Annotated in this window: 35 protein-coding genes (1 of these 35 running past the window's edge); 6 read left to right on the top strand and 29 right to left on the bottom strand. The window is 59.3% G+C overall.

The window, feature by feature from the left end; all coding sequences use genetic code 11:
- Nucleotides 1-99: 99 nt before the first annotated feature.
- Nucleotides 100-780, top strand: coding sequence for an alpha/beta hydrolase (locus KDN35_RS12570; RefSeq protein ID WP_171566783.1), 681 nt, complete (start codon nucleotides 100-102; stop codon nucleotides 778-780).
- A 107-nt stretch (nucleotides 781-887) separates the two neighbouring features.
- Here KDN35_RS12570 and KDN35_RS12565 read toward each other — a convergent pair whose 3' ends face one another.
- Nucleotides 888-2117, bottom strand: coding sequence for an MFS transporter (locus KDN35_RS12565; RefSeq protein WP_212132851.1), 1230 nt, complete (start codon nucleotides 2115-2117; stop codon nucleotides 888-890).
- Nucleotides 2118-2233: 116 nt separating this feature from the next.
- Here KDN35_RS12565 and KDN35_RS12560 point away from each other — a divergent pair, with 116 nt between their 5' ends.
- Complete coding sequence (locus KDN35_RS12560) at nucleotides 2234-3133, top strand: LysR family transcriptional regulator (protein ID WP_212132850.1); 900 nt, start codon at nucleotides 2234-2236, stop codon at nucleotides 3131-3133.
- A gap of 149 nt (nucleotides 3134-3282) precedes the next feature.
- Nucleotides 3283-3906: a LysE family translocator gene (locus KDN35_RS12555; RefSeq protein ID WP_171566780.1), complete on the top strand. Its 624-nt coding sequence runs from the start codon at nucleotides 3283-3285 to the stop codon at nucleotides 3904-3906.
- A gap of 416 nt (nucleotides 3907-4322) precedes the next feature.
- Here KDN35_RS12555 and purU read toward each other — a convergent pair whose 3' ends face one another.
- Together purU and adhP are read right to left on the bottom strand one after the other, a co-directional pair.
- A complete protein-coding gene (gene purU / locus KDN35_RS12550; protein ID WP_171566235.1) occupies nucleotides 4323-5222 on the bottom strand; it encodes a formyltetrahydrofolate deformylase in 900 nt (299 codons plus the stop codon).
- A gap of 589 nt (nucleotides 5223-5811) precedes the next feature.
- Nucleotides 5812-6825: an alcohol dehydrogenase AdhP gene (adhP, locus tag KDN35_RS12545; protein WP_171566237.1), complete on the bottom strand. Its 1014-nt coding sequence runs from the start codon at nucleotides 6823-6825 to the stop codon at nucleotides 5812-5814.
- A 226-nt stretch (nucleotides 6826-7051) separates the two neighbouring features.
- Here adhP and KDN35_RS12540 point away from each other — a divergent pair, with 226 nt between their 5' ends.
- The 3 genes from KDN35_RS12540 to KDN35_RS12530 are packed head-to-tail and all read left to right on the top strand — an operon-like array spanning nucleotide 7052 to nucleotide 10928.
- A complete protein-coding gene (locus KDN35_RS12540) occupies nucleotides 7052-8200 on the top strand; it encodes an iron-containing alcohol dehydrogenase (protein ID WP_171566239.1) in 1149 nt (382 codons plus the stop codon).
- Between the two features lie 9 nt (nucleotides 8201-8209).
- Nucleotides 8210-9520 carry a sensor histidine kinase gene (locus KDN35_RS12535; protein ID WP_171566241.1) on the top strand — a complete coding sequence of 437 codons (1311 nt, stop codon included), beginning with the start codon at nucleotides 8210-8212 and terminating at the stop codon, nucleotides 9518-9520.
- Nucleotides 9492-10928, top strand: coding sequence for a sigma-54-dependent transcriptional regulator (locus tag KDN35_RS12530; RefSeq protein WP_212132849.1), 1437 nt, complete (start codon nucleotides 9492-9494; stop codon nucleotides 10926-10928). The genes KDN35_RS12535 and KDN35_RS12530 overlap by 29 nt, the downstream gene beginning before the upstream one ends.
- A 70-nt stretch (nucleotides 10929-10998) precedes the next feature.
- On the opposite strand, the gene KDN35_RS12525 is transcribed toward KDN35_RS12530, so the two are convergent.
- The 26 genes from KDN35_RS12525 to KDN35_RS12400 form a co-directional block, all read right to left on the bottom strand.
- Nucleotides 10999-11667: a TetR/AcrR family transcriptional regulator gene (locus KDN35_RS12525; protein ID WP_212132848.1), complete on the bottom strand. Its 669-nt coding sequence runs from the start codon at nucleotides 11665-11667 to the stop codon at nucleotides 10999-11001.
- 43 nt (nucleotides 11668-11710) lie between these two features.
- The gene (locus KDN35_RS12520; protein WP_171566245.1) at nucleotides 11711-12850 is read right to left on the bottom strand and encodes an ABC transporter permease; all 1140 of its coding nucleotides are present in this window, start codon (nucleotides 12848-12850) and stop codon (nucleotides 11711-11713) included.
- Entirely contained in the window at nucleotides 12847-13614 is a 768-nt protein-coding gene (locus KDN35_RS12515; protein ID WP_171566246.1) for an ABC transporter ATP-binding protein, read from the bottom strand. Before KDN35_RS12515 ends, KDN35_RS12520 begins: the two co-directional genes overlap by 4 nt.
- Nucleotides 13611-14801 (bottom strand): HlyD family secretion protein, encoded by a 1191-nt coding sequence (locus tag KDN35_RS12510; protein WP_212132847.1) that lies wholly within the window; start codon nucleotides 14799-14801, stop codon nucleotides 13611-13613. The genes KDN35_RS12515 and KDN35_RS12510 overlap by 4 nt, the downstream gene beginning before the upstream one ends.
- Nucleotides 14802-15131: 330 nt before the next feature.
- Entirely contained in the window at nucleotides 15132-16544 is a 1413-nt protein-coding gene (gene bcaP / locus KDN35_RS12505) for a branched-chain amino acid transporter BcaP (RefSeq protein WP_212132846.1), read from the bottom strand.
- A 369-nt stretch (nucleotides 16545-16913) separates the two neighbouring features.
- A complete protein-coding gene (gene addA / locus KDN35_RS12500; protein ID WP_212132845.1) occupies nucleotides 16914-20720 on the bottom strand; it encodes a helicase-exonuclease AddAB subunit AddA in 3807 nt (1268 codons plus the stop codon).
- Complete coding sequence (gene addB / locus KDN35_RS12495) at nucleotides 20692-24240, bottom strand: helicase-exonuclease AddAB subunit AddB (RefSeq protein ID WP_212132844.1); 3549 nt, start codon at nucleotides 24238-24240, stop codon at nucleotides 20692-20694. Before addB ends, addA begins: the two co-directional genes overlap by 29 nt.
- Nucleotides 24241-24341: 101 nt before the next feature.
- Nucleotides 24342-27992: an AAA family ATPase gene (locus KDN35_RS12490; RefSeq protein ID WP_212132843.1), complete on the bottom strand. Its 3651-nt coding sequence runs from the start codon at nucleotides 27990-27992 to the stop codon at nucleotides 24342-24344.
- Nucleotides 27989-29236: a metallophosphoesterase family protein gene (locus KDN35_RS12485; protein WP_171566252.1), complete on the bottom strand. Its 1248-nt coding sequence runs from the start codon at nucleotides 29234-29236 to the stop codon at nucleotides 27989-27991. Before KDN35_RS12485 ends, KDN35_RS12490 begins: the two co-directional genes overlap by 4 nt.
- 220 nt (nucleotides 29237-29456) lie before the next feature.
- Nucleotides 29457-30371 (bottom strand): COX15/CtaA family protein, encoded by a 915-nt coding sequence (locus KDN35_RS12480; protein WP_171566253.1) that lies wholly within the window; start codon nucleotides 30369-30371, stop codon nucleotides 29457-29459.
- 105 nt (nucleotides 30372-30476) lie between these two features.
- A complete protein-coding gene (gene cyoE, locus KDN35_RS12475; protein WP_171566254.1) occupies nucleotides 30477-31412 on the bottom strand; it encodes a heme o synthase in 936 nt (311 codons plus the stop codon).
- Nucleotides 31413-31675: 263 nt separating this feature from the next.
- Nucleotides 31676-32134 (bottom strand): DUF420 domain-containing protein, encoded by a 459-nt coding sequence (locus tag KDN35_RS12470; protein WP_171566255.1) that lies wholly within the window; start codon nucleotides 32132-32134, stop codon nucleotides 31676-31678.
- 32 nt (nucleotides 32135-32166) lie between these two features.
- Complete coding sequence (locus KDN35_RS12465; RefSeq protein WP_171566256.1) at nucleotides 32167-33069, bottom strand: cytochrome c oxidase assembly protein; 903 nt, start codon at nucleotides 33067-33069, stop codon at nucleotides 32167-32169.
- 296 nt (nucleotides 33070-33365) lie between these two features.
- On the bottom strand, nucleotides 33366-33683 hold the full coding sequence (locus tag KDN35_RS12460) for a cytochrome C oxidase subunit IV family protein (RefSeq protein ID WP_212132842.1): 318 nt from the start codon (nucleotides 33681-33683) through the stop codon (nucleotides 33366-33368).
- 3 nt (nucleotides 33684-33686) lie between these two features.
- A complete protein-coding gene (locus tag KDN35_RS12455) occupies nucleotides 33687-34313 on the bottom strand; it encodes a cytochrome c oxidase subunit 3 (RefSeq protein WP_171566258.1) in 627 nt (208 codons plus the stop codon).
- Complete coding sequence (ctaD, locus tag KDN35_RS12450) at nucleotides 34313-36157, bottom strand: cytochrome c oxidase subunit I (protein WP_171566259.1); 1845 nt, start codon at nucleotides 36155-36157, stop codon at nucleotides 34313-34315. Before ctaD ends, KDN35_RS12455 begins: the two co-directional genes overlap by 1 nt.
- Nucleotides 36158-36199: 42 nt before the next feature.
- Complete coding sequence (gene coxB / locus KDN35_RS12445; protein WP_171566260.1) at nucleotides 36200-37243, bottom strand: cytochrome c oxidase subunit II; 1044 nt, start codon at nucleotides 37241-37243, stop codon at nucleotides 36200-36202.
- Nucleotides 37244-37656: 413 nt separating this feature from the next.
- Nucleotides 37657-38013, bottom strand: coding sequence for a hypothetical protein (locus tag KDN35_RS12440; protein ID WP_216369454.1), 357 nt, complete (start codon nucleotides 38011-38013; stop codon nucleotides 37657-37659).
- A gap of 154 nt (nucleotides 38014-38167) precedes the next feature.
- Nucleotides 38168-39625: an MDR family MFS transporter gene (locus tag KDN35_RS12435; protein WP_212132841.1), complete on the bottom strand. Its 1458-nt coding sequence runs from the start codon at nucleotides 39623-39625 to the stop codon at nucleotides 38168-38170.
- 158 nt (nucleotides 39626-39783) lie between these two features.
- On the bottom strand, nucleotides 39784-40401 hold the full coding sequence (locus KDN35_RS12430; RefSeq protein ID WP_171566263.1) for a SurA N-terminal domain-containing protein: 618 nt from the start codon (nucleotides 40399-40401) through the stop codon (nucleotides 39784-39786).
- A gap of 147 nt (nucleotides 40402-40548) precedes the next feature.
- A complete protein-coding gene (locus KDN35_RS12425) occupies nucleotides 40549-40944 on the bottom strand; it encodes a hypothetical protein (RefSeq protein WP_171566343.1) in 396 nt (131 codons plus the stop codon).
- A gap of 169 nt (nucleotides 40945-41113) precedes the next feature.
- Nucleotides 41114-41962, bottom strand: coding sequence for a patatin-like phospholipase family protein (locus tag KDN35_RS12420; RefSeq protein ID WP_171566264.1), 849 nt, complete (start codon nucleotides 41960-41962; stop codon nucleotides 41114-41116).
- Nucleotides 41963-42246: 284 nt separating this feature from the next.
- Nucleotides 42247-42516, bottom strand: a complete 270-nt coding sequence (locus KDN35_RS12415; RefSeq protein ID WP_171566265.1) for a hypothetical protein — start codon at nucleotides 42514-42516, stop codon at nucleotides 42247-42249.
- Nucleotides 42509-43927: a radical SAM protein gene (locus tag KDN35_RS12410; protein ID WP_212132840.1), complete on the bottom strand. Its 1419-nt coding sequence runs from the start codon at nucleotides 43925-43927 to the stop codon at nucleotides 42509-42511. The genes KDN35_RS12415 and KDN35_RS12410 overlap by 8 nt, the downstream gene beginning before the upstream one ends.
- A 3-nt stretch (nucleotides 43928-43930) precedes the next feature.
- On the bottom strand, nucleotides 43931-44707 hold the full coding sequence (locus KDN35_RS12405) for a prolipoprotein diacylglyceryl transferase (protein WP_212132839.1): 777 nt from the start codon (nucleotides 44705-44707) through the stop codon (nucleotides 43931-43933).
- Nucleotides 44708-44931: 224 nt separating this feature from the next.
- Nucleotides 44932-45880, bottom strand: the end of a protein-coding gene (locus KDN35_RS12400) for a VWA domain-containing protein (protein WP_212132838.1). Its footprint extends 1994 nt past the window's final position; the window shows 949 of its 2943 coding nt (coding positions 1995-2943); its start codon lies beyond the right edge, outside the window — the gene reads right to left on this strand; the stop codon is at nucleotides 44932-44934.

Genomic DNA, 45880 nt, shown 5'->3' with positions numbered 1-45880 from the left:
GGACGGAGCCGGTTTTTTGTTTGGTGCTGAATCGCTTCCCGCCCGGGAAACCGTTTATAATACAAGGAGTAAACAATCTTGACCGAGAGGAGATTCACCATGTCCAATACGCTTGGCTGCCTCGTCCTGCACGGTTTTGCCGGCGATATCCGGGATGTGATGCCGCTGGCGAAGACACTGCGTGAAGCGGGCTACCATGTGGAGTGCCCCACCCTGGAAGGACACGGCTTGGGCCGACGGCAGCTGGCCAAAAGCACCCGGCACGACTGGCTGCGCTCCGCCGATGAAGCGTACAAACGGCTGGCCATGCGTGCCGACCCGATTGTTGTCATCGGCTTTTCCATGGGCGGCCTGCTCGCCATTCACGTCGCCCACCGTCATCCCGTCCGCCTGTTGGTTACGATCAATTCCCCGTACCATTACTGGGAGGTGCGGCAGGCCCTGCGCAATCTGCGCGACGATTTCTCCACCCATTCCCGCCGCTACATCAACGGCCTGGTAAACATTCCGCTGCGCAGCATGCTGCAATTTCGCCGCTTGCTGAAAGAGACAAAGCCGCTCTTGCCCGACATCCGCGTCCCGTACGTGCTGCTGCAGTCGAGACGGGACGATACCGTGCGGCCATCCAGCGCGGAGCATCTGGCCAATAGCGTTGCCCCCGAGGCAGGCGCCCGCATCTATTGGTACGACAACTCCGGCCACATGCTGCTGCACAGTCCGGACCGCGACGACGCGATCGCCCGCATCCTGGACGCAATTCGGGAACACGGCTCGGCGTAAGTAAACAGCGCGGACGGTGAATCCGAGCAAGCCCTGTGCGAAACCGAAAGAAGCGGAACGTACGAGAAATGGCAAATGGCCGTCCAATCGGTTGGCGATTCAATCCACTATCTTGTTTTCTCCGGCTTGTTCTCTCCGGCCGCATGCGCCTGCCCCGCCCGCCCGGACCAGGCGGCCGCCATCGCCAGCAGGAAGGCGGCAGTTCCTGCGTACAGTCCGTTCAGGCCGAACCAGCCGTCTGCCCAAAACGCGAGCAGCGGTCCAGCGGCGGCGCCGAGATCGGTCACCACCGAGTAACACGTCAGCAGCTGCGCGCCGTTGGCCTGCCGGGACGCTTCGTCTGCCGCCAGCGTGTCCATCACGGTAGTGAGCACCGTGCCGGTAAGCTGTATCCCCAAAAGCACGCCCAACCAGAGCGCAAAGGGCAGCTGCACTGCTGTGAGGCCGAACAACACCGCAGCCGCCAGCACCGCCCCGACCAGCATCCGCCGCCGTCCGCAGCGGTCCGACCACCTGCCGAACCACGGCGCCGCCCACGGTTCCCAGACCCAGCGGGCTCCCTGCACCACGCCGGCGACGACGGCCGAGCCCACCACCATCCCGCCGATCACCGCAAACGGCTGCCGAAGATCGATCAAACGGCTCAGTGTGGAAACCAGTATGCCTTGGTAGCACATGGCGACAAACATTCCCGAGGCCATGGTCAGCGCGACACTCCCCGTCCAGCAAAGCTGCGGCCGCACCGCTGCGGCGGACGCATCGCCGCTCTGTCCGGTAAAGGATGCGGGGATGAAGGCAAAAACGAGGACAAACGCCACCAGCGACACCCCCGCCAGCAAAAAGGACGTCGTCCGCAAGCCCACCCAGGCGACCAGCAGCGGGCCGGCCAGCATGCCGACCAGGCTGCCCAGCCGGAACAGTCCGTTGTACAGCCCCATGAAATGGCCGCGATTCCCGTCGTCCGAGACGCTGACGATCAACGAATAGGCACCCAACCGCAAGAAGGTCCAGGCCGCTCCCCAGAGACAGCGCATCAAAAGCCACAGCCAAAATCCCTGAAACCCGTACGAGGCTGTCGTCACGAACGCCAGGAACACGGCGATCGCCAACCCCGACCGGCCGCCTGTCCGCTCATACCATTTGCCGATCAACGGCCCCAGCGGCACCCGCACCAGCCGGTTGACCGAGAGCAACACACCTACCTGCCAGAGCGCGTCCAGTCCCGCCTCCCGCCAATAGAGCGGAAGCGCCACGTACAGCACGGAATCACCGAGCACGCACATCGCTGTCACGAGAGCCAGTGCCATAACCTGTGTCTTGCCGTGTTTGCCTTCCATCGCAATCTCCTTTGCCGGAACAAATCTATATGCTTTACACTACAAAGGAGACTGACAAAAATCCAATACATATTGGCACCCGACTCATAAGCAATCCTTATGAATGGAGGAAAATCATGAACCTTCACGCGCTGCGCATCTTCGTGGAAGTGGCGGCACGGGGCAGCGTGACCGGCGCGGCCAATGCGCTCTCCATCAGCCAGCCGGCCGTGACCGCGCACATCCGCAAACTGGAACGGGATCTCGACATCAAGCTGCTCACGCCGCAGGGACGAGGCATTGCGCTCACTCCCGAAGGACGTTTTTTGTATGAGAAAGCCCGGCGGATTTTTGACTGGGAACGGGAGATCGAGTCCCAATTGGAGGAGATCAAACAGGGCAAGCGGGGAAAGCTGCGGGTGGCGTCCACTTTTCTCCCCTCCCATTACCTCCTGCCCAAATGGCTGGCCGCCTACAAACAGCAGCACCCGCAGGCGGACGTGGAAATCCGCGCCGGAAACTCGAAGCAGTCGCTGGAACGTCTGCTCCGCTGTCAGGCGGACCTGGCCGTGGTCACCAACGAGTCGTGGGACGAACACCTGCCCATCCGGCGTCGGCACATTACGGATGTGGCCTTTTGGTTTATCGTCCCCGCCGGTCATCCGTTTGCCGGCCGGACGGTTTCATTGGCAGCGCTGATGCGGGAGCCGTTTTTGCTGCGGGAAAAGGGCAGTTCCACGCGGGAGAGGCTGTTTTCCCTCTGCCGCGAGCACGGCGTCGCTCCGCCGAAAGCGGGCCTTGAATACCACGGCCTGTTCGAATCCATCCAGTCCGTCAGGGCGGGGTACGGCTCGATGCTGGCACCGGAACCGTCCGTCCGTGAACTGGTGGAACGAGGCGAAGTGGGGCGAGTGCTGGTCGACGGTGTGACGATCAAACGGCCGATCTACATCTGCACCCGCGAGGAGGATGATGCCCTGCGCCCTGCGGCCGCCCGGTTTCTGGAGATGATCCTGCCGCCCTGCATGCAGACGTGAGGATGAGAGGCGAGTCGCCGTCGTCCCAATCAAAAAAAGAATTGATTGATTATTAAAAAGAGTTGATTGATTCGTTGTTATTGTTACAATGGATACAATGCAAAATGATTGGTCGCCGCAACATGTCTGCTTAAACTGGGGGGATTCCAATGGAACATTATGCGTTGTTCGTGCTTATGTCGATCCTGCTGATCATTCTGCCTGGCCCCGATACCGGCGTGGTGACGCAAAACACTGTTTTCCACGGCCGTTCAGGCGGGATGAAAACGGTTCTGGGCAGCACGTCCGGACTGCTGATCCACACGCTGGCCGTTGTCTGCGGCATATCGGCGATCCTGGTGAAGTCCGCGTTTCTCTTTTCCATCATCAAGTACGTCGGGGCCGTCTACCTTCTCTACCTGGGAATTACGTCGTTGTGGTCGCTTCGGAATCAGAAAACCGCGGCTGTTGAGCAGCCAGATGCCAAGCATCAGAACAAATCCCCCTTTCTGCAGGGATTTTTGACCAATGTGCTCAATCCGAAAGTGGCTGTCTTCTTCCTGACATTCCTTCCGCAGTTTGTAACGCCCGGCAGCTACGCGTTTCTGCAATTCCTCGCCTTGGGTTTGACTTACACACTGCTTACGGTCGCATGGTTTTTCCTGTACGTCCGGTTCATTGACCGGCTGCGCGCCTGGATGAAAAAAGCGTCCACGCAGCGGGCCATCCAAGGAATCACCGGCCTTGCGCTGGTGGCGTTCGGCGTCACGCTGGCCCTGGAAAAGCGCCCGTAAATGATCCCTCAACGGCAAAGAGCCCTTCCATTTAGGAAGGGCTCTCAGCGTGTATACAAAGTCCGTGGCGCATGGGTGATAGGGCCCGCTCGCTCTCTTGACGACCAGCAAAGCAGGTGGCAGTGTCCGCTTCAAAACGCGACGCGGGCAGGGGGCAAACATCTGGGTATTTCGAGGAAGTGAGACTTGTGCCCCCTGTTTTCCCCGCGTCTTTCGTTTTTCCGCTGGGCAGGTCGTCAAAGGAGCTCGCTTGGCCCATCACTCCATACCATGTATTTTTCTCCACCTTCGGTTGATTAATGTGCAGGCCTATCGGCCTGGTAACGATAGAAAATCGTTTCTTTACGGAACCTCAATGATAAAAATACAGTTTGTCTTCAGTCTGAGAGCCCTTCCATTTAGGAAGGGCTCCACTTTTACGGAAACACGATTGTCTTGTTGCCGTAGACCAGCACCCGGTCCTCCAGATGCCAGCCGACAGCGCGCGCCAGCACGGTCCGCTCCACCTGGCGGCCCAACTGTTTCAGCGCCTCCACGTCCTGCTCGTGCGTCACCCGCAGCACATCCTGCTCGATGATCGGGCCGGCGTCCAGCTCCTCGGTGACGTAGTGGGCGGTGGCGCCGATCAGTTTGACGCCGCGGCGGTAAGCCTGCTCGTACGGCTTGGCCCCGATGAAGGCAGGCAGGAACGAGTGGTGGATGTTGATAATCCGCATCGGATACTCCTGCAAAAAGCGGGGCGACAGAATCTGCATGTAGCGGGCCAGGACGATTACGTCCACGCCGCTGCCCAGCGCGGCCAACTGCTCCTCTTCCGCCTCCGCCTTGCGCTCCTTCGTCACCGGGATATGGCGGTACGGAATCCCGAACGACTCCACGGTCTCCCGCATGTCGGGGTGGTTGCTCACCACGACCTCGATGTCGGCGTGCAGAGCGCCCGACTTCCAGAGCCACAACAGCTCCAACAGGCAATGGTCCTCTTTGGAGACGAAGATGGCCATGCGCTTCCGCTTCTTCGCCTCCACCAGCGACCAATCCATGCCGTAGCTCTCCGCCACCGGCCGGAACGCCTGCTTGATCGCCTCGCAGCGCTCCTCCAGATTGACCACGTCAAATTCAATCCGCATGAAAAAGCGGCCCGTTTCCGGATCGGTCGTGTACTGGTCGGACTGAACGATGTTGGCCCCCTGTTCAAACAGGAAGGTGGACACGGCCGCCACAATCCCGGCCCGGTCCGGACACGAAATCAGCATGCGCGCCCGGTCCTTGTTTTTCTGCCGGTACGCCTGCCATTCTCTCTCTGACAAACGAAGCATGGATCTCTCTCCTCCAATAATGAACGTCAGGATGATCTAGTCATGATATCATCATATCATCCATTTTTGTCGTTTCCATCCCTATCTTTTCGTCAGAGGAGGACAGCCATGCAATCAAGTTTATTTGCCCGATCAATCTGTGTTTCCCCAATCCGGGTATGAACCGATTTCAGAAAGCGGTGCTCAGCGTGTAGACAAAGTCCGCGGCGCATGGGAGAGCGGGCCCGCTCGCTCGTTTGACGCCCAGCACAGAAGCGGATGAAGTCCGCTCCAAAACGAGACGCGGGCAGGGGACAAACATCTGGGTGTTTCGATGAAGTGAGACTTGTGTCCCCTGTTGATTCCCGCGTCTTCGTTTTTCCGCTGAGTCGGTCGTCAAAGGAGCTCGCTTGGCCCATCCCGCCATGCGATGCACATTGTCTTTTCGCTTCGGTTGATGAATAGGCAGGCCTTTCGGTCTGGAAATCATTTCTTGTGGGCGTTTACTCAAGGAACCGTTTGTCTTCAGTCTGGAACCGCTTTCAGAAAGCGGTGCTGCAAAGCGTATCGGGCTTTGGCGCGCGGTGCCTTTTTGCCCGAGACGAGCTGATTATTCCAGGGTCAGCACGACACGGCCGTTGATCTGTCCCTTTTCCATCCGTTCAAATACTTCGTTGATCTTTTCCAGCGGCTGCGTCTCAATGATCGCCTTTACTTTACCGCGCGCAGCGAAGTCTAGCGCCTCCTGCATGTCCTTGCGGGTCCCGACAATGGAACCTTTCACAGAAACGCCGTTCAGCACGGTGTCAAAAATCGGGACAGGCAGCTCGTCGTTGGGCAGTCCGACCACGACCAGCGATCCGCCGCGCCGCACCGAACGGTACGCCTGTTCAAACGCCTTGCGCGTGACAGCGACGCTGATCGCGGCGTGTGCTCCGCCGATTTTTTCGGTAATCTCCGCGACCGGATCTGTCTTGGCCCCGTTGACTGTCAGGTCGGCCCCCAGTTCTTTGGCCAAGGTCAGCTTTTCATCGTTGATGTCGACTGCCGCCACGTTGTACCCCATCGCTTTGGCATACTGGAGCGCCAGATGGCCCAATCCGCCGATGCCGTAGATGGCCACCCATTCCCCCGGCTTGATGTCGGCCACTTTCAGCGCCTTGTACGTCGTCACGCCGGCGCACAGAATTGGGGCAGCCTCCACGTCGCTCAGGCCGTCAGGGATGCGAGCCACATACGCGGCAGGCGCCTTGCAGTATTCCGCATAACCGCCGTCAACGGAGTACCCGCCGTTCAGCTGTTTCTTGCACAACGTCTCCCATCCCGTCAGACAGTACTCGCACTCACCGCACGCAGAATACAGCCAGGGAATCCCGACGCGGTCTCCCGGCTTCAACGAGGTTACCCCTTCGCCTACCTTCTCCACGACCCCGACGCCTTCGTGTCCGGGGATCAGCGGCAGCTTCGGTTTGACCGGCCAGTCTCCGTGCGCCGCATGCAAGTCGGTGTGGCAGACCCCGCACGCCTTGATCCGAACCAGCACCTCGCCAAACCCGATCTCGGGGATCGGCACATCCTTTACCTCCAGCTTTTCGCGAAAGTGATTGACAACTGCTGCTTTCATCTGTTCTCCTCCTTTGAAACATGAATTACGTGCTTGTACCGCTCCATTTCAGCAAAAAGCATACCAAGCTCAAAAAATGAACAAATATTAGGATCATTCAACCTATTACAATGCTGTCGGGACAATTTTTCGGCCATCTGCCAAAAAATCGGCCCGCGGGCCGTAATTTTGTCCTTGGGAAGCGAGCCGCCCCTGTTTACAATAGAACCTGACAGGAGGTGTTCCCATGCAAATCTCCAAATTCATGACGCCGGAAATTATCTTTGGCAACCAGTCGATCAGCCAAGTCGGCGAAAGTCTGATCCGGCTGGGGGCAAAAAACGTGTTTCTCGTCAGCGACCCGGGCGTGGTAAACGCCGGATGGGCAGAGCAAGCGATCCGCTACCTGAAGCAGAGCAGACTGGAGTGGCACCTCTGGACGAACCTCACCTCCAACCCGAAAGACGAAGAGGTGCACGCCGGCGTAGCCGAATACCTTCGCCACGGGTGCAACGCGATTGTCGGCATCGGCGGCGGAAGCGCCATGGACGCAGCCAAGGCGATTGCCCTGCTCGCGTCGAACGGCGGCAGCATCCTTGAATACGAAGGTGTAGACAAAATCACGCGTCCCCTGCCGCCCATGGTCATGGTGCCGACGACGGCCGGTTCCGGCTCGGAAGTGTCGCAATTTTCGATCATCGTAGATTCCAAGCGCAAGGTCAAGATGACGATCATCTCCAAATCACTGATCCCCGACATCGCCATTATCGACCCGCAGACACTGATGACCAAGGACAAGCAGCTGACGGCCAACACGGGAATGGACGCGCTGACGCACGCGATCGAGTCGTACGTCTCGCTGGCAGCCACGCCGCTGACGGAAGTCCTCTCGCTGCAGGCGATGCGGCTGATCGCCCAGCACCTGCGCCCGTCGGCAGCCAGCCGGTACAATGCCGAGGCAAAGCAGGGCATGGCGATGGCCAGTCTGCAGGCGGGACTTGCCTTTTCCAACGCGATCCTGGGAGCCGTCCACGCGATGTCCCACCAGTTGGGCGGGCTGCTGGACCTGCCGCATGGGGAGGTCAACGCCGTGCTGCTGCCCTACGTGCTGGAGTACAACTTCCTCGCCGCTCCGGAAAAGTACAAAAAGATGGCGGAAGCCCTGGGCGAAAACGTCTCCGGATTAAGCCTGTCCGACGCTTCCCGCCTGGCGATGAAAGCGGTCAAGGAACTGGCGAGCGATCTCGGCATCCCCGACCACCTGTCCACGCTGGGGCTGCAGCCGGAGCACATCCCGGTGTTGAGCCGCAACGCCGTCCGCGACGTCTGTATGGCCACCAACCCCCGCGACATGACGGAAGAAGACGTGCACATGCTGTTTTGCAATGCATTGTAGGAGGACGCCATGCATCACAAACAAGAAATCCTGGAGAAATTGACCGGCATCCAATCCTCGCGCAAAAGCTACTACCGCGAACTGAACCTTGTCGTGGACGAAATGAAGAAAAAGAACCGTCAGCTGGAAGTCATCAACTGCTTGACGAAAATCAAGATTGATGCGGACTGGAGCGAAGTCAGCGCCTATCTGGCGGAGCAGTTGTCCCGGCTGATCCCGTTTGACCTGTTCGCGCTCACGCTGGTGGAGGGAACGTCCCTCTCCGCCTATGTTGCAAAGCGAAACGGGGCGGATTGGCGGGTTCGCACCCTGACCCAATCATTGAAACGGGGAGAGTCCGTCTCCACGAGCGCGCTGGACCGCCTGTTTCAGACCGAACACCCCGGCTGCCGCTTCACCTCCGTCGCGCTGCAAAGCCGGCTGAACAAACCGTTTGGCTTTATCACCCTGCTTCATCAGCAACAGCCGCAAGACGACGGAGAGCATCTCCTCCTCTTTCAGCAAATTGCCGAACACGTCGGGGTGTCCGTGGAAAACATCCTCCTGTTTAAAGACGTCAGTGAGAAAGTGCAGATCGAAGCCCGGCTGATCCAATCAGCCAAGCTGGCCGCCATCGGCGAAATGGCCGCCGGAGTGGCGCACGAACTGAACAGTCCGCTTACCGCCATTTTGGGGAACGTCCAGCTACTGCTGAGGGAGACGCACACCGAGCCGCAGCGGCAAATGCTGCAGGACGTGTTTCAGTGCAGCGTCCGCTGCAAGAAGATCATTCAAAACCTGCTGACCTTTTCCCGGCAGGAGGAGTACCAGTTTGAGCGTCTGTTCATCAACGACCTGGTCGAAGTCGTGCTCGGCCTGATCGGCTACCAGCTTACCGTGTCCGGCATTTGCATCACGAAGCGGCTGGCGGACGAGCCGCTGGCTGTCTGGGGAAGCCGGCACCAGATCGAGCAGATCATCATCAATTTGCTGTTGAACGCCCGCGACGCGCTGCACGGCGCATCCAGCCCCGAGATTGTCATCACAACCTTTCGCCAGGAAACGGACGACGGCGTCTACGTCGGCATGTCCGTTCGCGACAACGGCGCAGGCATTGACGCAGAGCATTTGCCGCAGATCTTCCATCCTTTCTTTACGACCAAGGAACAAACAAAGGGAACCGGACTGGGTCTGTCCGTCAGTCTGGGGATTGCCGAGTCGCACGGCGGAACGCTGACCGCCGAGAGCGTGCGAGGGGAGTACAGTACGTTTACGCTCTTGCTGCCCATTTACACAGATGAGGAGAGTGCTGATGAATCCGAAACAGGTGCTAGTCGTTGACGACGAAGTGGAGGTTACGTCCTTTTTCTCTTATTTTCTCAAAGCCAAGCAGTGCGACGTGACGGTCGCCCACTCGGGAAAAGCGGTCCGGCAGCTTTTGGCCGGCGATTTCCCGTTTCACCTGGCGCTGATTGATTTGAAGCTGCCCGATGCCAACGGACTGGAGCTGCTCTCCGCCATCAAGGCGCGACAGCCCGCCTGCGAGGTCATCATCATGACCGGCTACAGCACGATCAAGTCGGCGGTGACCGCCATCCAATCGGGAGCGCGAGACTATCTGGAAAAGCCGTTTGACGATCTGGACAGTCTGGAACAGGTGATCTTCTCCGTCTGGGACAAGCCCGGCGGCCTCTCCGATGAACTGGCCGAGACGGCTGCCCGCTTTGGCATCATCTACACAGCCGGCAGCCCGATGGCAAAAGTCCTGTCCGTCGCGGACAAGCTGGCCAAAAAGGCGATCAACGTGCTGATCGAAGGCGAAACGGGCACCGGCAAGGAACTGATGGCCCGCTTTCTGCACGGAGTCAGCGCCCGTTCGCAGCATCCCTTCGTCGGGATCAACTGCGGCGCAATCCCGGAGTCCCTGCTGGAAAGTGAACTGTTCGGCCATGAAAAGGGAGCGTTCACCGGTGCGGTCAAAGAGCGCAAAGGCATCTTCGAACTGGCCAATAACGGGACGCTGTTTCTCGACGAGATCGGAGAAGCCCCCCCGCTCATCCAGGTGAAGCTGCTGCGGGTCATCGAGACAGGCGAGTACATGCGGGTGGGCGGCGAGCAGACGCTGAAGTGCAACGTCCGGTTTATCGCTGCCACCAACCGGAATCTGGAACAGGAGGCGGAATCGTCCCGGTTTCGCGCCGACCTGCTGTACCGCCTGGAAGGAGTAAAGCTGACCATTCCCCCCTTGCGCGAGAGGCCAAACGACATCCCGGCCATTGTGCACGCCTTCCTGGAAAAGAAGTTTGGCGGCGCCTGCCGGGTCGATCCGGAAGCGATGACGCTGCTGCAGCACTATGAATGGCCGGGCAACGTCCGCCAGCTCATCAACGTGGTCAACCAGGCGGTCGCCATCCACGACTGCGCCGTCCTGAAGCCGGAACACCTGCCGCAGCCGATCGTGAGCGGTGCGGGCGCCCCCCGGGACAAAACAGCCGGACCGCCTGCTGTTCACCATGCGATCGAACAGGAAGCGGTCCGGTTTGTACAGAATGTCATCGGGCAAATCAGTTCGGTGGACGAGATTGACTTTGTCCAACTGCTGGGCAGAATCAGAAGGCTGGAGACGGAAATAGGCCGCCAGGTGATTGCCAAAGGGCTGGCCGAAACCAGCGGAGACCGGGAGCTGTTAAGCAAAAAGCTGGGCATCTCCAAACGAACGCTGCGCTACATCCTGAACGAAAAAGACTAGCGCTGCGCTTCACCGCCTCCCGCAACGTGCGGCCTTTTTCCTGGAGTCGTCTTCCCGCGTGGCGAACCGTCTAGCGGTTGGCGATACCGTACAGGAGCATGTCCACGGTGAGAGCGATCTGTTCCTCTTCGGAGCGCTTGGTGTATTCCTCCGGCTCCGTCACGTGCTTGAACAGGATCATCCCAAGCAGCGAAGAGAGCATCATGCGAAACACCGCCTCCGTGGGCAGTGGGCGCAGTTCGCCTGCTTCCTTGCGCTCCTCGATCAGTTTCGCCGCCAGCCGCTTCATCTCCTGAAATACCGTCGAAAGCATCGCTTCGCGGATTTCCTCGTGGAAAAACGCCTCCTGCAGGAGAATCCGGACGTGCTTTTCATTGGCCCCAATCAATTCCAGCCGGTTCCGGTACAGCTCGGTGAGCACCTCGGCCAGCGGCTTTTTCGCCTGCTCCTGAAAAATGACGCGCACGTCCTTCAAAATGAACGGGGCGGCAAACTTGACCAGCACAGGGGCCACCAGGGCCAGCAACAGGTCTTTTTTGGACTTGTAGTGGCGGAAGATGGTGCCCTCCGCCACTCCCGCCTCTTTGGCGATTTCAGCCGTCGAGCTGGCGTGAAACCCTTTGGCGGCAAACAGCTTGAGCGACGCCTGCAGGATGCGGCGCTGCTTCTCCGTCATTTCGCTCTCGTCTTTCAATTCCTCGACAAACTGCATCAGGCTTTCTTCAAACGATCGGCTCATATCCTTGCAAACGCTCCTCCATCCGAGCTTCACATGCGCCGTGTCACTCGATCTTCTTGCGGAACCGCAGCATGGCGACCGTCAGGATCAGCAGGAAAAACACTGCCATTCCCAACGTGTCCTGCCACAGGGCGGACAGGTCTACCCCTTTTAAAAAGATACCCCTGAGAATTTCCAAAAAATAAGTCAAGGGGACAATCCCGCCTAACCATTGTATCACGAGCGGCATCGTTTCGCGCGGGAACATGAACCCGGACAGCAGCACGCTGGGCAAAATGAAGGCAAACGCGATCTGCATCGCCTGCAGTTGGGTACGGGACACCGTGGAGATGAAAATGCCGAGCGTCAGCGTGGTGACCAAAAACAGCACCGACAAGGCGATCAGAAGCGGCACGCTGCCTTTCACCGGAACGCCGAACCACCAGCTTCCCAAGAGCAGGACGAGGCAAAACGAGAAGAAGCCGATGCAGACGTAGGGCGTGATTTTGCCGAGCAAAAGCTCCAGCGGCCGGATCGGGGTGACGATCAGCTGCTCCATCGTTCCCCGCTCTTTTTCCCGCACCAGCGAAAACGCGGTCAGGATCATCGTCACGTTCTGCATGATCAGGCCGATCAGGCCGGGAATGTTGAACACGATGCTCTCCATGTTGGGATTGAACAGCACGCGCGCGTCCAGTTCGATGCTTGGTTCGAAGCGGCCCATCCCCTCTTTTTCCATCCGCTCCTGCACCAGGGTGACGGCCCGGTTCTGCACGATCAGCTGCGCGTTGGACAAGGCAGTCCGGGCGATGTTGGGATCGGAGCCGTCGATCAGCATCTGCACCGCTGCCGGTTCGCCGCGGTCGCGCTTGCGGGCGTAGTCGGGCGGGATGACCAAGGCCACGTCCGCGCTGCCGTCGTCCAGCATCGCTTCGATCTGCGCATACCCGCCGACGTGGGCGACCACCTGAAACACCCGCGTGTTTTCCAGGTTGGCCGCCAGTTCCCGGCTGTAGGGCGAGGCGCTTTGATCCCACACGACCGTCTTGATGTCGTTGACGTCCGTATTGACGGCGTAGCCGAACAAAAACAGCATCATCAGCGGCATCGCCAGCGCGATGGCAAGGCTGGGCCGATCCCGCCTGATCTGGATCACTTCCTTTTTCACCACCGACCAGTACCGCGCCCAGGAAAACCGCTTCATCGGCGTTCCTCCCCTCTGCCCGCGGCTGCCTGCCGGGCTTCCTCCTCCTTGACCAGGGTGACAAAGACGTCCTCCAGGTTGTTTGCGCCCATCCGCTCGATCAGCTCCTGCGGGGTTCCCTGGGCCAGCAGGTTGCCGAAGAAAATGAAGCCGATCCAGTCGCAGGTCTGCGCTTCGTCCATGTAGTGGGTGGTGACCAGCACGGTCATCCCCTGCTTCGCCAGGTCGTGGATCACCTCCCAGAAGATGCGGCGGGAGACCGGATCGACGCCCGCGGTCGGTTCGTCCAGAATCAGCAGCTCCGGCTGGTGCAGCAGGGCGCAGGACAGGGCCAGCCGCTGCTTCCAGCCTCCGGAGAGGGAGCCGGCCAACTGCCGCTCCCGCCCGGTCAGCCCGGCCATTTCAATCAGCTCTGCTTTGCGCCGCCTGCGCTCCTCTCTGCCCAGACGGTACACTCCGGCGTAGAAGTCGAGGTTCTCCTCCACCGTGAGATCTTCGTACAGGCTGAACTTTTGCGACATGTAGCCGATGCGCTGCTTGATCTCCTCGCTCTGCGTCATCACGTCATAGCCGAGCACCGTTCCCCGTCCGGACGTGGGGTTTATCAGGCCGCAGAGCATCCGGATCGTGGTCGATTTGCCCGAGCCGTTGGGGCCGAGAAAGCCGTAGATGGAGCCAGTGGGAACGGACAGCGTCAGGCTGTTGACGGCGACGCGATCCTGAAAGCGCTTGGTCAACTGCTCGCATTGGATGGCGTAGTTCATTGCGCGTCCTCCTTGCCGGGCAGCAGCACATCGGCGGGCATGCCCGGTTTCAGCTTGTCGAGCCCTTCGCTGATGCGGATCGTCACGGCAAACACCAGCTTGGTCCGCTCATCCGGGGTCTGCACGTTTTTCGGGGTAAACTCCGCCTTGTCGGCGACTGCGCTGATCACGCCGCGAAACGTCTCGCCCGGATACGCGTCCACCTGTATGCCCACCGTCTCGCCCGGACGCACGCGGCCCAGCTCCGCTTCCGGGATGTACACCTTTAGCTCCAGATGATCGCCCTTCCTCATCGTAAACAGCGTCGCTCCCGGTTTTGCCACTTCCCCTTGGGTCACGGAGGAACGCAGCACGACACCGTCCTCCGGCGCGGTGATCACCGCCTTCTCCAACTGCAGCCGGGCCTGCTCCAGACGCGCCTGGGCCTGCTCCTTGGCCGCCAGCAGGGCGCGAATCGCGTAATCGGTGCTCCCCTCTTTCAATTGGTCAAGCTCGGCCTGCGCACCCGCCCGCTGCGCCTGCGCCGTGCCGGTCTGGGCGACAGCGGCGGCGACGTCTTCCCGGGCGGCAGCGTACTGGGAGCGGGCCGCCTCCAGTTGAGCGGCCAACTGGTTTACCTGTGTCCGGGCCTGATTGACCGCCTCCTGCTTCGCTTCGTACTCCTGTTTCGCAATCGCTCCCCGCTCGTACAACCGGACCGCTTCCCGCAAGCGGTTCTCCTGGTAGGCGAGCGTCTGCTTTGCCCCTTCCAGCTGCGAGGCGACCTGGTCCACCAGTTCTTTGGCCCGGTTCAGCCCGGCTTCTGCCTGTTTTTGACGCGCCTCTGCCAGCCGGATGGCGGCGTCCGCCTGGTCTACGGCGGCGATACCTCGGCGGATGGTCGAGTCGCGGCTGCCCGCCTGGGCTTCTTCCAGCCGTGCCTGGGCCTGGGCCAGCACCGCCTCCGCTTCGCGCACGCTCGCCTGATAGCTGCGCTTGTCGATCTCGGCCAGCACCTGTCCCTTTTTCACGACGGCGCCGTCGTCCACCTTGACGGCCGTCAGCAGTCCCCCCACTTCGGCGACGACAGGCAGTTCCACCGCTTCAATCGTGCCGGAGAGCGGCCATTCGCGCGGCTGAAACCATGTGCACCCCGGCAGCGCCGCAAGCGATCCGGCCAGACAGAACAACAGAAAACGACGATACATAAGACCACCTCGACCAATTTGTTGATGTGAGCACTCACTCATTTTTGCTGTCAATAAAACTTTCTGGTGCCTGATGCAAGCGTAGTCCATTTTGACGATACCAGTGATGATGATTATAGTGAGTGATTACTCACTTTTGTGTTATGTACATTATATGTATGCTCCCGCCTCCATGTAAAGACGCTTGTAAAAAAAACCCTGGCCGGCGGCAAATATTTGCCAGCATGCCGGGGCGGTCCGCCCGTCCCCACGATTGCCACCCCCGAACGCGCAAGAAAACGAGCAGGCTGCCCGCTTCAGCATGCCTGCTCGTCTCCGTTTGTTCCCGTATTACCCCTCGCTTGTATCTCGGGCCAGCTTGCTGTGACGTCTGCCGTACGCCAGGTAGACGACGGCTCCGACAACCAGCCAGAGCAAAAATCCGATCTTGGTGCTGGAAGGCAGACTGTAAATCAAATATCCGCAAAACAGAATCGCCAGGATGGGCACCAGCGGCACCAACGGCACGCGGAACGCTCGCCGCAGGCCGGGATTGGTCTTGCGCAGCACCATCACACCTGCAGAGACGACGATAAAGGCAAACAGCGTACCGATGTTGGTCAGTTCGGCCAGCTTGTGCAGCGGCAAAAGACCGCTGAACAGGGCGACGAGGGCGCCTACGATCATCGTGCTTTGACGGGGAACCTGCCGCTTTTCATTGACGCGGGAAAAGACACCAGGCAGCAGTCCGTCGCGGCTCATCGCAAAAAACAGCCGGGTTTGCCCGTACATCATCACCAGCAGCACAGTGGTAATGCCCGTGATCGCGCCCAAGGAGATGAATCCGGCCACCCAATCCTGCTGCACAAACTGCATCGCAAAGGCAACCGGGTTTTTCACGTTCAGCTGATCGAACGGCACGATCCCGGTCAGCACAAGTGAGACCGCAATGTACAGAAACGTACAGATCAGCAGGGAGGCGATGATGCCAATCGGCATGTTGCGTTGAGGATTCCGCACTTCCTCTGCTGCGGTCGAGACGGCGTCAAAGCCGATGAAGGCAAAGAAGACCGTCGCCGCTCCCGTGGCCACTCCCGCGAAGCCGAACGGCATGAAGGGCGACCAATTGTCCGGCTTCACGTAGCCGACCCCCACAACCAAAAACAGCAGGATGACGGCCACTTTGATAAACACCATCAGGTTGTTAAATCTCGCTGATTCACGTGTGCCCATCATGAGCAGGGCGGTAATGATGCCGGTGATCAGGACGGCGGGCAGGTCGATGATCGTCCCCTTGGCCGGGTCGTACGCGCTGGTCAGTGCAGTGGGCAGATATATGTCGAATCCGGCCAACAGCCCCTGTGCGTATCCGGACCAACCGCTCGCGACGGCGGCGGACGCTACGCCGTACTCCAGGATCAAATCCCAACCGAGAATCCACGCGACCAGTTCGCCAAAAGCGGCATAGCTGTACGTGTATGCGCTTCCGGAAACGGGTACGGTAGAGGCAAACTCAGCGTAACAAAGCGCGGCAAACACACAGGCCAGCCCCGCCAGGACAAAGGAAAGCACCAACGCGGGACCAGCGTATTTCGCGGCGGCCACACCTGTCAGTACAAAGACCCCGGTGCCGATAATGGCCCCGATGCCCAGCATGGTGAGATCAAATGCTCCCAGTGTTTTGCGCAGCGAGCCGTGCTTGCTTTCCGTCTGCTCCAGCATCTGGGAGATCGATTTTTTGCGTAAGAATTGACTAATGTCCATTTTCCGTATAACCCCCGATGATTGTGTTCTCATTTACATAAGATGTGCCTGCCGCCTAAAAACCGGTGTCCGCACCGGAAACGCCTCTCATTATACATTGTCATATTTATCAGAACAATATTAAAATCAGAATTATATTTTTGTTATCGTTAAAAGATTTTTTTGCTATAAACAAAAACGGCCGCCGACAGACAGTTAGTCCCTTCCGAATCAGGCCGTTGCAAGATGCGTCTTTCTGGAGAAACGTTCCGGGATCCCTATTTGTAGCGTGCCGACAATGCTTTGCACATATACAGGTAATGGTTTCTAGGTAAAAAAATACATCCGGCTTCCTATTGGAAACCGGATGGTGATTCTATTGATGTCGGCTTAATGTCGGCTGTCGGGTTCGACAAGCACCTCAACCCCGCCCGCCAGCAGATACAGATAACTCTCCGCTACCTTGCGCGTCTTGAGAATCTGTTCTACGGCGCGGACGTAGAGACGGATTTGCGCTTCGTACCGCCGTTTCATCTCGGCGATAACCGCAGGCGACGGCTCTGCCGCGATCCGGTCCGTCTTGAAATCGATCAGGACCAGTCTGCCGTTCTCCTCCTCCAGCAGACAGTCGATCACGCCTTGGACGATGACGTGCTCGTCGTCCCCGATCTCCGGATCTACCTCATTGGCAGGCAGCGCCATCGTAAAAGGCAGTTCACGATAGACCTTGGCTGCCTGTTTCATTCGCGTTCCCAACGGAGAAGCAAAAAAGCGGGCAAGGTCGCGTGCGTTTACTGCCTCCGCCTGCTCCTCGGTCAAAAAGCGGCGCAGCACCAGCGAAGCGATCTGCTGCCGGATGTCCGGCTCATCAAGTGGTCGGCGCAGGTCAAGCTGCTGCAGGACCAGGTGAGTTAGCGTCCCCAGTTCGGCGCTGGTCAGGCGATGGCGTGCGTCTTCGGCGAGAAAGCGCGGTTTCTCCGCAATCGACGGCAGCAGATAGGGAAAACCACTGCCCGTTTTGGCTCGCTGCTTCAGTTCGCTGACCGTCCACTTGGCGGCCAACCGGGATGCGGACGAATGGGGATCGCTCCAGCCCAGTCGGCGTTCGATCAACGTGCGCAGCGTGTCGTCGGCCGGACGCTCGGGAATCGGTTCGCGTCGGGTCAGCCGCTCCCAGACAGATTGTCCCTCCTCCTGAGCGTCCGACTCCGCCTGCAGCCGATCCGCCAGATAAAAATGAAACGACCAGCTGGAATCGTCCGGCACCGTGCGGACCGACACCGGCTCACCGCCGCGTTCACGCGGGTAGTCCCTGAGCGGCGCAGCCTGAGGATGTCTGAGCAGCGCGCGGCCCACCCAATCCAGGTAGCCCTTGGCCTGAATCAAGTCTTCGTCATGCAGCCGTTCGCCATCCCCCTGTCGTCCCCAGGCGGTTACGCTTTTCCCCAGATCCTTGGCCGTGCCCACCAGCACCAGCTTTTCCCGCGCCCGCGTCAGGGCGACGTACAGCACCCGCATCTCTTCGGCCAGCATCTCCCGCCGCATCTGCTGCCGGATGCCCAGTGCCGCCAGACTGGGATAGCGGACCTGCAGTTGCGGCTCCACCGCCATCGGTCCAAATCCGAGATCCTTGTGCAGGAGAAACGAACTTTTTACATCCATGGTGTTAAACATTTTGCCCATCCCGGCGACAAAGACAACGGGAAACTCCAGCCCCTTGCTCTTGTGAATCGTCATGATCCTCACGACGTCTTCGCTCTCCCCGATCGTTCGGGCTTCGCCCATGTCGCTGCCCGCCTCCCGCAGTCTGTCGACAAAGCGAAGAAAGCGGAACAGTCCCCGATACGAGCCCGCTTCGTACTGCCGGGCGCGGTCGTACAGCGCGCGCAGGTTGGCCTGCCGCTGCTGTCCGTTTTCCAGGGCGGCGACGTAGTCCAGATAGCCGGTCTCCCTGTATAGCGCGGCGATCAGTTCGGCCAGCGGTTCCCGCCGCGCCTGGGTCCGCCACCGCTTCAGGCTGCGGAAAAAGCGGTGCAGTTTTTCTTCCCACTCGCATGTTGCCGGCTGTTCTTCCACATAGCGGTGCACCGCCTGATAAAACGGCCCCGCCGGATAGCTGATGCGGATGTGAGCCAGCTGCTCTTCGCGCAGACCGACGAGCGGAGAGCGGAGCACGGCGGCAAGCGGAATATCCTGCAGCGGGTTGTCGATCACGCGCAGCAGCGAGAGCATCACTTCCACCTCGGTCGCGTCAAAGTACCCCTCGCTCTGCTCCGCGTAGACGGGAATGCCGGCGGCCCGCAGCTCTTCCATCATCGCCTCGCCCCAGCCGGAGACAGCCCGCAGCAGGATCACGATGTCCCGGTAGGCCAGAGGACGCAGCCCGCCCTCTTTTTTATCGTAGACCAACAGCGGTGCCTCTCCCTCGCCCGGCTCCATCCAGCGGCGAATCCGCCTGGCAATCAGCCTTGCTTCCAACTGGGCCGTGCTGGCCTCTTCTGCCGCCTCTCCCGCAGGGGGCAGACCGGTCTCCTCGGCCTCAGCCTGATCCTCTGACTCTTCGGGGGCGGCCCGATCGATCAGATGAACCTCCGGCCGCAACCGCTCCGGTTCAGATTCCGGGTAGGCGGCCCGGCAGATGAGTTCGGCGGAACGGTCGTAGTCGATCTCTCCCACTCCCGGCGACATGATCTGCCGGAACAGGAAGTTGACCGCGTCCACCACCTCCCGCCGGCTGCGGAAGTTGGCCGCCAGGTCGATTCGTTCGCCGGGACATTCGCCGATTGATCCGGATTCGTCCTCTTCCGTCGCATACGTCAGGTACTTGTCGAGAAACAGCTTCGGCTCCGCCAGCCGGAAGCGGTAAATGCTCTGCTTCACGTCGCCTACCATAAATCGGTTGGCCGCCCCGTGTGTCTCGGCGTCGCGGGAGACCATCCGCAGAATTGTCTCCTGCACCAGATTGATATCCTGGTACTCGTCCACCAACACCTCGACAAACTGGTCGCGCAGTTGGCGGGAGACGGCGGAAGGAATTGTCTGGCCGTCCTCCGTCCGCTCCGTCAGCACCTGCAGCGCGAGATGCTCCAGGTCGCTGAAATCGACCAGCGAGCGGGCCCGCTTTTCCCGCTGAAATGCCGCTTCAAATTCGCAGACGAGCCGGGCGAGCGTCCGCATGTGCGGAGCGAGCTGGCGCAAATCTTCCACATATTGCGCTGCTGACATGGCAAAATACTGTTCCGTAAGCTCGCCCAGCGCCTTTTTCACCTCGTTGCGCAGGTCCTGCACCTGTTCTTTGACCTCGGGGGCCGCCTCCTTCACCGAAGGCAGCCTTCCAAACGATACGGCACGCACTGCCGACTCCGCCGCTTCCCATCCCTGACGGCAGGCGGCAGCAGCCCGGGCCAGTGCATCCGCCTCGGCCTCCAGGAGCGGCATGTAGGCCTGGGGGCCGTCCGGGGACGCGGCGAGGACAGCTGCCCGCCGAATTTTTCCTTCCAACGCCCTCAGCTCCAACGCCAGCGACTGGAGGACGCTTTTGGTCCAGGCCAAACTGTCCAACCCGCCGGGATCAGCCGCTTCAAACATTCCCGCCGCCTCGTCCAGCCAGCGCTCGGGCTCGGGATGGCTGCGGGAAAACTCATGCAGCCTGACGATAAGCGCTGCCAGCGGCGTGTCATCCTGGCCGTCAAGGATCAGGTCGGCCAACGCCTGAAACTCTGCATCTCGTTCGTACCACTCCTCCAACTGCTCGTCCAGCACGTCCTGGCGCAGCAGTTCGGCTTCCATCTGGTCGGCGATGCGAAAATCCGGGTCCAGTTCCACCAGGTAGTAATACTGGCGCAGGAGCGACAGACAGAAGGAGTGAAGCGTGGTGATCGTCGCCCGCTGCAGCAGCGCCAACTGCCACCGCAGATGGGCGGAGTGGGGCTGTGTCTTCAGCGTCTTGCGCAGGGCATCGCCGATGCGGTGCCGCATCTCTGCGGCGGCCGCATTGGTAAAGGTGACCACCAGCAGTTGGTCCACCCCGACCGGATCGCTTTCATCCATGATTCGCCGGATGATCCGTTCCACCAGGACCGACGTCTTCCCGGAACCGGCTGCTGCCGCCACCAGCAGGTTGCGGCCGCGCCGCGTAATCGCCCGCCACTGCTCTTCCGTCCACTGCTCAGGCTTGGCCACTTGCTGCTGTGACATCGTCGTTTCCTCCTTTACCCGTTTGCTGTGGGCCGGCCAGCATGCTCCACACCTGTTTGTTGTTCCATTTGGGGAGTTGGCGCATTTCCCCGGCGGATTCCGCGTCAAACTGGCAGACCGGTTTGTACGCGCAAAACTGGCAGGCGGACACGGTCCCCTGCACATACGGGGCGATCTGGATCTCGCCGTCGACCATGCGCTGCCCAATCGCTTCCACCGTCTCCCGCACGTACTGCTGCAGCGCCTGAAACTGCTCCGGCGTGGCAACGGATGAACGCGCCGAGAGAGTGCCGTCCTTTTTCAGTTCAAACGGCAGCAGTTCCGACGGCCCCTGCTCCACGTAAGCATCCATCATCCGTGCAAGTTCCGGGTCGGCCAGCATCAGCCCCTTCATGCGCAGCTTTTTCGCCCGCTCCCGGGCAGCCTCGTCGGGCGTCAGCAGCCGCTTGGCAGTGACGAACGGATCAGCCACCTGGTAGTAAAAGACCCCCGCCGGTTCCGCCTTTTTCCCCAGCCAGGCCTCCGCGTTGGACACCACGACGTCCAGGTAGACCAGCAGCTGCAGATTGAGCCCGTTCCACACGTCGGAGAGCTGGAGCTGCTTGGGGCCGGATTTGTAGTCGATCACGCGCAGATACGGCACTTCGTCATCCAGTGACTGGTCCACGCGGTCGATGCGTCCGACGAGCAGCATTTCCGCCCCGTTTGCCAGCTTCAGCGCCAGTCCCGGCAGGTCACCGCCCGGCCCGAACGCCACCTCCAGTCCCACCGGAGCAAACCGGCTGCGCTTGGCGTGTTCTCCCAGCACGTAGATCGCCCGGCCCACGGCACGCTTCAGTTTGCCGGAGAGGAAGCGGTACCGCGCCGTCCGGGTCAGGATGCTGCTCCGCGTCGCCGGCACCAGCTCGTCCACCACCGCGCTGGCGAGTTGCATGCTGTCGGCCTCAGTCAGCCGTCCCCACTCCAGGTGTTCTTCGTTCATCTTTTCTACGGCCCGCTTCAGCGAGGCGTGGAACAACTCACCCACGTCAAACCGCTCCAGCTTGTACAGCCGCCGCTCGCCCAAGCGCAGGCCGTGCGAGGAAAAGTGGGAAAACGGACAGGACTGGAAGCGCTCCAGGCGGGAGACGCTCATTCTCAGCCGCTCGCCGTACAGCGCCCGGCTGGTCTTACCGTCGAGCGGCGCCGCCCGGTTGGTGTAACGCAGGCCGGAAAGCAGCCAGCCTTCCCGTTTTGCATCGGGCGAGCAGCGGATAAACCAGTCGTATACTTCCCACCAAAAGACAGGCAGGGCGCCGCTCTTTTTCATACCCCGCAAAAGCGTCAGCAGATGGCGAAACAGGCGGCGCGGGTTGCCGAGCAAAAAGGCGTCCGCCTCCGCCTCCCCGGTCGGCTCGTTGTGGAAAAAGCGGTGAGGCGCCTCGGGAAGCACCTCTTTCACGCGCGAAAAGACAGATGACGGCAGCAGCGCCTTGCCCTCCTCGTCAGCCAGGGCGCAGCTCAGCGCCAGACGCCGGGAGGGGCGCGTCATCGCCTGATACAGCAGGAACGGCTCGGCCATCAGCCGCTGTCTTGCGCTTGGCGCCAATTCCACCCCCAGCTCGGCCAGCCGCTCCCGCTCCGCCTCGTCCAGGATGCCTTCTTCCCTCGGTTTGAGCGGGATCACGCCCTCGTTGACGCCGAGCAGAAACAGCGCCTTGACGTCCGGCTGGCGGGATCGCTCCATCGACCCGACCAGCACCTGATCCAGCGCAGGCGGCACCAGCCCCAGTTCAATGCTTTCCAGGCCGCTGTCGAGGACGCGGGCATACATGGCGATCTCCATCTGCTCGTCGCCCATCACCTCCACCACCTGGTCCAGCAGGTTCATCAGGCCGTTCCAGACCTGGCCGTGCACCTGGGCTTCCTCCAGATCACCAGCCTCTTCCGCCGTTCGCTGCCAACTCTCCAGCTTCTCTGGAACGTCCAACGCGGTGAGAAAGCGATACAGGGCAGCCGTCATCTCCCGCACGTTCTCCTTTTCCGCCCGCTTCAGCTCCGCCTCAAACCGCAGCAGCGGTGCAGCGTAACGGCGCCGCAGGCCGTCTGCCTCGGCGTCTTCGTCCGCCCCCGCCGGTCCGCCGAAGCGCCAGGGGGCCTCCTGTGCCCAGTGGGAGCCGTATACACCGTGCGCCAACACGTAATTTTCCAATACGTCAATCTGGCGCCGCACTGCTTCTTCTGCGTCCGTCCCTGCTTTTTCTGCATCCGCCCCCGCTTCTGCGCCTGCCCCTTCTTCCGCTTGCGGCTCCGGGCTGATCAGGTCGGTCTTGAAACAGCGAAATACCGCCTCGTACCGCCACTTCCCGGCGATTACCTCCAAGGCGGAGCGGACCAGTTCCACCAGCGGGTGGTGCATCACAGTCCGCTTCTGGTCCAGGAAAAACGGGATGCCGTAATCGGAAAAGACGGTGGCCACCTCATCGGCATACGTCCCGATCTCCCGGAGCAGGATGGCCATGTCCCGCCAACGATATCCTTCGTCCCGAGCCAGCGCGAGGATTTGCAGTGCCACCGCCTCCACTTCGGCACGCCGGTTGGCGGCAGAGAGCAGCACCACTTCGTCCGCGCGGGCAGGGGCGGGCGGCGCTTCCGGATCGCCCCATTCAAAGTAGCGGGCTTCAAGCTGCTTGAGCCACGGACTGTGAGCAAAGCGGACAGGTTCCGTCAACAGGACGGGCTGCTCCACGGCGACACCCGCTTCTCGCGCCATCGTCTCCAGCGCCCGGTACGTCCGCAGCGTGGGATGAAACAGGCCCAGTTCATCCAGGGACGCATCCCGCTCGGCCGGATCGAGACAGAGAGCGATCGTCACCCGCTTGGCATGGATCATCATCTGTTCGATCAGCCGCAGCTCCTGATTGGTAAACCCGCTGAAGCCGTCAATATACACCTCCGCTTGGCGGATGTAGGCCGATTCGCTCACCTTTGCCGCCACGCGGTTGAGAATGTCGTCGGCGTCGCAGTACCCGTCAGCCAGGTAGGCTTCGTACGCACCCATGATCAGGCGCAGGTCATGTATCTTCTGGTTGAGTGTAGCGCTCCCCCACTCCAGATTTTCCGTATGTTCAAAGGTTACTCCGTACGACTTGCACTCGCTGATCAGCCGTCCCAACTGCGCCGCAAAACCGGGCTGCAGGGCGGAACGGCCAAACACCTGCAGCTGATCCTTGTACCGTTCCAGCATCAGGCGCAGCACCATGTGCTTGCCCAGGTCGTCCACCTGCATCAGCGTCAGATCGCCCAGTTCCTGCTGCAGGCGGTGGGCCAACCGGCCAAAGCTGAGAACCTGCGTGCCGATCACGCCGCCCAGCCCGGACAGGGTGGCCAGTGTCTGCTCCGCCTGAAAACTGGCCTGCTCAGGCACCAGCAAGATGATCGGCGAGCCCAGCGGATCATCCTGCAAACGCCGGCTGATCCGCTCCAGAATCGTCCGCGTCTTTCCGGTTCCCGCCCGGCCCAGGACAAATTGGACCGCCATCCGTTTCCCTCCTCTTCGCTATTCCTCGCAGCGAGCCAGGGGCGCCATACATGCCTGCCCACCTGGCTCCCACGGCTGCACCGTTACATGTGCCGGCGCCTTTATTCCACTTCCATGCTGATTTTGCTGCCTTCTCCCAGCGGTTCAGCCGGCGTCACGATCAAACGGCGCGGCACGCGCACGCGAATCTCCGGCACGTGGCTGATCACACCGATGGTAAAGTCCTCCATGCGCAGGCGTTCCAGCGCGTCCATCACCACTTCCAGCAGCTCGGGGTCCAGCGTCCCGAACCCTTCGTCCAGGAAAAAGAACTCCAGGCGGCCGCCGCGCATCTGGATTTCCATCGAAAGCGCCAGCGCCAGCGCGAGCGACGTCAGGAACGTCTCCCCGCCCGACAGTGTACTGACGGGACGCCGCAGGCCTCCGGCTCCTTCGTCGCGCAGCACGAATTCGCCTTCGTCGCCGATCTCCAGCGCGTAGCGGTTCTTGGTCATCCGCTTCAGGTGATGGGAGGCGTCGCGGGCAATCGAGGCCAGCTTCTCTTCCGCGATAAACTGGACAAACGCTTTTCCTTCCAACAGCTTTTTCAATTCCTCCAGCCTGCTCAGCTCGTCCGTCTCCGCCTCCAGCAGCTTTTGCAGTTCCTGCCACTTGCCGTGGTTCTCCTCGATGGAGGCATACGCCTGCCGGGCGACCGCCACCTGTTCTTTGGCTGTGTGATACGCCTGTTCCCACTCGTCCCAGGCCTGCTTTGCCGCCTGCCAGTCCTCGCTGCTGACCGTACGGCCGTCCAGCGCCTGCACGAGCCGCTCTTCGTCGTAGCGGAGACGGGCCCATTCGCTTTCAAAGGCGGCAAGCCGCTCCTGGTACTGGGGCAGCAGTTCCTTTTCCCCGTACAGTTCCCTGACGCGTTCGGCCGTGCCGATGCCGCTCTCCATGAGCGCGCGCTGCAGTTCTTCCGCAGCCTCTGCCCGCTGCCGGGTAAGCACGGCGTACATCTCCGAATGCTTGACCAGATCGCTCTGCACCCGCTCCCTCGCCTCTGCAGTCTGTCTGCGCCGCTCTTCCGCCGCCGTGAGCGCCTCGCGCAGCGCCGACAGGGACCGCTCTATGAGAGTGAGCCGCTCGCTGGCCGGCGTGCCGCCGGTTCGCTCCTGCCACTGGGCCTGTTTTTGCTCCCACAGCCGGTTTCGGTCGTCATGCCGTTCACGCAGGGTAGCTTCCCGGGCCAGCAGTTCCGCGCGTGCCGATGCAGCCGCTTCCCGGCGGCTGCGCAGTTGCTGCATCTGCGCTTCCTGTTCGGAGCGAATCTGCTGCAGCCGGTTCGTTTCCCGGTCTTTTCGGCCAATCTCCGCAAACTGCCGCTCGATCTCCTCCACCGGCAGGTCGCCCCGCTTCGCATCGAGCGCTTCTCTTGCCTGGGCGACCCGGAAATCGGCCGCTTGCATGCGCTCCCGCATCTCCGCCTGCTTGCGGTGAAGCTGCTCCGTCAGCACGGTGATCCGTTCGTAGCGGCGGCGCTCTTCCGCCTCCTGTTCACGCAGCGCATCCGCCTGCTGCTGCAGCCGTTCCCGCTCGGCTGCAAGCTGTTCCCGGCGAGCGGCCTGCTCCCGCAGCGCGGCGTCTTCCCGCCGATAGGCTTCCAGCAGTTCCTCGATGCTGCCCGCTTTCCACTTGTCGCCGTAGCTTGCGCACTCCTGCCGGACGGCAGTGATTCGCTGTTCCAGCGCTTCCCGCTCTTCCCGCAGCACGTCCTGGCGCTGTTTCACGGCACTTTGCTCTGCCTTGGCCGCCTGCAGCGCTTCATAGGCGGTCCTGAGCTGCCGCTCCGCTTCCCGGAGCGCCTCCTCCACAGCTTTTGCCCGCTCGCGCAGTTCACGGCCGTCCTGTTCGCCGTTTGCGCTGTCGGCACTGCCGGACACCGCCCGGGGATGGTGCGCCGAACCGCAGACCGGACAGGGTTCGCCCTCCGCCAAACGCTCGCGGAGCAGGCGAGCCATGTTTGCTTCCTGCCAGCGCTCCCATTCCTCGCGAAGCCGGTCACGCTCCGCCTGCAGTTGGGCGAGACGCACGTCCTCCTTCTGCCACGCCGCCTCCAGATTACGGCAACGGGCTTCAGCTTGTTCGCCTTCCCGCACAGCGGCCTGCCACTTCTCCTGCCAGCCGGCCAGCTGCTGAAGCAGGTCCCGCCATTGGCGTCCCAGCTGCTTGATCTGCCCCAGCGTATCGCGGGCATGCTCCCATTCCGCGTCCGACATCAGCGGCTGTGCGTGTTGCACGTCCAGCTGTTTGCGCACCTCAGCCAGCCGAGCCGCGCTTGCTTCCCAGCTGGCGCGCAGTCTCTCTGCCTCGGCAGCTGCCTCCTGCTGCTCCCGTTCCACGCTGGAAAGCTCGGCCTCCAGCTCGCGACGCGCGTTGATCTCCCGTTCCCAGTGCTGTTTGGCCTCCCGCGCTGCCGTCAAGCGATCGCGCCACTCCGGCGTCACGACAGCCGCAGCCAGCTGTTCGGTCAGCTGCTGCCACTCGCGTTCTCCGTCTTCAAGTGCCGCTTCCACCTCGGCCAACTGTCGTGTTGTCCCGGCCAACTGCTCGCTTACCGCCCGCTGCTCCCGCTCCAGAACGGTTAACTCGTCTCGCAGCGCCGCCAGCTCTGTCTCCCACTCCGCGGCCTGAATCAGCCTGCTTTTTTGTTCGATCAAGAGCGGCTCTTCCTGCATGAGCGCGCTCTGGCAGCGCTGGTACTCGCTCTCGGCTGCTTCGTGTGCCTGTCGGGCAGTTTCTTGTTCGCGGCGGCTCTGCTCCAGCTTCTGCGCCGCTTCTGTCCACTCTGCCTCCAGCCGCTCCCACTGCTGCACCAGCGGCCAGAGGCGCACGCTGGCCTCCCATTCGGCGATCCGGGCCTTCCACTCATCCGCTTCCGTCTGCCGGGCCATCAGCGTGTCCAGCCGTTGCCGCACGCGCTCAAGCTCCTGCTGCCACTGGTAGAGCTGTTCCATTTCCTTTATTTTCTCAGCCAGCTCCTGCTTTTGTTCCGCGTAGACCTGCTCCTGTCGGGCCGCTTCCTCCAGCGCTTCCCGGGCCGCTTGCAGCGCTGTCGGGCCGGCATCGCCCAAGGACGCCGCCTCCAACTGCAGCTCGTGCAGCCTTGCCCGCGTCTTCTCCAGCGCGGCGCGCACACTTTCATTCAGCTTTTCTCCGTAGATATGTAAATGAAACATCCGCTGCAGCATCTCGTTTCGCTCGCTGCCCTTCAACGTCAAAAAGCGGGAAAACTGCCCCTGCGGCAGCACCACGGCGCGGGTAAAGTCCTGCAGCGTCAGGCCGATCAATTCCTCGACGGCCGCTGTGGCCTCCTTCGCTCTGGACTCCAGCACCACGTCCTGTTCGTCCGGCGTTTGACCGCATTGGATAAGCCGCACCTCCGGGGGACGACGTTTGCCCTTCTTGTCCAGGCCAAATTCCCGCTCGATCGTGTACCGCCGCCGTTCGCCCGCTTTGCCCAGTTCAAAGGTAAACGAGACGAACACCCGCTGCTCCAGTTGGTTCAGCACATCCTTGGGATGGCTGCCCCCTCCCTGCCGGACGACCTGTCCGTACAGGGCCAGCGTGATGGCATCGAGAATCGTCGATTTGCCGCTCCCGGTCGGGCCGAAGATCCCGAACAATCCGGCCTCGCAGAGCGTCTCAAAATCCACTTCCTGCATCTCCCGATAGCTGTGCAGGCCGGCCAGCTTCAAGCGTATCGGCTTCATCCCGTCTCCTCCTCCCTGGATTCTTCCGTCAGCAGGCGGAGAAAGAGTTCGACCAGCCGCTCGTCAGGCTGCGCGCCCCGCCTGCGCTCGAAAAAGCGGCGAAAAAGCTGGTCAGGCTGCAATTCCGCCAGCTCGGTCCGCGTTTCTTCCTGCGCTTGTTCCCGCTCGCTCTGCACCACCACGCGCCGAATGCTGACAAAATCGTCGCTCAGTTTGCGCAGCCGCTGAAATTCGGCGGGATCGATCACTTCTGACACGTGCAGTTCCAGATCGATCCATGCGCCCGCGTCTCGTCCTTCTTCCAGCCAGCGTTCCACCTGGGCGATGCCCTCCGTCGCCTTCCAGCGGGCGAGCGGCTTGCCGCTTTGCAGGTAGACGATCTCTTCCCGCACTTCTCCGCCTGGAACGATCTCCACCAGTACGACAGCCTTGCTTTGGCCGGCTTCGGAAAAACTGTACGCCAGCGGCGAACCGCTGTAGCGGATCAGGGGGCGCTCCCCCAGTTTTTGCAGGCGGTGCAGGTGGCCAAGCGCCACGTAATGGGCCTGCGGCGGGAAGGCATCCGGTGAAACGGTCAGCGCCCCGCCGATCTGAATCGGCCGCTCCGATTCGGTTTCCTTGCCGCCCATGACAAAGAGATGGCTCATCACCAGATTGACGGTATCCTCGCGAAACCGGCCGGCCAACTCGGCAAACAGCGTCTGAATCCGCTCGGAAAAGGCGAGCTGCATCTGCTCCGGCGTGAACGTCTCGCTCACCAGCTCTTTCAGCCGCGATTCCGACGGATACGGCAAAGCCAACACGACCGCGTGATGGTCGACATCCGGCACAGCCAGCTCCAGCCACGACGGCCCTCCGTCCACGACGCGCACGCGCTGTGGCGATGCCTCCGGCCCGGACAAAAGCGGCGCTTCCTTGGGCAGGCCGAGCAGGACGATCCCGTGCTTGGAGGCGAGCGGTGCGGCCGCGCGTACACGCTCCGGCTGGTCATGGTTCCCGGCAATGACGATCACGCCGCGCCTTCCCCCCGCCGACAACCGCTCCAGCGCTTCGTAAAACAGCTCTTCCGCCCAGGCCGGCGGATTGACCGAATCGTACACGTCTCCGGCGACCAGCACCAGGTGGACTTCCCGCTCGTCCGCGATCCGGCACAGCTCGTCCACAAACGCAGCCTGCTCCGCGCGTCGGTCGCGTCCTTCCAACTGCCGCCCAAAATGCCAGTCGGCCGTATGTAAAATGCGCATGCTTTCACCCTTTCCCGATCATGTGTTTGCTTTTATTGTAACAAAAGCAAAGCAGGACGCGGCAAGAAAAAGCTGCTGTGACTGTTTGCCGGGCATCTCCGTCCGCCGGTTCCTGCGGTAAGGAGGGATTTTTCCGACCAGAGCGGAAATCATCGCCTCACAAGCAAAAAGCCGCACACTCGGCATACGGCCGAATGGCGGCTTCGCTCGTTTTCACTTGTCAGTGACGAACAGTGGACTTGTGCGGCTGTTTGAGCGACTGCACGCACATGTAACTGATGACGCCAAACAGACAGGTAATGACCAGCGAGTGGAACAAGGTCGCGTACAAATGCAGTTGGAACAGCACGACCAACCCGCCGCTCAGGATCTGCAGCGCCGTCAGCACGAAGGCCAGGATGCTCGCCACGTACAGGTCGTGCCGCTTCTCCTTGAAATGGCGAACGGCGTAGATCATGGCGCCCAGGACCAGCAGGAACAGCACGGCAGCAGCCGCCCGGTGTGCGAAGTGAATGCCGGTCTGACCCACCAGGTCGGGAATCAGCCTGCCCTGGCAGAGAGGCCAGTCACTGCATCCCATGCTGGAACCCGTATGGCGAACATAGGCGCCCAGATAAACGACGCCATAGGCGTACGCGGTCACACCCCAGATGTAATTGCGAAATCCCTTGGAGACGGGCATCTGCACCCATTTTTCCCGCTTGTCCCGCTGCAGCACAAACAGGCTTAACAAAAAGACACCGGTGAAGGCCAGCAGGGAGAATCCAAAATGCAGCGCGAGCACCCCGGACGACTGCGGCCAGATCACCGCGGATGCTCCCAATATGGACTCCAGGACGATAAAGAACACGCCAAAAATGGCCAGGTTGCGCACTTCCCGGTTGCCCCGGTAGTGACGCCATGCCATCACGGAAAACACCCCGACCACGATGCCGGCAATCCCTGTGACAAACCGGTGCATGTATTCAATCAACGATTCCAACGTGTATTCCGGGACCCATTTGCCGTTGCAGAGCGGCCAGTCGTTCCCGCATCCCAAACCCGATTCGGTCTTTGTTACCAGCGAGCCGCCAATCATCACGCCCAACATGACGAGCGTGGCAACGACAGCCAGCGTTTTCAGCCATTTTTCCATCTGTGAACACCTAGCTCGAATAAATTATTGTTGTCCCTCTTTACAATAGTAAAACATCCCCCGCCATGCAAGGGATGTTCCGTTGCCATTTGTGAGCGTTAAGTGTCAAAAGTTCGCGATCATCGTGCTGACGACGACGGCCGCGCAGAATACGGTCAGGTACAGAATGGAAAATCCGAACAGCTTGCGCGCCCACGCCAAGTCATCCTTGGTATGGAAGCCCTGATACAGAAATACGATGTACAGCACGCCCATGACTGCCATGACTGCCAGATAGAGGTAGCCAACGTTGCCGTACACGAACAGCAGCAGCGAGGCCGGCAGCAGCACGGAGCCCCACAGGAACATCTGCCGTTTTGTCTCGGCAAACCCTTTGACCACTGGCAGCATCGGAATGCCGCCTGCTCGGTAATCTTCCGTTTTCAGCATGGCCAACGCCAGGAAATGGGGCGGCTGCCACAGGAACAGAATCAAAAACAGCAACCACGCGCTCGGGTCCATGTTGTTGGTGACCGCCACCCAGCCGATAACCGGGGGAGCCGCACCGGAAACGCCGCCGATAACGGTGTTCAGAGTGGTGACGCGCTTGAGCGGTGTGTAGATCAACACATAGAAAATATGACCGATCAAGCCCCACACCGCTGCCAACGGGTTGGCAAAGACAGCCAGCACGACCAGACCAACAAGCAGGAACACAATACCGATCAGCAGCGCATGACGGGGGTGAATGCGCCCGGCCGCCAGTCCGCGGTCCTTGGTGCGTTTCATCTTTTGATCTAGCTCACGGTCGTAGTAGTTGTTCAGTGCCGCACCAGACATGATCACCAAGGCGGTGCCGAGCATGGTGAACAGTGCCAGTTTCCAATCGGGAAAACCGTGGGAAGCCAGCCATAGACCGGTAAATGTAGCCATCAGGTTCGACATGGTGATGCCCGGTTTGGTGAGCTGCACGTAATCGCGCCAAGTAGCCTGCTGCACCGGTTGGGGCGGCATGGCGGAATCGGTATTGAGCGATTCCTGCATCGTCACTTGCTGGTCCACGTTTCGTACCTCCTGTCTCATTTGTGCAAACATCCCTTTACATGGGCATACCGCTTCTGACGAGGAAGCGGCGGCCCGAATCTCTCACACATATTCGTTTCGGCGAATAAATCAGCTTACATTGTAACGAAACTAGTCCTGACAAGTCAACCTGCGAGGTGCGAGAGTGCGCCCGCAACTGTGGTTGCGCTGCGATTACCGTCATTGTATCAGAATAAGCAAATCCAAAACGCCGATATTCTTGACAAAATTTCAACAGGCGCTTATTTGCCGAAGATGACGTCCAGCACCCCGGCTGTTTCACCGCCCGGATATATCAAGTACAGCAAGGTGTATACGGTTACGCCCGTGATCGCTGAGCCAAACCAGACTATCGAAGTCCAGGGGCCGATTTTTTTGTGCTTCGCGTACTGCTTTTTGTACCCGTAGTAAAGAGTAACCAGTCCCATCACGCCCCCCACCGTGGCCAACACAATGTGGAAGAGCAGAAAAATTTGATAAAAGATGCGAATGTTGTCCGGACCGCCAAATTGCGTATTGCCCACGAAGGCAGTACGGGACACGTAAGTGATAAAGAAAAGGGTGGCGAAAATGGCCGCCCATGTCATCAGCTTGATGTGCGTTTCCGTCCGGCGGCGGCTGATGTAGTACCAGCCGAACGCGACAAGAATGCCGCTGATGGCAATAAAAGACGTACTGATGGTCGGGAGAATGATCGACATGACTTACACCTCAAATTGTCCGCTAATGTCTGTTATGCGTTTCCCTGATCTGCGCCGGACGCAGCCAGATCGCCCAATTGCGGTCTGGGCGCCTGCTGATCCATTGGCAAATCGTTTTGTTTCTCCTGCTTGTACCATTGGAAGAAGATGTATGCCAGCACTGAGCTGTATACTCCTTCCTGCACCAGCTTCATGATGATGCCGCCCAGGCGCTGATCCGCAAAGGCGGTATGGCTCGGAAACAGCAGCGGCGCATTCATGTAGCTTTGATACAGCGGTTCACTCGCGAAAATGATCAGGGCACAAGACGGCGTAATCAGGACGCCATTGAGGAACAGATACGCCACTTTCCGCAGTCCTTCCAACGGCTTCTCCTGCACGGGAAGCGGGTTCACGATCGGCCACCACATGCAGAAGGCAGCAAGAAAGATCACCGCGTGAATGGCGTTCATCCAGTTGTGGTTCTGGGCTGCATAGTCCAGAACCTCCGGAAAGTGATAAAAGGAAAGCAGGCTGTTGAACAGAAGTGCTGCTACCACCGGTCGGGTGCAAAAACGAAGGACGGCCTGCATCCCCCGGTTGCGGAACATGACAGCCCACAGCCAGCCCGGAATGCCCAGCATGATCATTGGCGGCAGCGCAATGAACAACAGCGCCATCTGCAGCATGTGCATGCTGAACAGGTAATGGTGCCCCAGGTAGTTGATCGGACTGCCTGCTGCCGCGTATAAGATCACCATCGCCAGGACAAAGACGGTCTTTTTCTTCCCGGTCACTGGCTCTGCGCCATCAAAGCGGCTGCGCAGCGGTCCGGTCACCAGAAAGTACAGGATGACCAAAAGCAGGGTGATCAGCAGGACTTCCGGATTCCACAGATCGGAAAACGAGCCGATCCCCGTATCGGCCGCGTTGTGATGCTGATGGTGGTTATGCATGTATCCCTACTCCTTTCTTACTAGAAAGGGTGCCCTCCATTTAAACTTCATTATACCGCGAATTTGCGCTTTCTTGGTCTTGTAAAAATGAACAAACTCGCACAAATATTCGGCTGTTGGCAGCACGTCCACTGTCGGCCACGCCCCTGCCCGCGTCGCGTTTTGGAGCGGACATCATCCACTTCTTTGCTGGGCGTCAAGAGAGCGAGCGGGCCCGATCACCCATGCGCCACGGACTTTGTCTACATGCTAAAAGGGCAGACTTTTTCGTCTGCCCTTTCTTCTGTATCAATTTGTTACACCCATACCCACAACACGAATACGATCACGAATGCCAGCACGAAGAACACACCGGCAAAAATCGAGATGCGCGCAAACTCGTGTCCCTTTTGGTCCATGTGCATCCAGAAGAACAGCTGGAACAGTGCCTGAACAAACGCCAGACCGATGATAAAGGGTACGGTAAAGCCGCTCGGCACTACCTCATACGCGACAGCGATGAAAGCGAGGGCGGTGAGCACGAGGGAAGCGATAAAGGCGACAATGTGGTTCTTCGCCCTTTCCTTTTTCACTTTGGGTTTGCGTACTTCTTCATTGTGCGTATGTGCTCCCATCGATTATCCCACCTTTCCACCGATCATTCCCATGAGATAGACCACGGTAAAAATGAACACCCACACGACGTCGATGAAGTGCCAGTACAGGCTGGCGACGTAAAACTTCGGAGCGGTCACCACTGTCAGGCCTTTTTTCACAGCCGCCAACTGCAAGGTGACAATCCAGAGAATCCCGAACAGCACGTGGCCCCCGTGGAAGCCGACCAGCGTGTAGAACGCCGAACCAAACGCGCTGGAGGAAATCTTGTGTCCTTCATGGTAGTAGTGCATAAACTCGTAAATCTCCAGACCGAGGAAGCCAAGGCCAAGCAGGACCGTCACGGTCAGCCAGGCCTGCAGCTGTTTCAGGTTCTTCTTGTGCATTGCCAGCACCGCGAACACGCTGGTTAGCGAACTGGTCAAGAGCAGCAGGGTGGCAAGCGCCACGAGCGGCATGTCGAAGAGCTCTTGCGACGTAGGGCCGCCGTTGTTCTGATCGCGCAGAGCGATGAATGTCGCGAACAGGGAACCGAAGAGAATGGTTTCCCCGCCGAGGAAGAGCCAGAAGCCAAGGATCTTGTTCTTCCCTTCCAGGGTGGCTTTTTCCGGTTCGTCAGGCAGAACCGCATGTACGTGATGTGTAGCCATTACGCCTTAACCCCCTTCTCTTCGATCTCATCCGGTTCAATGTGATAGCCCGGGTCGTCATTGATCGAACGCAGCAGCATGCACGCAAAGGTGATTGCCAAGCCGATGACGACGACCACGTAGTTGTGATACATGAACCCGAAACCGGCGATAAACAGTCCCACAGACATGACGAACGGCAGGAAGGAACCGGATGGCATGTGGATGGAGCCCAGCGGTTCGGCCGGAGTCATGCCTTTGTTGCCCGCCATTTTTTCTACCCACAGTGCGTCCAGACCGCGTACCAGCGGCGTTTGCGCAAAGTTGTACTCCGGCGGCGGAGACGGAATCGACCATTCCAGCGTGCGGCCATCCCACGGGTCGGCCGGAGCGCGTTTGCCGCTTTTCGCGGTAACGGCTACGTTCACCAGGAACAGAATCGTACCGATGCTCATGCCAAATACGCCGATCGTACTGATAAAGTTACCCAATTCCAGACCTTGACCGGCCAGGAAGGTGTAGACGCGGCGCGGCATCCCCATCAGACCCAGGAAGTGCTGCGGGAAGAAGGTCAGGTGGAACCCGACAAAGAACGTCCAGAAGTTCCATTTCCCAAGCGTTTCGTTCAGCATTTTGCCGAACATTTTTGGCCACCAGTAGTAGAGGCCGGCAAACAAACCAAATACGAGACCCCCTACGATTACGTAGTGGAAGTGTGCGACGACGAAATAGCTGTCGTGGTATTGGTAGTCAGCAGGCGGATTCGCCAGCATTACACCAGTCATACCGCCAATGGTAAAGGTCGGAATGAATCCGACGGCGAACAGGTTTGCCGCGGTGAAACGGATTTGACCGCCCCACATGGTGAACAGCCAGTTGAAGATTTTGATACCGGTCGGCACCGCAATCAACATCGTCGCCAGACCAAACAGAATGTTGGCAATCGGCCCCATACCGACAGTGAACATGTGGTGCGCCCACACCATGAAGCCGAGGAAACCGATCAGCGCGGTCGCGAATACCATGGAGCTGTAACCAAACAGACGCTTTCTCGAGAAGGTACTTACGACCTCAGAAATGATACCAAACGCAGGCAGAATCAGGATGTACACTTCGGGGTGACCGAAAATCCAGAACAGATGCTGCCAGATCAGAACGTTACCGCCGGCATCCGTGTTGAAGAAGTTACCCCCAAACAAGCGGTCAAACATCAACAGTACCAGACCGACGGTGATCGCCGGGAATGCGAACAGAATCAAACCGGAGGTCACGAAGGACGCCCAGGTAAACAGCGGCATGCGCATGAAGGTCATACCCGGCGCGCGCATGTTGATGATCGTCACCAGGAAGTTGATACCACCGATCAGGGTACCAAGACCGGCGATTTGCAGACCGAGCACGTAAAAGTCGATCCCGCGTCCGCTGTATTCATTGAGGGCCAGTGTCGTGTAAGACGTCCAGCCCGCGTCAGGCGCACCGCCCAAAAACCAACTGGTGTTGAGAAGCACGCCACCGAAGAAAAAGAGCCAGAAACCGAGTGCGTTGACAAACGGAAACGCAACGTCACGCGCACCGATTTGCAGCGGTACAACCGCATTCATCAGGGCGAAAATCACTGGCATGACCGCCAGGAAGATCATCGTGGTGCCGTGCATGGTAATCAGTTCGTTAAACGTCTTGGCACCGACGACGTTAAGCTCCGGATACATCAATTGCAAACGAATCAGCAGGGCCTCAATCCCGCCGGCCAGGAAGAAAATCCCGCCGGCAATCAGGTACAGGATCGCGATTTTCTTGTGGTCCACTGTCGTGAGCCAATCCCACAGCCCTGACCGCTTGGGTGCATGAGAAGCATGTGCAGACACGGTTTTACCTCCTTTTTTGCGTCACTGCCTCATGACGGTCACTTACTGTTTGTTACTGTTCTGTGCCTCGTCCTTCACGCTGAGCGTGTACAGGTAATCAACCAGCGCATTCACCTGATTATCATCCAGGTTGAGGTTTGGCATGGTGTTGCCCGGCTTCATGCCTTGCGGGTCTTTCAACCACTCTGCGAGGTATTGCGGTTCGTTCGGTTTAATGCCCGCCACGCGCATGCGGTCGGCAAAGTTGGTAAGGTTCGGCCCCAGTTTTCCGCCTTTGCCGCCTACAGCGTGGCAGCCCAAACAGCTCTTTTCGAAAATAGCTTGGCCTTCTGCGGCACGGGCGGTAGCATTCTGCGGTTCGGCAGTCTGCGCTGCTTTCATTCTCTGTACCCACTCGTCGAATTCGGCCTGTTCCACTACGTCCACTTTGAAATCCATCAGAGCATGGGACGTCCCGCACAGCTCGGCGCATTTGCCGTAGAAGGTTCCGGTTCTGTCGGCCTGCAGCCACATTTTGTTTTCCATACCAGGGTTGGTGTCCATTTTACCGCCCAGCGCCGGAATCCAGAACGCGTGGATCACGTCGGCGGTGTTCAGGGTGAATTGAATCTTTTTGCCCACCGGCAGCACCAGATCCTGCGCGGTAGCTACGCCGAGATCCGGATACTCGAACTCCCACCAGAACTGGTGAGCGGTTACGTTAACTTGAAGCGCTTCCTTATTGTCGTATTCTTTGGAAAGGGCGAAACCGGTGGTGACTGTCGGGATAGCCATGATGATCAGAAGCAGGAACGGAATGGCCGTCCAGATGATCTCCAGCGTGTGACTGCCCTCCACCTGTTTTGGAATGCCCTCTTGTCCTGGGCGCTTGCGATAACGAATAAGGACATAAGTCAAGATCAGCATAACAACGATAAAGACGCCGGTCATGATGAAGAAGGACAACTTCATCAGATCGAACTGCATTGCTGCAACCGGCCCCTGCGGCTTGAGCGCGGAGAGCTCTTGGATGCCGCAACCGGTAAGTGTCAGCGCCAACAACCCAAACAGGAAAAGCTGACGCCAAAACTGTTGCCAACTCTTCATACCATTGAACCCCTCTTTCCTTCGTGTTGGTAACATTCCGCCCACAACTGCCGTGCAGCCGAATGTTTATTCGTACTCCTTTGTCTGTCAACCATCACTCCGCCTGCTGCTATCCCTCACTATAATACCCAATGCTGAAAAGTATTAGCAACCGGAGCGCGACAAACAAATAGAGCCAGGGCCATTCCCTACACCTACCTATACTGGTAACCTCTTTAGTATACAAAAATTTCTTGCAAGCTCCCATGCCATTTGTAATAAATCTGTTAACAAATTTATGAACAATTTTGTGAAACTATTTTTTAATGGGTTGACAAGCAGGGGATGTAGCGTGTCCTCCAGGAAGTTTTTGCGTCCATCGGCAAAAAAGCCCTTCGGAAAGACATCTTGTCTTTTCCGAAGGGCTTCGCTCGTCACGCCTTTTCCGCTCGTCCGCTCCTGATCAGCCAGAGGTGCTGCAGGTATTCAGCCACGCCGAGCAGGATGGCGGCAAAACCGGCGCCAATGGGGGCGATCCGTGCCCCGGGCAGGACAAAGGCGCTCAGGTTGACGATGAGGAAGGCGGCGATAAAATCGACCGCCGTGCTCAGCCACAAGGTGCCGGGCCTCAGCAGAAACAATTCCAGCACATGTCCGGCAATGGCAAAAACCAATCCCACACCGATCGACTGATAGAGGGAGGCGTAATTCAATTCCGGGAACAGGGCGTCGGCGAGAACGACCACTGCCGGGGAGACAAACAGCTTTAGGAGCAAACCGGCCACCAGCATCCTTCCTCCTTCTGTTGGACTACCATCAGTATGTCCGCCGCTGCTGCCGATTAACCCGCCGAAAAGCCGCCGCTCTGCCCTGCAGCGCAAACCACCCGCAGGGGTAACGGTCGCCGCCCAATCGGCACTGCTTTTCGCCTGTGAAAGCCTTCTGTTACGCCGCTTCCTGCCGCTCCTGCCGCGGATACGCCAGCGTCACCACCAGACCGACGACTGCCAACAACGCCAGTACGACAAAGATCTGATGCAGCCCGCCGGCCAGCGCTTCCCGCGCCGCCTGCAGCACGTCTGCCGGCAAGTGTCGGGCCGTCTCCGGGTTGAGGATTTTGTTGACGTCGATCCCCTCCGTCCCCTGGATGCCTCGTACCGACTGGTTGAGCATCAGACCGAACAGGGCGATGCCGATCGTCTGCCCCAGCGTCCGGATCAAGGTGTTGGTCGCCATCGCGGCTCCACGCAGGTTCCAACCGACGGACAGGACAGCGCCGGTAAACGAGGTAAAGGCAAAGCCGAACCCGAACCCGACGATAAAGGTGATCACAAACAGCACCACGTGCGGCGTTTCTGGCGAAATGAACGCCAGCCAGAGCGTCGCTGCAATCAGGGCGATTACCCCGATCAGCGAGGTGGTGCGAATCCCGATGCGGGCCAGCAGCCGGCCGCTCCACGCCGCTCCCAGCGGCCAGCCGATCGACATCGGAATCAGCGTCAGGCCGGAGCCGGTCGCGCCCTGACCGTAAACCCCTTGAATCCACATCGGCAGATAAAAGGAGACGGCTACCAAGACAGCCGACAGCAAAAAGCCCGCCAGATTGGCAACGCTGATGGCACGGATGGAGAACAACTGCAGCGGCAGCATCGGTTCAGGCGACTTTTTCTCGATGTAGAAAAACAGTGCAAGGCCGCATGCAGCTGCGACCAGCAGTCCGATGATCAGCGGCGAATCCCAGGGGTGATCCGTCCCGCCGCTCAACAGCGCGTACAGCAGCGCGGTCATGCTGAAGGTAAACGTCGCCACTCCTGCATAATCGACATGCTTCCGTTTCTTTTCGATCTGCTCGTGCAAATACATCCCGATCAGCGCGATGGACACAAGCCCGAACGGCAGATTCATGTAAAAGATCCAGTGCCAGGAGACGTAGTCTACCAACAGGCCCCCGGTCAGCGGCCCCAGGATGCCGGAGATGCCCCAGATCCCGCTCATCCACCCCTGCACTTTTCCCCGCTCTTCAAACGGATAGATGTCCCCGATAATCGTATAGGTAATGGTGATAATGGCGCCAGCGCCCATCCCTTGGAAGGCGCGGAACAAGATGAGCTGTTCCATCGTCTGGGACAGCCCCGACAGCACCGAACCGATCAGAAACAGGCTGGCCCCGATGCTGAACACAATCTTCCGTCCGTACAAGTCGGCCAGTTTTCCGTAAATCGGGGTGGTGACCGCCGACGTCAGCAGGTAAATGGACACCACCCAACTGATCAGATGAAGTCCTCCCAGATCGCTGACGATGGTGGGCATCGCCGTGCTGACAATCGTCCCTTCGATCGCGGCCAAAAAGGTGGCGATCATCACGGCAATGGTCACATTGCGCTTGTTTGTCACGCGTTTCATCATAGCTCCTCCACTCTTGCTGTTGCCGGCGTTTTTTCCCGCCGGTCATGAACCTGCCCGCGGGACAGCCTTAGGCTATGCGATGACACAAAACGAACGACCTGTGCCGCCAGTAATCTCGAGGCCCAGGTCGCCATGCACGCGCGCCCACGCTGTTCCTATTGGCTCGCTTTCTGCTTCGCCAATACGGGGTCGAACAAGGTCGGGCCGTACTTTTTCTCCAATCCGTTTATCCACTCGTCTTCGTATTTGGCACGGAACTGGCCCGCCAGTTTATCCTTGATTTTCTCCCGCACCTGTTCCAGAGCGGGCACGGGATTGCCCAGTTTTTCCTTGTTCTTTTCGTAGTATTCCTTGATGTGCTCTTCCGTCACCGGATACGCCTTGTCAAACAGCTTGTCTTTCAGCATTACGATTTTCAGCGCTTCCCGGAACGTCTGCTCGTTGTACCCTTTCTTTTCCAACGATTGGCGGAATGCTTCCTCCGAACCAAGCGACTCCTTCAGCGCCTCCACCTGTTTGTTCAGTTCCGCTTCGTCAATCGTGATGCCCTGCTGCTTCGCTTCCTGGGTGATCAGCGCATCCGCAATCAATTGGTCCATGACCCGTACTCCGTACTTGTGTCTCAACGCGTCGCTGAATTGCGACTCGGTGATCGTCACGTCTCCCACCTTGGCGACAGCCGGATCTTCCGACTCTCCCTGCGAAAGACCCACCACTGCCAGCGCCAGCAGCAGCACGGCGGCAGCCAGGATGGATACATCAAACTTTTTCATCAGGTCGTCCTCTCTTTCTTCCTTTGCACTTCTTACGCCTTTATGTCCATTATGTCATTATAATAGAGTGCAGTTGCGGAAGAAAGATGGAAACACGCTTCCACAACCTTTCCACAAAGGTGACGATTCTGTGACACTCTTGTAATCTTATAAAAAATACTTGGCAAACAAAGCGGAAATGATGGAGGCAAGCACTGGCCCCAATACCGCCCAAATTTGCAAAAACCGCTCCTGCTTTCTCCCCTTGTCTCCCTCGATCATTTTGGTAATATGTTCCATGTCAATTCTGTCGTGGTCCAACAATTTCAGGATAAAGTCCTTGTCCGTGATCCGTTTCAGTTCCAGCTCCGTCTGCAATTTGGTGATTGCCTGCAGCAGTTCGGCCCGAACCTCCTCCATCCTCTCCAGGCGGTGTTCGATGCGCTCCAGCCATGTGGTCGCCACGGACATTTTTCCTTCCAGCTGGTCAATCCGTTCCTCAAACTTGTCCAGGCGTTGATAAATCCGCTGCGCGCTGTCCGTCTCATTTTTCCCCGGCGTCATGGCTCCCACCTCCTCCAGCCTCCTCTTCTTCTACTCTTTATGTATGACAAGCAGCCGTGCTTTGCTTGTACCGCCGCCCCTTGGAGCAGCAGCAACAACAAAACAGGCCCCTCCCATCAGGAGCCTGTCGACAGCCGGGAAAACAGAGGCGCGCGACTGCGGACGTTCCTCACGATTCGATCCAGCGAAAGAGCGGCTCCAGCGCCCTGCTTGCATCCTGGTAACCCAGGTTGTACAAGTCCAGCAGACCGGCCGGATTGCGTTCCACTCGACGGATGCGAACCGGTTGGCTTGGCGTAATCACGAAAGCCCGCTTCTCCTCGCGCAGCGACCTGATCCGTGCCAGTGCCTCATTGTATCGGCGGTGATGATCGAACAAGACGCGCACCAGATTTTTGTACCGGGGAAACAATCGCTCTCCCAGCCAGGACAGGTTGACCGGCTGCCGGACGTACTCTTCCGTCCCTGTTCGCACGACAATGACCCGTTCGTTGCCATCCTGAAGCGACTTTTCAATCGGGATTGGGTCGGCCAGCCCGCCGTCCAACAGCGTCACCCCCTGGTACTGCACCACCCCCGACAGCAGGGGAATGCTGCAGGAAGCACGCACCGCCAGCAGAAATTCCTTGTGCTCGTCTTTGGAAAAGTAGACGCTCTCCCCCGTCTGGAAGTTGGTGGCCGCGACCACCAGCTTTTCCTTGGACTGGGAAAAGACATCAAACGCCAATGGACGTACGTGCCTGCGGATCTCGTCAAAGAGACAGTCCAAGCCCAGCATGCAGCCGTAGCGGAACAGGTTGCGCCACGAAAAAAAGCGCATGTCGCACAGGTGTTCAATGTAGATCGACTTGCCCAGTCCTTTCTCCCGCGCCAGATACGTGAGTGCATTGCAGGCGCCTGCCGAGACGGCCACCACGTACGGGGCGATCAGGCCATGTTCCAGAAAGCAATCCAGCACACCGGCCGTGTAGATGCCTCTCATCCCGCCTCCCTGAAGCACCAGGCCAAACCTGCTCATGCTGCGTCCTCCCTTCCGTCGAGACGGTATCTTTTCGTTAGTATTTCTGGGATGTACACAGACATGCACGGGCAGGCGGTCGTCAAAAGAGTGAGCGGGCACCGTCACACATGCGACCACGAACTTTGTGCAAAAAACAAAAGCACCGTCTGCCATCGACGGTGCTTGTCGTTTTCTCGATACGATTCGGCCCGGCTGCTCCGGACTTATTTCCCCATCTAACGCTCACAAGAGAAAGTCGTTACTTCACCGCGACCAGCAGAAACCGATACGCGGGTCACCACCTAGGATAAAAATTGAAAGAAAACGAAGCCGACGCAGGCTACATTCAACAAAAAGGTAATGCCCATCCCGAGCATCATGCCCTGAAGAATGCCGGTTCGCTTGCGAACCACCATCGCGGTCACGACGATTACCGGCAGCATGTAAACGAGCTGGCTGACCCCGATGAACAGAAAGGCTTCCGGATAAATAAACAACAGCAGATGCAGCAGGGCCGTGATCCCGACCCCGATCCACACATCGGTGGCGTGATTTACCGGCTTGTCAGACATGTCTATCCTCCATTTGCCGTTCGTCTCGTAACGCTTTCAGCACCTCTTCCCTTCCGTCCCGATAGAAAAGGTTGTAGGTGTCAAACGGAATGATCCGCCCGTCGGGATGGACGATGTGGACGCACGACTTCTTGACCGAGCGGACGTCAAAATTGTGCGCGTCCAAAAACTGCATGATGATGACCCGAAACACGTTTTCATACCCGATCGAGTCGGGCAGGGCCACCTGCGGCAGACAGCAGAGCAGACTTCGCAGCGACAGCGCCGATGACTGCGGTGAATGGCTGGTGGAAAACAGGTGGAAGATCCGTTCTTGGAGTGACTGGTCCTGCTCAAACACGATCGTGTTGCGACCGCCCTCCAGCAAAATCTGCGGATCAATCAGTCCCGTCAGCGGGATGACGTTTCCGTTCAGCTTGAGCGCATACCCCATCGCCAGACAGTCGGGATGACAGGGAACAGGGATGATGTCCTCCGCCGCAAATACGCCGGACTGTTCGATGATCTTCTGCCGCACTTCGCTTAGCGTCAGCCGGTCGCGGGAGGGGTCAAACGCCTCCGTCCGTCCGGCCGCCTGAATCGGCTGAAAGGTGACGCCGCGCACGGCAGGCTGCTCCAGCCCGTACTGGATCACCCTGCCGATTTCCCCGTCGTTCACTCCTTTTTTCAGCGTCACCACCAGCGTGGTGGAGATGTTGAACTCATTCAGATGCTCGACGGCTTTACGGCGAATCTCCCGCAGGTCGGCGCCGCGCAGATTCATCAGCGCCTCCTTTTCCAGACTGTCAAACTGCAGGTAGATTTCAAACCCCGGCATGTATGCCGCCAGCCGCCGGACGAACTCCCGATCCTGCGCGATCCGAATGCCGTTGGTGTTGACCATCAGGTGACGAATCGGCCGCGCCTTGGCCATGTCCAATATGTCAAAAAACTGCGGGTGAAGCGTCGGCTCGCCGCCGCTGATCTGAACGATGTCGGGCTCCCCTTCGTTGCGGACGACCGCATCCAGCATCCGCTCAATCTCCGCAAGCGAGCGCCAGGTAGTCCTATTTGGAGACGATTCCGCGTAACAGATAGGGCACTGCAGGTTGCAGTGATCTGTCACTTCCACCAGCGTCAGGCAGCTATGCTGTTCGTGATCCGGGCAGAGCCCACAGTCGTAGGGACAGCCGTAGCGAATCGGCGTGTTCCACACCTGCGGCATCTCCGCCGGTTTGAGGAATTCCCGGCAGCGTTTGTAGTAGTCGACGTCGGTGGAGATCAGCACCTTTTCCCGCCCGTGGCGCGGGCAGTGTTTCCAGAGATAGACCCGCCCTTCCTCGAAGATGACTTTGGCTTCTGTCTTGCGCAGGCATTGGGAACAAATGCTGTTGGTCAGTTCGTAGAAAAGATACGGTCTGTTTTTCGGCATGGTTTACTCCTTTCCGTGCAGCGGCACACTCTTCCGACGCGGCCACTTCCGCATGAGCGACATGTAATAGGCAAGTCCGGCCAGACACGCCAGTTGGATGTTGTTCAGTCCCAGGTAGACGTGCGGCGTCGGTTTGATGAAATCGACGAGAAAACGGAAACTCAGATAGCCAAACATGAAGCACTGAAACAGCGCCCCCTCGGGCAGTTCCCATCGGCCAAGCCTTCGCCTCCGTTTGACTGCGAGCAGAAAGACAGCCAACAACCCGAGAAAAGTGATTTCGTACAACTGGGTCGGATGTCTGGGCACACCGTCGCCGAAATCCACGCCGGTGATCCAGTCGGTGGGGATGCCGTGGGTATGATCGTCCAGGCCTGTCAAAAAGCAGCCGATCCGGCCAATCGCCATGCCGGTGATGAGGGGAAACACCATGTCGTCTCCGGTGGATTGGCGCAGACCGATCCAATGTTTTGTCAACTCCACGCCAATCAAACCGCCCAACAGGCCGCCCACGATCGTCTTGCCTCCCATGATATACGTCCATTCGTTCCAATGGGTCAGCGTCCTCGCCGGATCTTCCAGCAAAAACAGCAGTTTGGATCCGATAGCCGCTCCCAGCGTGGCCCCGACCAACACCCAAAACGCCTGGTTGACGGGAATTCGCCCTTTGCGCCGCGTCAGCAGATAGAGCCGAAAGCCGATGAAATACGCCAGCGCCTCAAACACAAAGTGCGGATGCAGCCGCAGCAGACCGACGTCAATAAAAACTGGAAAGGTCATGAATATCATCCTGAAAAATTCAATATCAACCATATTAGACGATATTATATCAAGAAATCACCATAGACACACAAAAACTTCCATCCGCCGTCACCCGCTGGTGCCGTTCCCGTCTGCTGACCAGATTCCTTGACTCGCGCACAAATCCCAGCAGCAAAGAAAAACTGCCCCGAAAGGGAAACTGCCCGGAACAGGAAAAAACCGCCCAAAAGGCGGTTTTTTCCTTATTTCTGTCTTCGCTTTTTCGCGGCCAGCAGGCGATTGAAGGTCTCGCCTGTCTTGTCTGCCGGCGTTTTCCCGCTGTCCGTCTGCGCGGCAGCGGTGCTGTCCGTTGCAGAAGCCCCTGCAGATCGGCTGCCGGCGGCGGAACGGCTCAACGCTTCCCCTTGCTCGCTGCTGCCGGATACCTGCGCGGAATGCCCGGCGGGAGGAGCCGCTGCAGCTGACATGCTGCTGTCCGTCGCGGCCCTCGTCTGCCCTGCCACGTCGGCCGTTTCCGCCTCTCGCTTGGCTGCCCGGCTTCGTTTCCGCTCTTCCTGCTTTTCTCCCAAGCGGGCAAACACCGATTGATGGCCTTCATTCCCGACAGACCCGCGCTTGCGGAATCGGGCCGTAAATCGTGTCCACCATGCTTCCGGGAGCTGCAGACGGCGGCAGGCGACATCCAGCGGCCACAGCAGGGCGGCCAGCATCAGCAGCCATTCACCGATCGGCTGCGTATCCCACTTGGCGGGCAGCTTGCCGGTAAACACCTCGTCCGGTCTGGTAATCAGTCTCCCTTCACCCGCCGTCAGCCATTGTCTCAGTTCGCTGTCCCCGTCCCGAGGCAGGCCGTACTCCGGCGAATACGAGACAGTCAACCCGGCGGTTTCGCTTGCCGTTACCTGTCCGTTCGTTTTTTCCGTGATCTGTATCAGATAGCTGCCCGGTTCAGCGGCGGAAAAACGGCCCTCCAGCGTACCCGGAGCCACCGGTTTCAGGCGCACGGCCTCCCGGTTCATCTCCTGGTTGACCACCACCGCTTCCAGTTCCTGCGGCAACTTCTCCCCTTTGGGGACGGTGACGGTTATGACGCCGCTCGTCCCGTCCAGCCGGGTCTCTGTCTTCCAGCGGCCCGTCGCGACCTGCGGCAGCGTCCAGGCCACCGCCTCGTTCCACATTCGGCTGTAGCCT

The organism is Brevibacillus sp. NL20B1 (genome assembly GCF_018195675.1).
In the GTDB taxonomy this organism is placed as follows: domain Bacteria; phylum Bacillota; class Bacilli; order Brevibacillales; family Brevibacillaceae; genus Brevibacillus; species Brevibacillus aydinogluensis.
The sequence above is the reverse complement of the archived record's forward strand: the minus strand, read 5'-3'. Positions and strand labels throughout refer to the sequence as shown.

Bases quoted from the DNA above. Each gene is read 5' to 3' on its own strand.
- KDN35_RS12435 (WP_212132841.1), bottom strand. From the start codon at position 39,625: ATGAAACGCGTGACAAACAAGCGCAATGTGACCATTGCCGTGATGATC.
- KDN35_RS12405 (WP_212132839.1), bottom strand. From the start codon at position 44,707: ATGACCTTTCCAGTTTTTATTGACGTCGGTCTGCTGCGGCTGCATCCG.
- KDN35_RS12460 (WP_212132842.1), bottom strand. From the start codon at position 33,683: ATGGGAGCACATACGCACAATGAAGAAGTACGCAAACCCAAAGTGAAA.
- coxB (WP_171566260.1), bottom strand. From the start codon at position 37,243: ATGAAGAGTTGGCAACAGTTTTGGCGTCAGCTTTTCCTGTTTGGGTTG.
- bcaP (WP_212132846.1), bottom strand. From the start codon at position 16,544: ATGGACATTAGTCAATTCTTACGCAAAAAATCGATCTCCCAGATGCTG.
- KDN35_RS12425 (WP_171566343.1), bottom strand. From the start codon at position 40,944: ATGACGCCGGGGAAAAATGAGACGGACAGCGCGCAGCGGATTTATCAA.
- KDN35_RS12430 (WP_171566263.1), bottom strand. From the start codon at position 40,401: ATGAAAAAGTTTGATGTATCCATCCTGGCTGCCGCCGTGCTGCTGCTG.
- KDN35_RS12510 (WP_212132847.1), bottom strand. From the start codon at position 14,801: ATGTATCGTCGTTTTCTGTTGTTCTGTCTGGCCGGATCGCTTGCGGCG.
- KDN35_RS12515 (WP_171566246.1), bottom strand. From the start codon at position 13,614: ATGAACTACGCCATCCAATGCGAGCAGTTGACCAAGCGCTTTCAGGAT.
- addA (WP_212132845.1), bottom strand. From the start codon at position 20,720: ATGTCACAGCAGCAAGTGGCCAAGCCTGAGCAGTGGACGGAAGAGCAG.
- KDN35_RS12440 (WP_216369454.1), bottom strand. From the start codon at position 38,013: ATGCTGGTGGCCGGTTTGCTCCTAAAGCTGTTTGTCTCCCCGGCAGTG.
- KDN35_RS12570 (WP_171566783.1), top strand. From the start codon at position 100: ATGTCCAATACGCTTGGCTGCCTCGTCCTGCACGGTTTTGCCGGCGAT.
- adhP (WP_171566237.1), bottom strand. From the start codon at position 6,825: ATGAAAGCAGCAGTTGTCAATCACTTTCGCGAAAAGCTGGAGGTAAAG.
- KDN35_RS12410 (WP_212132840.1), bottom strand. From the start codon at position 43,927: ATGCCGAAAAACAGACCGTATCTTTTCTACGAACTGACCAACAGCATT.
- KDN35_RS12470 (WP_171566255.1), bottom strand. From the start codon at position 32,134: ATGTCGATCATTCTCCCGACCATCAGTACGTCTTTTATTGCCATCAGC.
- KDN35_RS12540 (WP_171566239.1), top strand. From the start codon at position 7,052: ATGCAAATCTCCAAATTCATGACGCCGGAAATTATCTTTGGCAACCAG.
- purU (WP_171566235.1), bottom strand. From the start codon at position 5,222: ATGCTTCGTTTGTCAGAGAGAGAATGGCAGGCGTACCGGCAGAAAAAC.
- KDN35_RS12480 (WP_171566253.1), bottom strand. From the start codon at position 30,371: ATGGAAAAATGGCTGAAAACGCTGGCTGTCGTTGCCACGCTCGTCATG.
- KDN35_RS12455 (WP_171566258.1), bottom strand. From the start codon at position 34,313: ATGGCTACACATCACGTACATGCGGTTCTGCCTGACGAACCGGAAAAA.
- KDN35_RS12465 (WP_171566256.1), bottom strand. From the start codon at position 33,069: ATGCATAACCACCATCAGCATCACAACGCGGCCGATACGGGGATCGGC.
- KDN35_RS12530 (WP_212132849.1), top strand. From the start codon at position 9,492: ATGAATCCGAAACAGGTGCTAGTCGTTGACGACGAAGTGGAGGTTACG.
- KDN35_RS12490 (WP_212132843.1), bottom strand. From the start codon at position 27,992: ATGAAGCCGATACGCTTGAAGCTGGCCGGCCTGCACAGCTATCGGGAG.
- KDN35_RS12560 (WP_212132850.1), top strand. From the start codon at position 2,234: ATGAACCTTCACGCGCTGCGCATCTTCGTGGAAGTGGCGGCACGGGGC.
- KDN35_RS12535 (WP_171566241.1), top strand. From the start codon at position 8,210: ATGCATCACAAACAAGAAATCCTGGAGAAATTGACCGGCATCCAATCC.
- addB (WP_212132844.1), bottom strand. From the start codon at position 24,240: ATGGCGGTCCAATTTGTCCTGGGCCGGGCGGGAACCGGAAAGACGCGG.
- KDN35_RS12415 (WP_171566265.1), bottom strand. From the start codon at position 42,516: ATGTCTGACAAGCCGGTAAATCACGCCACCGATGTGTGGATCGGGGTC.
- KDN35_RS12525 (WP_212132848.1), bottom strand. From the start codon at position 11,667: ATGAGCCGATCGTTTGAAGAAAGCCTGATGCAGTTTGTCGAGGAATTG.
- KDN35_RS12565 (WP_212132851.1), bottom strand. From the start codon at position 2,117: ATGGAAGGCAAACACGGCAAGACACAGGTTATGGCACTGGCTCTCGTG.
- KDN35_RS12555 (WP_171566780.1), top strand. From the start codon at position 3,283: ATGGAACATTATGCGTTGTTCGTGCTTATGTCGATCCTGCTGATCATT.
- KDN35_RS12485 (WP_171566252.1), bottom strand. From the start codon at position 29,236: ATGCGCATTTTACATACGGCCGACTGGCATTTTGGGCGGCAGTTGGAA.
- KDN35_RS12420 (WP_171566264.1), bottom strand. From the start codon at position 41,962: ATGAGCAGGTTTGGCCTGGTGCTTCAGGGAGGCGGGATGAGAGGCATC.
- KDN35_RS12520 (WP_171566245.1), bottom strand. From the start codon at position 12,850: ATGAAGCGGTTTTCCTGGGCGCGGTACTGGTCGGTGGTGAAAAAGGAA.